The sequence below is a fragment of the Rhizobium sp. RAF56 genome (assembly GCF_052113965.1).
GTDB lineage: Bacteria > Pseudomonadota > Alphaproteobacteria > Rhizobiales > Rhizobiaceae > Rhizobium.
Window position 1 is genome coordinate 167,007 of the sequence record NZ_JBFRDU010000006.1, and the last position, 48,569, is coordinate 215,575.

39 protein-coding genes and 3 tRNA genes (1 of these 42 only partly in view) are annotated in these 48,569 nt (G+C 61.4%); 7 read left to right on the forward strand and 35 right to left on the reverse strand.

What is annotated here, in order from left to right:
- Both AB4048_RS07240 and AB4048_RS07245 read right to left on the reverse strand, forming a co-directional pair.
- Positions 1–949, reverse strand: the 5' portion of a protein-coding gene (locus tag AB4048_RS07240) for a PleD family two-component system response regulator (protein ID WP_442201248.1). The gene continues 416 nt to the left of window position 1, outside the view; 949 of the gene's 1,365 nt are visible here — the first part of the coding sequence; its start codon is at positions 947–949; its stop codon lies off the left edge, out of view.
- Positions 950–966: 17 nt separating this feature from the next.
- Positions 967–1,338, reverse strand: coding sequence for a response regulator (locus AB4048_RS07245; protein ID WP_442201249.1), 372 nt, complete (start codon positions 1,336–1,338; stop codon positions 967–969).
- Positions 1,339–1,468: 130 nt separating this feature from the next.
- Between AB4048_RS07245 and AB4048_RS07250 the strand changes: the two genes are divergently transcribed.
- Both AB4048_RS07250 and AB4048_RS07255 read left to right on the forward strand, forming a co-directional pair.
- Positions 1,469–1,777 carry a DUF3572 domain-containing protein gene (locus AB4048_RS07250; RefSeq protein ID WP_442201250.1) on the forward strand — a complete coding sequence of 103 codons (309 nt, stop codon included), beginning with the start codon at positions 1,469–1,471 and terminating at the stop codon, positions 1,775–1,777.
- Between the two features lie 2 nt (positions 1,778–1,779).
- Entirely contained in the window at positions 1,780–2,430 is a 651-nt protein-coding gene (locus AB4048_RS07255; RefSeq protein ID WP_442201251.1) for a hypothetical protein, read from the forward strand.
- Here the strand turns inward: AB4048_RS07255 and AB4048_RS07260 are convergent.
- Positions 2,420–3,007 (reverse strand): GNAT family N-acetyltransferase, encoded by a 588-nt coding sequence (locus tag AB4048_RS07260; RefSeq protein WP_442201252.1) that lies wholly within the window; start codon positions 3,005–3,007, stop codon positions 2,420–2,422. The two genes, AB4048_RS07255 and AB4048_RS07260, sit on opposite strands and share 11 nt — an antisense overlap.
- Positions 3,008–3,155: 148 nt before the next feature.
- Between AB4048_RS07260 and AB4048_RS07265 the strand changes: the two genes are divergently transcribed.
- Both AB4048_RS07265 and AB4048_RS07270 read left to right on the forward strand, forming a co-directional pair.
- The gene (locus tag AB4048_RS07265; RefSeq protein WP_442201253.1) at positions 3,156–4,460 is read left to right on the forward strand and encodes a DNA polymerase IV; all 1,305 of its coding nucleotides are present in this window, start codon (positions 3,156–3,158) and stop codon (positions 4,458–4,460) included.
- A 79-nt stretch (positions 4,461–4,539) separates the two neighbouring features.
- The gene (locus tag AB4048_RS07270; RefSeq protein ID WP_442201254.1) at positions 4,540–5,802 is read left to right on the forward strand and encodes a L,D-transpeptidase family protein; all 1,263 of its coding nucleotides are present in this window, start codon (positions 4,540–4,542) and stop codon (positions 5,800–5,802) included.
- A 24-nt stretch (positions 5,803–5,826) separates the two neighbouring features.
- Here the strand turns inward: AB4048_RS07270 and dnaE are convergent, their stop codons facing one another.
- The 25 genes from dnaE to AB4048_RS07395 all read right to left on the reverse strand — a co-directional run bounded on the left by dnaE (position 5,827) and on the right by AB4048_RS07395 (position 33,478).
- Entirely contained in the window at positions 5,827–9,318 is a 3,492-nt protein-coding gene (gene dnaE / locus AB4048_RS07275) for a DNA polymerase III subunit alpha (protein WP_442201255.1), read from the reverse strand.
- 512 nt (positions 9,319–9,830) lie between these two features.
- A complete protein-coding gene (locus AB4048_RS07280) occupies positions 9,831–10,517 on the reverse strand; it encodes an ABC transporter ATP-binding protein (RefSeq protein ID WP_442201256.1) in 687 nt (228 codons plus the stop codon).
- A gap of 12 nt (positions 10,518–10,529) precedes the next feature.
- On the reverse strand, positions 10,530–11,849 hold the full coding sequence (locus tag AB4048_RS07285) for a lipoprotein-releasing ABC transporter permease subunit (RefSeq protein WP_442201257.1): 1,320 nt from the start codon (positions 11,847–11,849) through the stop codon (positions 10,530–10,532).
- A gap of 18 nt (positions 11,850–11,867) precedes the next feature.
- The gene (gene proS / locus AB4048_RS07290; RefSeq protein WP_442201258.1) at positions 11,868–13,190 is read right to left on the reverse strand and encodes a proline--tRNA ligase; all 1,323 of its coding nucleotides are present in this window, start codon (positions 13,188–13,190) and stop codon (positions 11,868–11,870) included.
- A 539-nt stretch (positions 13,191–13,729) separates the two neighbouring features.
- Positions 13,730–14,008: a DUF1467 family protein gene (locus AB4048_RS07295; protein ID WP_442201259.1), complete on the reverse strand. Its 279-nt coding sequence runs from the start codon at positions 14,006–14,008 to the stop codon at positions 13,730–13,732.
- Between the two features lie 235 nt (positions 14,009–14,243).
- Positions 14,244–15,911 carry a ribonuclease J gene (locus AB4048_RS07300; RefSeq protein ID WP_442201260.1) on the reverse strand — a complete coding sequence of 556 codons (1,668 nt, stop codon included), beginning with the start codon at positions 15,909–15,911 and terminating at the stop codon, positions 14,244–14,246.
- A 16-nt stretch (positions 15,912–15,927) separates the two neighbouring features.
- Complete coding sequence (locus AB4048_RS07305; RefSeq protein ID WP_442201261.1) at positions 15,928–16,692, reverse strand: biotin--[acetyl-CoA-carboxylase] ligase; 765 nt, start codon at positions 16,690–16,692, stop codon at positions 15,928–15,930.
- Positions 16,692–18,134: an NADH-quinone oxidoreductase subunit NuoN gene (nuoN, locus tag AB4048_RS07310; RefSeq protein ID WP_442201262.1), complete on the reverse strand. Its 1,443-nt coding sequence runs from the start codon at positions 18,132–18,134 to the stop codon at positions 16,692–16,694. Before nuoN ends, AB4048_RS07305 begins: the two co-directional genes overlap by 1 nt.
- A gap of 18 nt (positions 18,135–18,152) precedes the next feature.
- On the reverse strand, positions 18,153–19,664 hold the full coding sequence (locus tag AB4048_RS07315) for an NADH-quinone oxidoreductase subunit M (RefSeq protein ID WP_442201263.1): 1,512 nt from the start codon (positions 19,662–19,664) through the stop codon (positions 18,153–18,155).
- A complete protein-coding gene (gene nuoL, locus AB4048_RS07320) occupies positions 19,664–21,661 on the reverse strand; it encodes an NADH-quinone oxidoreductase subunit L (protein WP_442201264.1) in 1,998 nt (665 codons plus the stop codon). Before nuoL ends, AB4048_RS07315 begins: the two co-directional genes overlap by 1 nt.
- A 6-nt stretch (positions 21,662–21,667) precedes the next feature.
- On the reverse strand, positions 21,668–21,976 hold the full coding sequence (gene nuoK / locus AB4048_RS07325; protein WP_442201265.1) for an NADH-quinone oxidoreductase subunit NuoK: 309 nt from the start codon (positions 21,974–21,976) through the stop codon (positions 21,668–21,670).
- 31 nt (positions 21,977–22,007) lie between these two features.
- Positions 22,008–22,622, reverse strand: a complete 615-nt coding sequence (locus tag AB4048_RS07330; protein WP_442201266.1) for an NADH-quinone oxidoreductase subunit J — start codon at positions 22,620–22,622, stop codon at positions 22,008–22,010.
- 152 nt (positions 22,623–22,774) lie between these two features.
- A complete protein-coding gene (nuoI, locus tag AB4048_RS07335; RefSeq protein WP_104822689.1) occupies positions 22,775–23,266 on the reverse strand; it encodes an NADH-quinone oxidoreductase subunit NuoI in 492 nt (163 codons plus the stop codon).
- A 40-nt stretch (positions 23,267–23,306) separates the two neighbouring features.
- On the reverse strand, positions 23,307–24,350 hold the full coding sequence (gene nuoH, locus AB4048_RS07340) for an NADH-quinone oxidoreductase subunit NuoH (RefSeq protein ID WP_442201267.1): 1,044 nt from the start codon (positions 24,348–24,350) through the stop codon (positions 23,307–23,309).
- 12 nt (positions 24,351–24,362) lie between these two features.
- A complete protein-coding gene (gene nuoG, locus AB4048_RS07345) occupies positions 24,363–26,444 on the reverse strand; it encodes an NADH-quinone oxidoreductase subunit NuoG (protein ID WP_442201268.1) in 2,082 nt (693 codons plus the stop codon).
- A 225-nt stretch (positions 26,445–26,669) separates the two neighbouring features.
- On the reverse strand, positions 26,670–27,368 hold the full coding sequence (locus AB4048_RS07350) for a 5' DNA nuclease (RefSeq protein WP_442201269.1): 699 nt from the start codon (positions 27,366–27,368) through the stop codon (positions 26,670–26,672).
- 4 nt (positions 27,369–27,372) lie between these two features.
- Positions 27,373–28,677 carry an NADH-quinone oxidoreductase subunit NuoF gene (gene nuoF, locus AB4048_RS07355; protein ID WP_442201270.1) on the reverse strand — a complete coding sequence of 435 codons (1,305 nt, stop codon included), beginning with the start codon at positions 28,675–28,677 and terminating at the stop codon, positions 27,373–27,375.
- Positions 28,678–28,687: 10 nt separating this feature from the next.
- Positions 28,688–29,806 (reverse strand): NADH-quinone oxidoreductase subunit E, encoded by a 1,119-nt coding sequence (locus AB4048_RS07360; RefSeq protein WP_442201271.1) that lies wholly within the window; start codon positions 29,804–29,806, stop codon positions 28,688–28,690.
- A 16-nt stretch (positions 29,807–29,822) separates the two neighbouring features.
- On the reverse strand, positions 29,823–30,182 hold the full coding sequence (locus tag AB4048_RS07365) for a hypothetical protein (protein ID WP_442201272.1): 360 nt from the start codon (positions 30,180–30,182) through the stop codon (positions 29,823–29,825).
- Complete coding sequence (locus AB4048_RS07370) at positions 30,182–31,372, reverse strand: NADH-quinone oxidoreductase subunit D (protein ID WP_442201273.1); 1,191 nt, start codon at positions 31,370–31,372, stop codon at positions 30,182–30,184. The genes AB4048_RS07365 and AB4048_RS07370 overlap by 1 nt, the downstream gene beginning before the upstream one ends.
- 69 nt (positions 31,373–31,441) lie before the next feature.
- Positions 31,442–32,044: an NADH-quinone oxidoreductase subunit C gene (locus AB4048_RS07375; RefSeq protein WP_442201274.1), complete on the reverse strand. Its 603-nt coding sequence runs from the start codon at positions 32,042–32,044 to the stop codon at positions 31,442–31,444.
- 19 nt (positions 32,045–32,063) lie between these two features.
- Positions 32,064–32,642, reverse strand: a complete 579-nt coding sequence (locus AB4048_RS07380) for a NuoB/complex I 20 kDa subunit family protein (RefSeq protein WP_442201275.1) — start codon at positions 32,640–32,642, stop codon at positions 32,064–32,066.
- Positions 32,633–32,998 carry an NADH-quinone oxidoreductase subunit A gene (locus AB4048_RS07385; protein ID WP_442201276.1) on the reverse strand — a complete coding sequence of 122 codons (366 nt, stop codon included), beginning with the start codon at positions 32,996–32,998 and terminating at the stop codon, positions 32,633–32,635. The genes AB4048_RS07380 and AB4048_RS07385 overlap by 10 nt, the downstream gene beginning before the upstream one ends.
- Positions 32,999–33,256: 258 nt before the next feature.
- Positions 33,257–33,333 (reverse strand) — tRNA-Asp (locus AB4048_RS07390).
- A 68-nt stretch (positions 33,334–33,401) separates the two neighbouring features.
- Positions 33,402–33,478: transfer RNA gene (locus AB4048_RS07395), tRNA-Asp, on the reverse strand.
- Positions 33,479–34,013: 535 nt separating this feature from the next.
- On the opposite strand from AB4048_RS07395, the gene AB4048_RS07400 reads away from it, so the two are divergent.
- Positions 34,014–34,089: transfer RNA gene (locus AB4048_RS07400), tRNA-Val, on the forward strand.
- 229 nt (positions 34,090–34,318) lie between these two features.
- On the opposite strand, the gene AB4048_RS07405 is transcribed toward AB4048_RS07400, so the two are convergent.
- The 3 genes from AB4048_RS07405 to AB4048_RS07415 all read right to left on the reverse strand — a co-directional run bounded on the left by AB4048_RS07405 (position 34,319) and on the right by AB4048_RS07415 (position 40,424).
- Complete coding sequence (locus AB4048_RS07405; protein ID WP_442201277.1) at positions 34,319–35,596, reverse strand: nucleotide sugar dehydrogenase; 1,278 nt, start codon at positions 35,594–35,596, stop codon at positions 34,319–34,321.
- 130 nt (positions 35,597–35,726) lie between these two features.
- On the reverse strand, positions 35,727–39,182 hold the full coding sequence (locus AB4048_RS07410; protein ID WP_442201278.1) for an AAA family ATPase: 3,456 nt from the start codon (positions 39,180–39,182) through the stop codon (positions 35,727–35,729).
- Between the two features lie 3 nt (positions 39,183–39,185).
- Positions 39,186–40,424, reverse strand: a complete 1,239-nt coding sequence (locus AB4048_RS07415; RefSeq protein ID WP_442201279.1) for a metallophosphoesterase family protein — start codon at positions 40,422–40,424, stop codon at positions 39,186–39,188.
- A gap of 178 nt (positions 40,425–40,602) precedes the next feature.
- Between AB4048_RS07415 and AB4048_RS07420 the strand changes: the two genes are divergently transcribed.
- On the forward strand, positions 40,603–41,589 hold the full coding sequence (locus AB4048_RS07420; protein ID WP_442201280.1) for an aldo/keto reductase: 987 nt from the start codon (positions 40,603–40,605) through the stop codon (positions 41,587–41,589).
- A 101-nt stretch (positions 41,590–41,690) separates the two neighbouring features.
- Here AB4048_RS07420 and hupB read toward each other — a convergent pair whose 3' ends face one another.
- From hupB to clpP, 4 genes are all read right to left on the reverse strand, one after another.
- Positions 41,691–41,966, reverse strand: coding sequence for a DNA-binding protein HupB (gene hupB / locus AB4048_RS07425; protein WP_442201281.1), 276 nt, complete (start codon positions 41,964–41,966; stop codon positions 41,691–41,693).
- 205 nt (positions 41,967–42,171) lie between these two features.
- Positions 42,172–44,592, reverse strand: a complete 2,421-nt coding sequence (lon, locus tag AB4048_RS07430; RefSeq protein ID WP_442201282.1) for an endopeptidase La — start codon at positions 44,590–44,592, stop codon at positions 42,172–42,174.
- Between the two features lie 394 nt (positions 44,593–44,986).
- Positions 44,987–46,264: an ATP-dependent Clp protease ATP-binding subunit ClpX gene (clpX, locus tag AB4048_RS07435; protein ID WP_442201283.1), complete on the reverse strand. Its 1,278-nt coding sequence runs from the start codon at positions 46,262–46,264 to the stop codon at positions 44,987–44,989.
- Between the two features lie 307 nt (positions 46,265–46,571).
- Complete coding sequence (gene clpP, locus AB4048_RS07440; RefSeq protein WP_442201284.1) at positions 46,572–47,204, reverse strand: ATP-dependent Clp endopeptidase proteolytic subunit ClpP; 633 nt, start codon at positions 47,202–47,204, stop codon at positions 46,572–46,574.
- A 247-nt stretch (positions 47,205–47,451) separates the two neighbouring features.
- On the opposite strand from clpP, the gene AB4048_RS07445 reads away from it, so the two are divergent.
- On the forward strand, positions 47,452–48,462 hold the full coding sequence (locus tag AB4048_RS07445) for a GGDEF domain-containing protein (protein WP_442201285.1): 1,011 nt from the start codon (positions 47,452–47,454) through the stop codon (positions 48,460–48,462).
- Positions 48,463–48,569: the final 107 nt, after the last annotated feature.

The window sequence follows — 48,569 nt, forward strand, 5'->3', positions numbered from 1 at the left end:
GAGTGCGCGCGCGGTTGAACAGCACCTTCAAATGATTGTCGAGATAACGCCGGTTGTTCAGCCCCGTGAGCGGATCGGTAACCGCAAGCTCGATCGTCTGCTGCACGCTGACACGCAGCCGATCATTGAAACGCTTGCGGCGGATCTGGGTGAGAGACCTCGCCACCAGCTCATTGGGGTCAATCGGCCGCACGATATAGTCGTTGACGCCGAGGTCGAGCGCCCGCACCGCCATATCGTCGTTCCCCTGCTCTGTGATCAGCAGGATCGGCAGGAAGCGGGTGCGTTCAAGCGACCGCAATTGCGAACAAAGCCTGAGCGGATCGTAGTCGTCAAAATTCGAGTTGACGATGACGAGATCGAACGGGTTCTCGGAGGCTTCGAAGAGGGCGGCTTGCGGATCGGACATCGCCGATACTTCGGCGACGGGCTTCAGCGCGCGGATGATACGCTCCTGGGAATTGGCGCGGCCATCGACGAGAAGCACCTGGGCGGCGTCCTCGGCGCGTCCCTCGCCGCGCAGATCCTCGACGCCGATCGTCGCGGTTTCCGCGCGCATGCGCAGTTCGTCGCTCAGCGTCTTCAGGCGCAAAAGGCTTTTGACGCGCGAGATAAGTTGAAGATCGTTGACCGGCTTCGTCAGGAAATCGTCGGCACCGACCTTGAGACCGCGGACGCGATCGGAAGGCTGATCAAGAGCTGTGACCATGACGACTGGAATATGTGCCGTGCGTTTATCGGTCTTTAGGCGCTCGCAAACGGCAAAGCCATCCATGCCGGGCATCATGATGTCGAGGAGAATGAGATCAACCTGGGTGCTTGCACAGGTGTCGAGCGCTTGCTGGCCGTTTTCGGCCGTTAGCACCTCGAAGTATTCGGCGAGAAGCCGTGCCTCGAGCAACTTCAAATTTGCCAGCACATCGTCCACCACTAAAATGCGCGCGGTCATATGCGTCTTTCCGCCAATCAGGCGTCGCCCAAATAGGTCTTTATGGTTTCAATAAATTTTGGAACTGAAATCGGTTTGGAGACGTAGGCTTCACAGCCGCCTTGGCGAATGCGCTCCTCGTCCCCCTTCATTGCAAATGCTGTGACTGCGATAACCGGGATGACATGCAGGTCGTCATCCTCCTTAAGCCACTTGGTCACCTCCAGCCCGGAGACTTCCGGCAGCTGAATGTCCATGAGGATAAGGTCGGGCCGATACTTGCGGGCAAGTTCCAGCGCCTCCATGCCATTGCGGGTCTGAATAGTCGTATAACCTGACGCCTCGATCAGATCGCGAAAGAGCTTCATGTTGAGCTCGTTGTCTTCTACAATCATCACCTGCTTTGGCATCACACTATCCTTGGGAGCGGCCTTGAAACCGTATACCGGCAATATATGGTCACGAAGAGGCCGATTCCTTAAATTCACGACCGTAACGCTACCGGCATTTGGTTGAAAAAAAGGTAACTTATTCGAACAAATGCAAAGCAACTTCAAGAAGCTGACAAAAAATGCTGCCGACCCCGAGGCAATAGCTGTGGCCGTTCTTGGATGGCTCGCCAATGACGCGGACATGTTCGGGCGTTTTCTGGCGCTTACGGGTGTGACGCCAGCGCAGGTTCGCACGGCTGTCGCGGATCCCGGCTTTCTCGGCGGAATGCTCGATTTCCTCATGAATCACGAGCCGACCTTGATGGCGTTTTGCGAAGCGACCGGCACCCCGCCTGAGGCAGTCGCTGCCGCTTCGGCACATTTTTCGACGCCCGGCCTGGGGTCCGGGGAGTACTGATTATGAACGACACATCGCATCTTGCCGGTGTCTCGCTTCGAGACAGACCGCTGATCGTCTGCGACATCGACGAGGTCGTCCTCGAATTCATCAACCCGTTCACCGCGTTCCTGCGCGCCAACAGCCATGACCTTCTGCCTCGCTCGTTTCGGCTGCATGGAAACATCGTCTCGCTCGTCGACGGAAGCGCGGCCGACGAAGCCGTAATCGCGGAATTTCAGGAGCTGTTCTTCACCACCCAGGACCGCTGGCAGTCGCCAGTGGAACGCGCCGCCGAAACGCTGGCCGCCCTTTCCGGGGATGCCGATATCGTCTTTCTCACCGCCATGCCGCCGCGCCACCAGCCGACGCGGCGCGCGCTTCTCGACCGTTTCGACCTCCGTTTCCCGATGATCGCCACGGAAGCGCCGAAGGGACCGGTCGTCTCCGCGCTCCACGGCAAACGTCCGCTGCCGGTTGCTTTCCTGGACGATATTCAACGCAACCTCCTTTCCGTGCGCGAGCATGTTCCTCATTGCCTTCTCGTTACGATGATGGCCAACGCCGAATTCCGGGCACTGGCGCCGCCTCCGGCCGCCGGTATCAGCGCCGCCGCGGACTGGACGGAGGCCGAACGGTTGCTGCGTGCCCACATCGGCGGCGTCATGCCATGAGATCCAGACGCATGAGCGGCCTGCCATCCTTGCGAAGCGCCACCGTCTCGAAACCCGCCGCATCGAAGATCGGCGTGGCGCCGACACAAAGGACCACAGATTTCGATTGCTTGGCGTGATCGATCGGACAGGCCTCCAGATAGCGGGCGCCCGAGGCGCGGGCATGATCGATTGCGCCGCGCAGCAGCCGGTGACTGAGACGCTTGCCTCGCAGCTTCTGCGTCAGAAAGAAACAGCTCACCGCCCATATGGAGGGATCGTGCGCATCGCCTTCGTCGAGCGGCCGCGACACCGTCCGCGGCGAATTGAATTGCGGTACGTCATGCCGGGGTCCGACCTGAAGCCAGGCGACAGGATCGTCGGCATCATAGGCCAGCAGCCCCGGCGGCGGGCCGGCCATGATCCGCGCCTCGATATGGGCCTTACGCTCCTCGGGAGGCATCTTCGTTCTAACCGCGTGCGGCAGCCTCAATGCAACGCACCAGCAGCCGTAGAAAGCGCCCTGCGGACCGAACAGCTTCTCGAAATCCGGCCAGTGCGCAGCGTCGACCGCTTCAAAACGCAGATCGATATCCAACGAACTCCTCCCGCTTTAGCCGCTGCCATACTATGAGCTTGGGCATAATCCTTTCATTGGATTGATTCCGATTTAAAGGGTCATGCGCTAGCTTGAGACTCAGAAGCTTAGGGCGTAATCTTCAGATGTTCAACATTTGTTCTCATTCATGACAACCGAGCGTGACACGATTCCCGGCTTCTGCCGCGATTGCCTGAGCGAGCAAGGTAATACGGTCCGGCAACGCTGCCGCGCCTGCGGCAGCCCGCGCCTGGTCTACCACCGGGAACTCGATCGATTGACGCTTGCGCATATCGACTGCGATGCGTTCTACGCGTCGGTCGAGAAACGCGACAATCCGGAGCTTGCCGACAAGCCGGTGATCATCGGCGGCGGCAAGCGCGGCGTCGTTTCGACGGCCTGCTACATCGCGCGCATTCACGGCGTTCGGTCCGCCATGCCGATGTTCAAGGCGCTTGAGGCCTGCCCGCAGGCGGTCGTCATTCGCCCGGACATGGAGAAATACGTTCGCGTCGGCCGCGAAGTGCGGGCGCTCATGCAGGAACTAACGCCGCTGGTGCAGCCGCTCTCCATCGACGAGGCTTTTCTTGAGCTTGCCGGCACGGAGCGGCTGCACCGCGACAAGCCGGCCCGGATCCTTGCGAAGTTCGCCCGGCGGGTCGAGCAGGAGATCGGGATAACCGTTTCTGTCGGGCTTTCCTATTGCAAGTTTCTCGCGAAGGTCGCTTCCGACCTGCAGAAGCCCCGGGGCTTTTCGGTGATCGGGCAGGAGGAAGCGCTTTCATTCCTCGCCGCCCGTCCCGTAACCATCATCTGGGGCGTCGGCAAAGCCTTTGCCGCGACGCTCGAAAGCCACGGCATCCGGTCGATCGGTCAGTTGCAGGCCATGGAGGAAGGCGACCTGATGCGTCGCTATGGCGTCATGGGGCAAAGGCTGTTCCGGCTCTCGCGCGGGATCGACGACCGCGTCGTTCATCCCAACGAGGCCGCCAAGAGCGTGTCGGCCGAGACGACCTTTTTCGAAGATATCTCTCGCCATGAGGACCTGGTCCCGATCCTGCGCGACCTTTCCGAGAAAGTGTCCCGGCGCTTGAAGCGCAGCGAGATTGCCGGCCGCACCGTCGTCCTGAAGCTCAAGACCGCCGATTTCAAAAGCCGCACCCGCAACCGCCGCCTGGACGACCCCACGCAGCTCGCCGATCGTATTTTCCGGACCGGGCTCAGGCTTCTCGAAAACGAGACAGACGGAACGAGGTTCCGGCTGATCGGCATCGGCGTCACCGATCTCAGCGACGCCGCGCGCGCCGACCCGCGCGACCTCATCGACGAACAGGCTGGTCGCCGGGCAGCCGCCGAAGCGGCCATGGACAAACTGCGCGAAAAGTTCGGCAACAAGACCGTCGAAACCGGCTACACCTTCGGCAATGGCAGAGGTGGCCGAAAGGAAGTCTGACGGCGGCCAGGCGCGCAAATCTTCCTTAAGCTTCGAGCCTTATCGTGGCGCCACGAGTATTGCGTTTGGTTCAGGTTCCATGTTGTTGCGTCCCTTGTTCGGGCTGGGTCTGCTCGCGACCACGGCCATAGTCAATCCTGCCTTTGCGGTCGATGCGCGCACGCTCCAGATCGTCGTCTCGACCAACCGCCAGTCGCTTGCGGTCTATGACGGCGGCGAAGTGGTTGCCACCTCGAACGTCTCGACCGGCAAGCGCGGCCATTCGACCCCGCTCGGCATCTTCTCCATACTGGAAAAACAGCGCTATCACGCCTCCAACCTCTATTCGGACGCGTCGATGCCCTTCATGCAGCGGCTGACCTGGTCCGGTATTGCGCTGCACGAATCCGCGTCTGTCCCCAGTCACCCCGCCTCGCATGGCTGTGTGCGCCTACCCAAGGCCTTTGCCCGCATGCTTTACCGAATGACCGAGCGAGGCGTGCATGTGATCATCTCGGGCGAACCTTTGGTCCCGCAGCCCATGGAAAGCGCCCTGCTCTTCCAACCCGCATCGCCGCCCGTCACCGCACCGCTGTTTTCCGATCTCCTACTACGGCCGACGACATCGATCGTCGCAATTTCCAACAGGCCGGTAGAGGTTGCGGCCAATGATCTGACCGCCCTACCTCCGCCACCGGCCGTGCTGCCCGTAACGGCGCATGCCCAACCGCCGCTGCGTATTCTGATTACCCGGCGGGATCTCCGCGCCAACGTCCGCGACCTGCAAGGCCTGCTGAACGAACTGGGATTTGCCGCAGGCGAGCCGGATGGCCTTCTCGGTCCGGGTACCACTGAGGCCATAGCCGCGTTTGGCAAAGCGCACGATATGCCGCAGACCGGGAGGATGGTCAGCCCGGCGCTGATGGAAGCCGTCTATGCGGCCGCTGGAAAGGGCACCCCGCCGAACGCAGAAATCATGGTCCGCCAGGACTTCGCGCCGCTCTTTGAGGCGCCCGCCATCATCGCGCAGCCGGAGGAAGCGCTCGGCACGCATTTCTTCAGCGCGCACGCCGTCGATCATGTGAGCGGCAGGGCCGAATGGTACGGTGTGACGCTGGAAAACGACCTGTCGACCCCGGCAAAAAAACGGCTCGGAATCAAAAGCGAGGCGCAATCGCAATCCTACGACGCCGCCGATCGCGCGCTCGCCCGCATCACCATTCCCGACGACGCGCGCCAGCGCATCGAGGGTATTCTGGACACCGGCTCGTCGCTCATCATCTCCGACACGGGCATCGGCGCTGAAACCGGAAACGGCACGGATTTCATCACCATCATCAGGCGCGCCGCCGGGGGCGGCTGAGCCCTTCCGCGCAAGCCACGCTCGTCAAACCAACTCGACGTCGATGACGCCCGGCGCCGTGCGAAGTGCTGCGGCGATCTCCGGCGTGATCCGGTATTTCTCCGGCAACGCCACCTCTACCTCGCGCTTGCCTTCTTCCTTGATGACGATGAAGGAAACGAGCCCGTCGCCCTTGGTATTGAGATGGGCCGAGACCATCTTGAGCGGGCCGGAATCGCGGACATAGACGCGCAGCGCCTTCTGCATCTGCAGAGACTTTTCCTCAAGCGACTGAACCGATTGCAGCCGAAGGCTGACGCCCTCAGGCCGCTCCTCGCCTGCCGCAATGATGATGAAGGATTTACCCGGCTCCAGCACATCGCGATACTGGTTCAACAATTCGGAGAACAACACAGCCTCGAACTGGCCGGACGAATCCGAAAAGACGATAATGCCCATCTTGTTGCCGGTGCGCGTCTTGCGCTCCTGTTTGGAGATCACGGTGCCAGCGAGCCGCGCGTTGCTCGCGCCCTGCTTCACCGCCGCGGAGAAGTCCGCGAATGTCTGCACCCGCATCTTCTTCAGGATCGAATCGTAGCTGTCGAGGGGATGGGCGGTCAGGTAGAAACCGAGGACCTGGAATTCGCGCAACAGTCGCTCGGAAGCAAGCCAAGGGGTGAAGGGCGGAAGGGAAATGCGCTCCGGCCCGGACCCAGAGCCGGAACCGAACATGTCGGACTGGCCGCTGCGCTTGTTCTCCTGCGCCAGCTGCGCATAGCCCATGATACGATCGAGCCCGCCGATCAACTGCGCCCGGTCGGTTCCGAAGCAATCGAAGGCGCCGGCGAAGATCAAGCTCTCCAGCACGCGACGGTTCACCTGCTTCGGATCGACGCGCAGGCAGAAATCCTCCAGGCTCGCAAACGGCCGATCTCCCCTGACCTCGACGATATGCTCCACGGCGGATTCGCCGACGCCCTTGAGTGCAGCAAGAGCGTAGTAGATGCGGTTTCCCCCGGTTTCGAAATGCCGGTAGGAGGTCTGGACCGAAGGCGCGATCACCTCGATGCCGAGCCGCTTGGCGTCCTGGCGGAAGTCGTTGACCTTTTCGGTGTTCGCCATGTCGAGGGTCATCGACGCCGCCAGGAACTCCACCGGGTAGTGCGCCTTCATATAGGCGGTCTGGTAGGAGACGATCGCGTAGGCCGCCGCGTGCGACTTGTTGAAGCCGTAGTTGGCGAACTTGGCCAGAAGGTCGAAGATGACGTCGGCCTGGCCCTTGGCCACGCCGTTGGCCACCGCGCCGTCGACGAAGCGGGCACGCTGCTTGTCCATCTCCTCCTTGATCTTCTTACCCATGGCGCGGCGCAATAGATCAGCCTCGCCGAGCGAATAGCCCGAGAGCACCTGCGCGATCTGCATCACCTGTTCCTGGTAGACGATAACCCCTTGGGTCTCCTTGAGCAGATGGTCGATCGTCGGGTGGATCGACTCCAGCTCCTCTTCCCCATGCTTGCGGGCGTTATAGACAGGGATGTTTTCCATCGGGCCGGGACGATAGAGCGCGACGAGCGCGATAATGTCCTCGATGCAGTCCGGTCGCATGCCGATCAGGGCCTTGCGCATGCCGGCACTTTCCACCTGGAACACGCCGACCGTTTCGCCCCGCGACAGCATCTCGTAGGTCTTTTTATCGTCGAGCGGGATGCCGGCGAGATCGATGCTGATCCCGCGCTTGGCGACGAAATCGACGGCGACCTTCAACACCGTCAGCGTTTTCAGACCGAGGAAGTCGAACTTCACCAACCCCGCCTGCTCGACCCACTTCATGTTGAACTGCGTGACCGGCATGTCGGAGCGCGGATCGCGGTACATCGGCACAAGCTTCGACAGCGGCCGGTCGCCGATGACGATGCCGGCGGCGTGGGTCGAGGCGTGACGGTAAAGCCCTTCGATCTTCTGGGCGATGTCGAGCAGGCGGGCGACCACCGGCTCCCTCTCCGCCTCTTCCCGCAGTTTGGGCTCCTCCTCGATTGCCTTATAGAGCGGCGTCGGATTGGCGGGATTGTTCGGAACCAGCTTGCAGATCTTGTCGACCTGGCCATAGGGCATTTCCAGCACGCGGCCGACGTCGCGAAGTGCTGCGCGCGCCTGCAACGAACCGAAAGTGATGATCTGCGCCACCTGCTCGCGGCCATACTTTTTCTGGACGTAGCGGATCACCTCCTCGCGGCGATCCTGGCAGAAGTCGATATCGAAGTCGGGCATCGAGACGCGTTCCGGATTGAGGAAGCGCTCGAAGAGCAGCGAAAAACGCAAGGGATCGACGTCGGTGATCGTCAGCGCATAGGCGACCAGCGACCCTGCCCCCGATCCGCGACCCGGCCCGACGGGAATATCTTGCTGCTTGGCCCATTTGATGAAGTCGGCAACGATCAGGAAGTAGCCGGGGAACTTCATGCGCTCGATGACGCTGAGTTCAAACTCCAGCCGGTCGCGATATTCCTGTTCCTCGTAGCCCGCCGCCATGCCGAGCGTGGCGAGCCGCTGGTTCAAACCCTCCACCGCCTGATCGCGCAGTTCCCTTGCCTCGGCGCGCTCGGCCTCCTCCGGATCGGCACTACCGCCGGTGAAGCGCGGCAGGATCGGCTTGCGCGTATTCAGGACGAAGGAGCAGCGGTGCGCGATCTCGACCGTATTTTCGAGCGCCTCGGGCAGATCCGCGAAGAGCTTGGCCATGTCGGCCCGGCTCTTCAGGTAGTGATCCGGCGACAGGCGGAAACGACTGTCGTCCGAGACGATGGCATTGTGCGCCACAGCCATCAGCGCATCATGGGCGTCGTAGTCGTCGCGGGTCGGAAAAAACGCCTCGTTCGTCGCGACCAACGGCAGATCGTGCTCGTATGCGAGCGAGATCACCTTGTGTTCGTGACGGCGGTCATAGGTGGCGTGGCGCTGCAGCTCGACATAGAGCCTGTCGCCGAAGAGCCGCTTCAGTTCTAGAAGGCGCGAGGCGGCTTGCGCCGGCCGGCCTTCCTTCAATGCGACATCGACCGGACCTCCGGCCGCACCCGTCAGCGCGATCATGCCCTCCGTACCGATCTCGGCGAGCCACGAAGCGCGAATATTGATGGCAGTATTGTCTTCGCCGCCGAGATAGGCGCGGCTGACGAGATCGACGAGCCGCTCGTATCCGGCGTCGGTGGCGGCAAGCAGCACGATCGCGGGCAGCTTCGCCTGAATATGCTGACCACGCCGATCCGTCTCGGCGCCGTCTTCCATGTCGATCGACACCTGACAGCCGATGATCGGCTGCAAGCCCTCCTCCATCGCCTTCTGGGAAAACTCCAGCGCAACGAAAAGGTTGTTGGTGTCAGTGATGGCGATCGCCGGCTGGCTGTCGCCGGTGGCCTTGGCAAGGATCTTCTTGAGCGGTAGCGCACCCTCGAGAAGCGAATAGGCGGAATGGACGCGCAAGTGGACGAACTGCGGAGTAGTCCCCAGCGGCCCGACCGCGCCGCTACCTTTTTCCGCCATGAGATGCCTTCCTGCGTTCACCGATGAATCGGCCGCATTTTCGGCGTTTGGAGAGCCGCTGTCCAGCGTCCCGCCTGTGGATCACGGTCATAAGTCCGCGACCCCGTTCGATTACATGGCCATCATGATCAGCGAGCAGCTGGCTACGAACATGACGATGGAGGTGAATGCTGCAATATCACGGATTATGTCAGTCATTTGGCTCTCCTGTGCTTTTATGTTTTTACTTTGTTCGATATATGTTCCGCTGTCAACATGGTTCCACACAGTTTCGTTGAGCTATGGTTAACACTGCCGAGGGGGCGAATAATGGACGGAGGCGAATTCGAAAGCCTCATCGAAGCGAATTCGCAGATCTATGCGCGCGCAGGAGAGCAATGTCATCCTCGCGGCGGGCATACCATGTGGCTGCGACCGGTATCTAGATGGTTATTTCCGTGGCACCGAAAGCCGCTATCGGCGATGAGCTATATCGGGACGGATCATCGCGCTGCAGACTGCCCTGAAGCTGCTCAGAATTCCACGACCTTGCCGTCTTCGATGGTTACCCGGCGGTCCATTCGGCTGGCGAGCTCATGGTTGTGCGTGGCAATCAGCGCCGCAAGGCCAGATTGGCGCACCAGCGCCTCCAGCGCCTGGAAGACATAGCCTGCCGTTTCCGGATCAAGGTTTCCGGTCGGCTCGTCGGCAAACAGCACCAGCGGCGCGTTGGCGACGGCGCGGGCGATCGCCACGCGCTGCTGTTCGCCGCCGGAGAGTTCGGCCGGACGATGGTCACCGCGATGGCCGATGCGCATATAGTCGAGAAGCGCGCTCGCGCGCTCGCGCGCCTCTTCCCACGGAAGGCCGGCTATCAGTTGAGGCATCATGATATTTTCGAGCGCGGAAAACTCCGGCAAGAGGTGATGGAACTGGTAGACGAAGCCGATGTCGCTGCGGCGGATGGCCGTGCGTTTTTCGTCGGTGAGGTTTTCGCAGTTCTGCCCGTTGATCGTCACCTCCCCGGCGTCGGGGTGCTCCAGCAGTCCAGCGACATGCAGAAGCGTCGACTTGCCGGTTCCCGACGGGGCGACGAGCGCGACGATCTCGCCGGTGCGCAACGAAAAGTCGGCTCCCTTCAGGATCGAGAGCAGCGTTTCGCCCTGCCCATAGTGGCGCTCTACGCCGGTGAGCTTGAGAACGACATTGCGATTGTTCAACGGCAGAAATCCTTATTCGTAGCGCAGGGCCTGCACCGGATCGAGCCGGGAGGCGCGCCATGCCGGAAAGATGGTGGCGATGAAGGAGAGCGTCAGCGCCATGGCAACCACGGAAACAGTCTCGCGCATGCTCATTTCGGCCGGCAGTTGGCTGAGGAAATAGAGTTCCGGATCGAACAGCATCGTGCCCGAAACCCAGGAGAAGAATTGACGGATCGACTCGATGTTGACGCAGACGAGGACGCCGAGCAGCACGCCCGCAAACGTGCCGACGATACCTATCGCCGCCCCGGTCATGAAGAAGATGCGCATGATTGCGCCGGAGCTTGCGCCCATGGTCTTGAGGATCGCGATGTCGCTGCCCTTGTCCTTCACCAGCATGATCAGCCCGGAGATGATGTTCAACGCCGCCACGAGGACGATCAGCGTCAGGATCATGAACATGACGTTTCGCTCGACCTGGAGCGCCGAGAAGAACGTCTCGTTGCGCTGGCGCCAGTCGGTCAGGAAGACCTGACGCCCGGCCGCGGCCTCGATCTTCGGCCTGATCTGATCGACGTCGTCGGGATGGCTGATGAAGAGTTCGATCGACTGCACTATGCCAGGGGCGTTGAAATAGAGCTGCGCCTCCTCCAGAGGCATGAAGATGATCGAGGCATCATACTCCGACATGCCGATCTCGAAGATGCCCGAGACAGTGTAGGTCTTGACGCGCGGGTTGACGCCGAAGGGGGTGATGTCGCCGTCCGGCGCGATCAGCGTGATCTGGTCGCCGGCGGCAAGGCCCAGCTGCTGGGCCATCCGCGTGCCGATGAGAACGCCGGTACCTGCGGCGAACCCAACCATATCGCCGCTCTTTATGTTGCCGGAAATGGTCTTGAGCTTGGTGAGGTCGTCGGCGCGCATCCCCTTGACCAGCGCGCCGGTGCCAGCGCCTCCATGCCCGGAGGCGAGCGTCTCGCCTTCCACCAACGGTATCGCCATCGTCACACCGGGCACGACGGCGAACTTATCGGTCAGCGCCGCGTAGTCGTTCAGCGGCGCATCGATCGGCTGCACGATGACGTGGCCGTTCATGCCGAGAATGCGGGTGATGAGCTCCGTGCGGAAACCATTCATCACCGCCATGACGACGATCAGCGTCGCGACGCCGAGCATGATGCCGACGAAGGAAAAGCCGGCGATCACCGAGATGAAGGTCTCCTTGCGCCGGGCTCGCAGATAGCGCCAGGCGACCATGCGTTCGAACCTGGAAAAGGGGCGCGCCGAAGCGGACAGGCCCGCGCCGGAGGGCTTTTCCTGCTGGTCCTCTGCCGCGTTGCTTACCGCCATTGCCGCACCATTCCTAGATCAGCCCGCGAGCCGGTTGATTGCCGCTTCCACCGTCACCGTCTCGCGTGCGCCGGTCTTGCGGTCCTTGATTTCCACCTCGCCGCTCGCGATCGAGCGCGGGCCGACGATGATCTGCACGGGAACGCCGATGAGATCGGCGGTCGCGAACTTCGTGCCCGCCCGCTCGTCGCGGTCGTCGAACAGCACGTCCTTGCCGGACTTCGAGAGCGCTCCGTAAAGCGTCTCGCAAGCCGCATCACAGGCTTCGTCGCCGGCCTTCATGTTGATCACCACCACATCGAACGGCGCGACCGAATCCGGCCAGATGATTCCGTTCTCGTCATGCGATGCTTCGATGATGGCGGGAACAAGGCGCGTGGGGCCGATACCGTAGGAACCCATGTGGACGAAATGTTCCTTGCCGTCAGGACCTTGGACCTTGGCACCCATCGGCTCGGAGTATTTCGTGCCGAAATAGAAGATGTGGCCAACCTCGATGCCGCGTGCCGAAAGGCGCTCGCCTTCGGGAATGGCATTGAAGGCCGCTTCCTCATGCATCTCTGATGTGGCCGCGTAGACCGAAGTCCACTGATCGAAAACTTTCTTCAAGCCGGCCACATCGTCGAAATCCGTGTCGACCGCGGGAATGTCGAAATTGACAAAATCCTTGTGGCAGAAGACTTCGGATTCGCCGGTATCGGCAAGGATGATGAATTCGTGGCTGAGATTGCCGCCGATCGGACCGGTATCGGCGCGCATCGGGATCGCGCGCAGCCCAAGCCGCGAGAAAGTACGCAGATAGGCCGTGAACATCTTGTTATAGGAATGCTCCGCACCCTCGCGCGTGAGATCGAAGGAATAGGCGTCCTTCATCAGGAACTCGCGCGAGCGCATCGTGCCGAAGCGCGGACGGATCTCGTCGCGGAACTTGAGCTGGATATGATAGAGGTTGAGCGGCAGGTCCTTGTAGGACTTGACGTAGGTGCGGAAAATGTCGGTGACCATTTCCTCGTTGGTCGGCCCGTAGAGCATCGGTCGGTCCTGCCGGTCCTTGATGCGCAGCATTTCCTTGCCATAGGCGTCGTAGCGTCCGCTCTCCTGCCACAGCTCCGCCGATTGCAGCGTCGGCATCAGCAGTTCCACGGCGCCAGAGCGGTTCTGCTCCTCGCGGATGATATTATTGACCTTGTCCAGCACGCGCTTGCCCAGCGGCAGCCAGGAATAGATGCCCTGCGACTGCTGACGGATCATGCCGGCACGCAACATCAGGCGGTGTGAAACGATTTCTGCTTCCTTCGGATTTTCCTTCAGGATCGGCATGAAATAGCGGGAAAGACGCATTGGTATATTACCCAAGGTGTTTTGCCGTTCCACAGGCCGCGGAATCGGCGAAAAGAGTTAACGCTGACGGTGTTCATAACCGCTTCGAGGCTGGAAAGAAACCCGCAATTGCGTGCGTGAATTTTCAGCCGCGAGCACAATGAGGGGCGTTAGTCATGAATTTTCGCGTATGCGAAAATAAGCGCGTTTTTAATGGTTTACGGCAAAGTGTTGTCGATAAAAATTTTTTCCATGAGTGTAGCAAAAATGCAAAAAAACAGATGACAAAGCCCACTCTTTGAGCTAGCGTGTGCTCACAAAAAGGCAAGGAGATTAAATTCTTGTCATTTTCGCGGTCAAGTCTTGGGAGGATCAGATCTTAGGCGCGCTCGCTCGCTGCCCCGGCAACGGATAAGGATCACGCGATAATTAAAAAGCAAGGCTTCCAGCCTTGTTTTTTTTTGACTTTTTGGCGACTGCCATCTTTCCGATGGCAGTACATCATTTCGATGACAGAATTGCGAAAGCACCGCCAACGGCGGCCCCAGGCCCCACAGGCGTTACCCGCCGTAGCGCGGGACGATCGGCGGGATCGAATTGAAGCCGAAACCCAGATAGTTGGCGCTGATGTACCAAGCGCCGTAAATTACGCCCGCGACCAGCGAGGTGACGAGAAAGATGCGCCATCCATGGAATTTCGCCGGCGCGCTCGCGACGGTCCCGAGCGTCACGTCCTCGTCTTCGGCCTGCGTGCGAATTCCGAAGGGAAGGATGGCAAAGAGCGTGACCCACCAAATGACGAAGTAGACCGCGAGTGTGGATATGATCGTCTGTGTCATGGCTTAACCCTTGGGCACCGGTCGGCTGTTGATTTCGCGCGCTTATACGGCCAATTCGGCGTGGATCAAAGAGGCGTCGGCAACGTGCAACCGCGTCCCAGCTGGCAAAAGCCGGCACAGATTTCAATATTATGTTAGTATTTTCAATCCGTTGTACGGATTACCTCATACGGCGCGATCGCGCCATATTGTCACAGCTGTCCTAGCTCGATCAGCGTGCGGTCGACACGTCCGCTCAAGTCTTGGTCACGAATACCGTCACCAACGGCTTCTTGCCCCAGGCCTGGTTGGCGGTGGCGCGGACGGCGCGGCGCACTGCTTCCTGCAGCATGTCGAGATCCTTGCGGCGCGCGCGCGGCACGCTTTCGACGGCACTGATCGCCGCGTCGAAGAGCGTGTCCTCCATATCCTCGCCTTCGTCGTCGAAGGTCGGCAGGCCGATCGCGACGAGATCCGGATCGCCGACAATGTCGTAACGCGCGTCGAGCACCATGTTCACGGCGACATGGCCGACATAGGAGAGCTTCTTGCGATCGCCGATCCCCATCTCGTCGTAGTCGCCGATCAGGGTGCCGTCCTTGTAGATACGGCCATGCGGCGCCTCGCCGATTACCTCCACCGGGCCAGGCGCCAGTCTGAGCACGTCGCCGTTGCGCACGCGCGGCACGGTAGCGATGCCCGATTGCTCCGCCAGTTCCTTGTGCGCCGTCAAATGCGCCGCTTCACCGTGGACGGGAACGACGACCTTCGGCCGCGTCCACTCGTACATCTTCTGCAATTCGTTGCGGCGCGGGTGGCCTGAAACGTGCACCAGCGCCTCGCTGTCGGTGATGATGTGTACGCCCTGTTCGATCAGGCCGTTCTTGATATCCTGGATCGCCTTTTCGTTTCCGGGGATGGCGCGGGAGGAAAAGACGACGATATCGCCGGCGGCCAGCGCCACGTTGCGCATTTCGTCGCGGGAAAGTTTCGCAAGCGCCGCGCGTGGTTCGCCCTGGCTGCCGGTCAGGATGACAACGACCTTGTCGCGCGGAATATAGCCGTATTCGTCCTCGGCGATGAAGGGCTTCACCCCCTCCATCAGGCCGACGTCTCGCGCGACATTGGCGACCCGCTTCAGCGAGCTGCCGAGCAGCAGCACGTCGCGGCCCGCAGCTTCGGCTGCTTCAGCGACGGTGCGGATGCGGCCGACGTTCGAGGAGAAAGTGGTGATCGCCACCCTTCCCTCGGCTTCCTCGATGATCTTGCGCAAGCTCTCCGACACATCCTTTTCAGAGGGCGAGACGCCGTCGCGAAGAGCGTTGGTGGAATCGCACATCAGCGCCAGGACGCCTTCGTCACCGACCTGGCGGAAACGGGCCTCGTCCGTCATCGGACCGAGCGACGGCTCGTGGTCGATCTTCCAGTCGCCGGTATGGACGACGTTGCCGAGCGGGGTGCGGATCACCAGAGACATCGGCTCCGGGATCGAATGGTTCACCGCGACGCCCTCGATGCTGAAGGGACCGACATTGATGCGGTCACCGGCTTTGAACGGCGTAACCGGAATTTCGCCCAGCGTTTTCTCGTAATTGCGCTTGGCTTCAAGCAGCCCGGAGGTGAAGGCGGACGCATAGACGGGCACGTTCAGGCCCGGCCAGAGATCGTTGAGCGCGCCGTAGTGGTCCTCGTGCGCATGCGTAATGATGATCGCCTTGAGGTTCTTGCGCTCCTTGGCAAGAAAGCGGATGTCGGGGAGAACGAGATCCACCCCCGGCAGGTCCGGGCCTGGAAACGTCACCCCGCAATCGACCATGATCCACTGGCGGTGCTCCGGCGCGCCGTAGCCGTAGAGTGCGAGATTCATCCCGATTTCGCCGACGCCGCCGAGCGGTAAAAACACCAGTTCGTCTTGGTTTGCCATTGGTTCTATTAACCCACTACCCGAAAAAAACATCGCCCGCGGCGATGAGCATGATCCTGCCCTCACCCGTATCGAGCATCAACAAGCCATTATCATCGATTCCGGCAAATCGCCCGGGAATCGTGCGATCCGGGAGGTTTACGCTAATCTTTTCGCCGATACCGCATGCCGCGTCGCGCCAGCGCGCGGTGATTTCGCGAATGCCCCGGCCCTCATCCCACAAATCGAGCGCATCGGCCATCGATACGAAGAGGTGGGCAAACAGCTCCTGCGGTCCAGTCGCAGCGCCCTGTTCGCGCAGGCTCGTGACCGGATAGATCGGTTCGTCCGGCATGACCGAAACGTTGATGCCGATGCCGATCACCACCGCATGACGGCCGTCCGAAAGCCTTTCGCCTTCGATGAGGATGCCGCACGTCTTCTTGCGGCCGATCAGGATGTCGTTCGGCCACTTGATTTCCAGGGGCTCGGCACCCGGCGGCAGGACCATCCTGATCGCCTCGTGCACGGCGACGGCCACCGCAAGCGGCAGCGAACCCAGGCGCTCCATCGGCGCAGGATCGATCAGCAGCAGCGAGGAATAAAGATTGCCGGGTTCTGAGACCCAAGGCCGGCCGCGACGACCACGTCCACCGGTCTGGCGGTCCGCGGTGACCCACAGCCGCCCACTATCCCCGGCCCGCGCTCGGACCAGGCATTCCGTGTTGGTGGAAGACGTCTCTGAGAGCGCCTCGTGCCGGAAGTCCATGAACGACCCCCGGCCCTTGATGGCAGCGGCCATCAGAACAGCGTGGCGGCAGCGACATCCGCCGCACCGCCGATCGCCCAACCGAACAGCACGTAGGCGACGACGAAGAGACCGGAGAGGCCGAAGACCAGGCGAAGTTCGCCGGAGGTCCGGCCAAAGCCTTCCTTGGCCTCATCGAACCACATGACCTTGATGACGCGAAGGTAATAGTAGGCGCCGACGACCGAGGCAAGCACGCCGATGATCGCAAGGCCGTAGAGGTGCGCCTGAATGGCGGCGACGAAGACAAAATACTTTCCGAAGAAGCCGGCCATTGGCGGAATGCCGGCCAGCGAAAACATCAGCGCCGTCAGCACCACCGCCATGAACGGATGGGTCGTCGAGAGGCCGGCGAGATCGTTGACGTCTTCGACCACGGCTCCGTTCGTACGGCGCATGGCGAGAATGCAGGCAAAGGTGCCGAGCGTCATCACCATGTAAATGAGCATGTAGAGCATGACGCCGGAGACGCCGGCCTGATTGCCTGCCGCAAGACCGACCAGCGCGTAACCCATGTGCCCGATCGACGAATAGGCCATCAGCCGCTTGAAGTTACGCTGGCCAATCGCCGCGAAAGAGCCGAGCAGCATCGAAGCGATCGAGATGAAGACGATGATCTGACGCCAATCGGCAAGTACCGGATGGAAGGCAGTGATCACCAGGCGCGTCAGGATCGCCATGGCGGCGACCTTTGGTGCGGCCGCGAAGAAGGCGGTGACCGGCGTCGGCGCGCCTTCGTAAACGTCCGGCGTCCACATGTGGAACGGCACGGCGGAAATCTTGAAGGCAAGGCCGGCAAGCACGAAGACCAGGCCGAACACGAGGCCGAGCGAGCGGGTCTCGGCCGTCAGCGCCTGAGCGATGGCGTCGAACGTCGTATGGCCGGTGAAGCCATAGACCAGCGACATTCCGTAAAGCAGCATGCCGGAGGAGAGAGCGCCGAGCACGAAGTACTTGAGGCCCGCTTCCGTCGACTTGAGGCTGTCGCGGTTGATGGCGGCGATGACATAGAGCGACAGCGACTGCAGCTCGAGCGAAAGATAGAGCGAGATCAGGTCGTGCGCCGAGATGAGGAGCAGGATGCCGAGCGTCGCGATCACCAGCAGAACCGGATATTCGAAGCGATCGAGCTTGTAGGTGCGCGCCTGGCCAAGCCCGAGCACCATGGCTGTGATGGAGCCGACCAGCGCCACCACCTTCATGAAGCGCGAGAAGCCGTCGGCGAGATAAGCGCCGCCGAAGGCGAGCCCCTCGCCTGGCACGAAGATCAGCCAGAGAGCCGCCGCGGCCAGCAGGACGATGGCCAGCCCCGTGACGGCTGTCGCGGACCGTTCACCGGCGAAGACGCCGATCATGAGCAGGACAAGCGCGCCCACCGCCAGGATGATCTCCGGCGCGGAAAGGCTAAGACTTGCGAAAATGGTGTCAGCGGTCATGTCCGAATGGTCCCGTCATCAATTCATCGACAGCGCAACGTCTTGCGCAGCGTGCAGGGCAGCGGTGTAGTTGTTCACGAGCAGGTCGACGGAAGCCGCCGTCGCGTCGAAGATCGGAGCCGGATAGACGCCGTAGAATATCGTCAGCGCGATCAAGGGATAGAGGATCAGCTGTTCACGCGGCGACAGGTCGAGCAGTGCCTTCAGCTTTTCCTTCTCCAGCGCGCCGAAGATGACGCGGCGATAGAGCCAGAGCGCATAGGCCGCCGACAGAATGACGCCTGTTGCCGCAAACAGCGCGACCCAGGTGTTGGCGCGGAAGACGCCGATCAGCGTCAGGAATTCGCCGATGAAGCCCGACGTGCCGGGCAGGCCGACGTTGGCCATGGTGAACACCATCATGGCGACCGCATATTTCGGCATGTTGTTGACGAGGCCTCCATAGGCCGCGATCTCGCGGGTATGGGTGCGGTCGTAGACGACGCCGACGCAGAGGAAGAGCGCGCCGGAAACGATGCCGTGCGACAGCATCTGGAAGATCGCGCCCTGCACCCCTTGAGCGTTGGCCGCAAAAATCCCCATGGTCACATAGCCCATGTGCGCAACCGACGAATAGGCGATCAGCTTCTTGATGTCGTCCTGCATCATCGCCACCAGCGAGGTGTAGATGATCGCGATGACCGACAGCGAGAAGACGAGCGGCGCAAAGAATTCCGAGGCATTCGGGAACATCGCCAGCGAGAAGCGGATGAGGCCGTAGCCGCCGAGCTTCAGGAGAATGCCCGCCAGGATCACCGAGCCGGCCGTCGGGGCCTGCACGTGGGCGTCGGGCAGCCAGGTATGCACCGGCCACATCGGCATCTTCACCGCGAAGGAGGCGAAGAAGGCGAGCCATAGCCAGATCTGCATCTGCGGCGGGAACTTGTAGGCGAGCAGCGCCGGGATATCAGTCGTGCCGGCCTGCCAGTACATCGCCATGATGGCGAGCAGCATCAGCACCGAGCCGAGAAGCGTATAGAGGAAGAACTTATAGCTCGCGTAGACGCGATCCTTGCCGCCCCAGACGCCGATGATCAGGAACATCGGGATCAGGCCAGCCTCGAAGAACACGTAGAACAGCACGATGTCGAGCGACACGAACACGCCGAGCATCATGATCTCGAGGATCAGGAAGGCGATCATGTATTCCTTGAGCCGCTTCTCGATGGCGAGCCAGCTCGCCAGCACGCAGAAGGGCATCAGGAAGGTGGTCAGGATGACGAACAGCATCGAAATGCCGTCGACGCCGAGATGATAGGAAATGCCGCCGCCGAGCCAGCCGTGCATCTCGATCATCTGGAAGCCCGGATTGGCATTGTCGAAGCCGGTCCAGATGAAGATCGAGACGACGAAGGTGACGAGCGTGGTCAGCAGCGACACGTTCAGGATGTTGCGGCGGCCGTTAGGACCATCCTCCCGCATCAGGAGCAGGAGCACCACGCCGACCAGCGGCAGAAACGTGACCGTTGAAAGAATAGGCCAATCGGTCATCAGAGGGAACTCCCGAGCATCATCCAGGTAACGAGGGCCGCGATACCGAGGAGCATCGCGAAGGCGTAGTGGTAGAGGTAGCCGGTCTGCAGACGGACGACGCGGTTGGTAACGTCGACGACGCGCGCGGCAACACCGTTCGGGCCGTAGCCGTCGATGATGCCGATATCGCCCTTCTGCCAGAGGAAGCGGCCGAGACGCTTGGCGGTACGCACGAACAGGAAGTCATAGAGCTCGTCGAAGTACCACTTGTTGAGCAGGAACTCGTAGAGCACGCGGTGCTGCTTGGCGAGCACGCGCGGCGTCGACGGCGACTTGATGTACATGTACCAGGCGATCACGAAGCCGAGCAGCATGGCGATGAAAGGGCTGAGGCTCACCCAGGTCGGAACGTGCTCCATCTCCTCGAGGATCTCGTTTTGCGGCAGCGTAAAGAGCGCGCCCTTCCAGAACTCTTCGTAGCCGTGACCGACGAAATGTTCGTGGAACAGGAAGCCTGCGAACAGCGCGCCGATTGCCAGCAGATAAAGCGGGATCAGCATGACGTTCGGGGATTCGTGAACGTGATGCATGACCTCGTGCGATGCGCGCGGCTTGCCGAAGAAGGTCAGGAACGCCAGGCGCCAGGAATAGAAGCTCGTAAACAGAGCCGCGATCACCAGCAGCGTGAAGGCAAAGCTCGATACCGGGCTGTGCGACGCGAAGGCTGCCTCGATGATGGCATCCTTCGAGAAGAAGCCGGCCGTGCCGATGATCGTGCCGGGAATGCCGACGCCGGTCAGCGCCAGCGTGCCGATCGTCATCATCCAGAACGTCACTGGAATATGTTTCCGCAGGCCGCCCATGTAGCGCATGTCCTGCTCGCCGTCGACGGCATGGATGACCGAGCCGGCGCCGAGGAACAGCAGCGCCTTGAAGAAGGCGTGCGTGAACAGGTGGAAGATTGCCGCGCCATAGGCGCCGACGCCGAGCGCCACGAACATGTAGCCGAGCTGCGAGCAGGTCGAATAGGCAATCACGCGCTTGATGTCGTTCTGCACGAGGCCGACAGTCGCCGCGAAGAAGGCGGTGATGGCGCCGATGACGGTGACGAAGACCAGTGCGTCATGCGACAGTTCGAAGATCGGCGACATACGGGCGACAAGGAAGACGCCCGCCGTCACCATGGTTGCGGCATGGATGAGTGCGGAGACCGGCGTCGGGCCTTCCATGGCATCCGGAAGCCAGGTGTGCAGCAGGAACTGCGCAGACTTACCCATCGCGCCCATGAAGAGCAGAAGGCAGACGGCCGTCAGCGCATGCGCGCGGTCGAGATGCATGCCGAAGAGGTTCAGCACGATGTCGCCCGGCTGGCCGCCCTGCCCGGCCGCAAAAGCCTGGGCATTGCCGAAGATGACGTCGAAGTTGATCGCGCCGAACAGCACGAACACGCCGGCGATGCCGAGCACGAAACCGAAGTCGCCGACGCGGTTGACGATGAAGGCTTTCATCGCGGCCGCACAGGCCGACGGCTTCTTGTACCAGAAACCGATGAGCAGATAGGAGGCGAGACCCACGCCTTCCCAGCCGAAGAACATCTGCGCCAGGTTGTCCGAGGTCACCAGCATCAGCATGGCGAAGGTGAAAAGCGACAGATAGGCAAAGAAGCGCGGCCGATGCGGATCGTGATGCATGTAGCCGATCGAATAGACGTGAACGAGCGTCGAGACGGAGTTGACGACGACGAGCATGACGGCCGTCAGCGAATCGATGCGCAGTGCCCAGGAGGCGTCGATACCGCCGGACTGAATCCAGCGCAGCACCTCGACCTTGATCGGTCCTTCGTGCGCTTCGCCGAGCGCCACCTGGAAGAAAACGATCCACGACAGCGCGGCGGCAATGATCATCAAGCCGCAGGTGATGTATTCCGAAGCCTTGGCGCCGATCTGGCGGCCGAGGAGGCCGGCGATCAGCGCGCCGATCAGGGGAAGAAAGACGATAGCCTTATATAGCAACATGAGCCCTCAGCCCTTCATCATATTGACGTCTTCCACGGCGATCGAACCGCGGTTGCGATAGAAGACAACGAGAATTGCAAGACCGATGGCGGCTTCGGCAGCAGCGACGGTCAGAATGAATAGCGCAAAGACCTGTCCTACGATGTCGTTGAGGAACGAGGAGAAGGCGACCATGTTGATGTTGACCGCGAGCAGGATCAGCTCGATCGACATCAGGATGATGATCACGTTCTTGCGGTTGAGAAAAATGCCGAAGACGCCGAGCGTAAAGAGGATGGCGCTGACGGTCAGGTAGTGGGAAAGTCCGATGACCATATTGTTATTCCTTTGACCCTCTTGCCGCGGCTTAGACGCCCTGCCCCGACTTGACCTTGACCACCTTGACGGCGGTCGCGGGCGTGCGGGCGACCTGGTTCGAAATGTTCTGGCGCTTGATGTGCGTGCGGTGTCTGAGCGTCAGCACGATCGCACCGATCATCGCGACCAAGAGCACCATGCCGGCGATCTGGAAGAAGTAGACGTAGTTGGTGTAGAGCACGTCGCCGAGTGCGGCCGTGTTCGTCCGCTCAGCCACTGCCGGGATCGGCATGGCGATCGACTTGGCAACGACAGGCGAAATCACGCTGCCGCCGACCACGATGATCAGCTCGGCCGCAAGGATGATGCCGACGAGCGCGCTGATCGGCGCGTATTCGAGCAGGCCCGCCCTCAATTCCGAGAAGTCGATGTCGAGCATCATGACGACGAAGAGGAAGAGAACCGCGACCGCGCCGACATAGACGACAAGCAGCAGCATCGCCAGGAACTCCGCGCCGAGCAGGAGAAACAGGCCGGCTGCGTTGAAGAAGGTCAGGATCAGGAACAGAACCGAATGAACCGGATTCCGCGCCGATATGACCATGAACGCCGACGCCACCGCGACAAAGGCGAAGAGATAGAAAAAAAGAGCCTGCAGACCCATGTTGGTGCCTTTTTCGTCTTCCCCCGGGCAGCCGGGACGATCCCTGCCCGATGGAGTGTTGCGGGACAGGTCGTCCGGCAAAACTCCGGTCTAAGTTCAACCGCGATGGCCGCACAGACGCGGCCCATCACGGCATATTCAAAGTCTTCCGCTCAGCGGTAAGGCGAGTCCATCGCGATGTTGCGCGCGATTTCCCGTTCCCACCGATCGCCGTTTTCCAGAAGCCGCGCCTTGTCGAAGTAGAGTTCTTCGCGGGTTTCCGTGGCAAATTCAAAATTCGGGCCCTCGACGATCGCGTCGACCGGGCAGGCCTCCTGGCAAAAGCCGCAATAGATGCACTTCACCATGTCGATGTCGTAGCGCACCGTGCGGCGCGTACCGTCGTTTCGGCGGGGGCCGGCTTCGATGGTGATCGCCTGTGCCGGACAGATCGCCTCGCACAGCTTGCACGCGATGCAGCGCTCCTCGCCGTTCGGATAGCGGCGCAAAGCATGCTCGCCGCGGAAGCGCGGGGATACCGGGCCCTTCTCGAACGGATAGTTGATCGTCGCCTTCTGCTTGAAGAAGTAACGCATCGACAGGAAGAACGCGCCGACGAATTCCTTCAGGAACAGCGAGCTGACGGCATTGGACAAACCGGCCATCTTCAATCTCCAAATTTCACGGAAGCGAGGACGGGCATGATCATGCCCAACCCGTCAGCTTCAGCACGAATGCAACGATGACGACCATGGCGAGCGAGATCGGCAGGAACACCTTCCAGCCAAGGCGCATGAGTTGGTCGTAGCGGTAGCGCGGCACGAAAGCCTTGACCATCGCGAACATGAAGAACACCAGGCACGACTTCAGCATGAACCAGATGATCCCCGGAACCCAGTTCAGGATCCAGATGTCGAGCGGGGGCAGCCAGCCGCCGAGGAACAGGATCGTCGTCAGCGAGCACATCAGCACGACGGCCGCGTATTCGCCGAGCATGAACATCATGTACGGAGAGGAGCCGTATTCCACCATGAAGCCGGCGACCAGCTCCGATTCCGCTTCCGGCAGGTCGAAGGGCGGACGGTTCGTCTCAGCCAGCGCCGAGATGAAGAACACGATGAACATCGGGAACAGCGACAACCAGTGCCAGTCGAGCAGCGACGGCGGCAGGCCGAGCTTGGTGCCGAGGCCCGTCTGCTGCGACATGACGATGTCGGTGAGGTTCAGCGAACCGACGCACAGAAGAACGGTGACGATGACGAAGCCGATCGAGACTTCGTAGGAGACCATCTGCGCCGCCGAGCGCAGCGCGCCGAGGAACGGGTACTTCGAATTCGAAGCCCAGCCGCCCATGATGATGCCGTAGACCTCGAGCGACGAGATCGCCAGGATGTAGAGGACACCGACGTTGATGTCGGCGATCACCCAGCCATGCGCGACCGGCACGACCGCCCAGGTCGATAGCGCCAGCACCACGGAAACCAGCGGCGCCAAAAGGAAAACCGCCTTGTTCGCGCCCGCCGGGATGATCGGCTCCTTGAACATGAACTTCAGAAGGTCGGCGAACGACTGGAACAGGCCGAACGGACCGACGACGTTCGGGCCGCGACGCAGCTGAACGGCAGCCCAGATCTTGCGGTCGGCCAAGAGCACGTAGGCGATGAAGATCAGCAGACAGACCAGGAGAAGAAGCGACTGGCCCACCATGATGAGCCCTGGCCAGACATAGGTCGAAAAGAATGAATCCATAGCCCCTTGCCCTTACTCTGCCGCGGCCTGAAAATTATTGCGCGCCAACGCCGAGCATTCGGCCATGACGGCCGAGGCGCGTGCGATCGGGTTCGTCAAATAGAAGTCTTTCACCGGCGACGCAAACCCGGATTTGCCCATATCGCCGGCTTTTTGCGCGAGTGCGGCAATTTTGGCGCTGTCGCCGGCGCCGATCTCGTCGAGATGGCCGAAATGCGGGAAGGCCGCATAGAGCTTGGCGCGCAATTCGTTCAGCGAATCAAAGGGAAGCTTCTTGCCGAGTACATCAGAGAGCGCGCGCAGGATCGCCCAGTCCTCGCGCGCCTCGCCCGGCGCAAAGCCGGCGCGATTGCCCATCTGGACGCGACCTTCGGTATTGACCCAGGTGCCCGACTTTTCAGTGTAGGCGGCGGCGGGCAGGATGACGTCGGCATTGTGCGCGCCGTTGTCGCCGTGCGAGCCGATATAGACCGTGAACTTCGCCTTGCCGGCGGCGAAATCGAGTTCGTCGGCGCCGAGCAGGAAGAGCACGTCCATCGAAGAAAGCATGGCTGCGGCGTTGACGCCGTTTGCTCCCGGCACGAAGCCGAGATCGAGGCCGCCAACGCGCGAGGCTGCGGTATGAAGCACGGCAAAGCCGTTCCAGCCCTCGGCGATCGCGCCGACATCGACGGCAAGCTTTGCGACACCAGCGAGAACGGCTGCACCGTTGGCCTGGGACAGCGCCCCCTGCCCGACGATGATCATCGGCTTCTCGGCCTTCTTCAAGACCTCGGCGAAGGCGTGGGTGCCTGCAAGCACGTCCTTCAGCGTTTCCGTGCCGGCGCCGAGATAATCGTAGCCGTAGCGCATGTCGCCGCCGTCGCCGATCACACCGATCGGGAACTTGCCGCGACGCCAGCGCTTACGGATGCGGGAATTGAGAACCGCCGCCTCGAAGCGCGGGTTGGCGCCGACGATAAGCAGTGCGTCGGCCGCTTCGATGCCTTCGATGGTGGGGTTGAACAGGTAGCTTTCGCGGCCGAGCGACGGATCAAGCGCCGTCCCGTCCTGGCGACAGTCGAGATTTTCCGAGCCGAGCGACTTCAGCAATTCCGAGAGCGCGTACATTTCCTCGACGGAAGCAAGATCACCGGCAATCGCGCCGATCTTGTTGCCGGATGTCCCGGCAACAGCAGCCTTGATCGCGCCGAAGGCTTCGCCCCAGCTTGTGGCCTGCAGGCGGCCATCGCGGCGAACATACGGCCGGTCGAGGCGCTGCGTCTTCAGCCCGTCCCAGATGAAGCGGGTCTTGTCGGAGATCCATTCCTCGTTGATCGCCTCGTTGACACGCGGCAGTATGCGCATGACTTCGCGGCCGCGCGTGTCGACGCGGATCGCCGAGCCGAGCGCGTCCATCACATCGATCGATTCGGTCTTGTTCAGCTCCCACGGACGGGCCGTGAACGCGAAAGGCTTGGATGTCAGCGCGCCGACCGGGCAAAGATCGACGACGTTGCCCTGCAGTTCCGAGGTCATCGCCTGCTCTAGATAGGTCGTGATTTCGGCGTCCTCGCCACGGCCGATGAGACCGAGTTCAGAAATGCCGGCCACTTCCGTCGTGAAGCGAACGCAGCGCGTGCAGTGGATGCAGCGGTTCATCACGGTCTTGACGAGCGGCCCGATGTACTTGTCTTCGACCGCGCGCTTGTCTTCCTGATAGCGCGACGTATCGATGCCGAAGGCCATGGCCTGGTCCTGCAGGTCGCATTCGCCGCCCTGGTCGCAGATCGGGCAATCGAGCGGATGGTTGATCAGCAGGAATTCCATCACGCCTTCACGGGCCTTCTTGACCATCGGCGTGTTGGTGAAGACTTCCGGCAGTTCGCCGTTCGGACCACCGCGGATGTCGCGTACGCCCATGGCGCACGATGCCTGTGGCTTCGGCGGACCGCCCTTTACCTCGACGAGGCACATGCGGCAGTTGCCGGCCACCGACAACCGCTCATGGAAGCAGAAGCGCGGGACTTCGGCGCCGGCTTCCTCGCACGCCTGGATGAGCGTGAAGTGATCCGGGACTTCGATCTCTTTTCCGTCAATCTTCAGTTTTACCATCGTCCACTCAGTCCTATGTCACGTCTGCGGCCAACGCGCGCCGCAGACAATTTCATAACCGCAACACTGGCGCGAGACGGTCAACCGTCGCAGGCGCAGTCGCTCATATTCACGCTTGTCGAACCTTGCCCCGGCAAGACCCGCAGGCAGCCACACATCCGGTACCTGTCCGGAGTGTCGACCGCCGTCGTCATTCTACGTTCGGCCGAACGATCGGCCGGCAAACTATCTCCGCCCTTTGGGCTGCGCTGCGAAAGCCTTGGCCTGACCGACCCAGTCGTCGCGCGCAATCCGGCCTTCGAAGCCGAGTTCCGTGTCGATCCGAACGACATCGTCGATCGTCCAGGCCGCGATGTCGACAAAGCTGCGGTAGCCGCGCTCGTTCAGCACCATTTCCAGCTTCGGGCCGATGCCCGAAATCAGCTTCAGATCGTCCGCCTTCCGCGAAGCCTTTCGTCCGGCGACCGGTTCAATCTTGGCCCTCGGCTTTACCGCCTTGACCGCCGCCTCGACCACCGACTTCACCTTTGCCGCAACCGGCTTTTCCACGCGCGGCTTGGCTGCCGGCGGCTCAACCGCGACCCTCTCAGGTGCCGCGGCAGTCACAGCCTTTTCCACGACCCTGGTCTTTTCGGCAGGCTCGGCAGCAACCGGTTCCGCCGTGGGCTTCTCGACGGGCGTGGCAAGCAGGCGGGCTGCTTCCGCGGCACCCTCGATCATGCCGAAAAAGGCGTTCGCCATCTGCGTCGAGACGCTGAAGCCGATTGCCGTTGCCGTGGCAAAGGCCGCGGCCTGATGCGCCATCAACGGATGCACCGGGATTGCGGACGCGTTCTGCATCATGTCTGAAACCATGCGGCCAAGAGGCGCCGATGCTTCGGCCGCCCCTTCACCCGGTCGTGACTGTGCAGATTTTGCTACCATGATCCTACTCGGCCGCTTCCATGACGGCGCCGTGCGCCAGCGCATTGGCAGTGTACTGGTCGATGCGCTTTTCGATTTCCGGACGGAAGTTCCGGATCAGACCCTGGACAGGCCAGGCAGCCGCATCGCCGAGCGCGCAGATAGTATGCCCTTCGATCTGCTTCGTCACCTGGAACAGCATGTCGATCTCGCGCTTCTGGGCGTTGCCCCTGGCCATGCGCTCCATGACGCGCCACATCCAGCCGGTGCCTTCGCGGCAGGGCGTGCACTGGCCACAGCTCTCATGCTTGAAGAAGGCCGAGATGCGGGCGATCGCCTTGATCACGTCGGTCGACTTATCCATGACGATGGCAGCCGCCGTACCGAAGGAGGAGCCGACCGCGCGCAGGCCGTCGAAATCCATCGGGCAGTCGATGATGTCCTTTGCGGGAACGATCGGGCACGACGCGCCGCCGGGAATGACCGCCAGCAAATTGTCCCAGCCGCCACGAATGCCGCCGCCATGCTTGTCGACGAGTTCGCGGAAGGTGATGCCCATCGTCTCTTCGACTGTGCACGGCTTGTTGACGTGGCCGGACAGCATGTACAGCTTCGTGCCGACATTGTTCGGACGCCCGAAAGAGGAGAACCAGGCCGCGCCGCGGCGCAGGATGGTCGGGGCGACCGCGATCGATTCGACGTTGTTGACCGTCGTCGGGCAACCGTAGAGACCCATGTTGGCCGGGAACGGCGGCTTCAGGCGCGGCTGGCCCTTCTTGCCTTCCAGGCTTTCGAGCAGCGCAGTCTCCTCGCCACAGATATAAGCACCGGCGCCATGATGAACGTAAATGTCCATATCCCAGCCGAGCTTGTTGTTTTTACCCAACAAACCGTAATCGTAGCATTCGTCGATGGCTGCCTGCAGCGCCTCGCGTTCACGGATGTATTCGCCGCGAACGTAGATGTAGGCGGCGTTCGCACCCATCGCGAAGCTCGCAACCACGCAGCCTTCGATCAGCGTATGCGGATCGTGGCGCATGATGTCGCGATCCTTGCAGGTGCCGGGCTCGGACTCGTCGGCGTTGACCACGAGGTAATGTGGACGGCCGTCGCTTTCCTTGGGCATGAACGACCACTTGAGACCGGTCGGGAAGCCGGCGCCGCCACGGCCGCGCAGGCCGGACGCCTTCATCTCGTTGATGATCCAGTCACGACCCTTTTCGAGAATCTGCTTGGTACCATCCCAGTGGCCGCGGCTCATCGCGCCCTTCAGGGACTTGTCCTTGAGGCCGTAGATATTGGTAAAGATACGATCCTGATCCTGTAACATTCTTTACCCCTTACCGCGGCTTCTTACCGAAGACCTTGATGTATTCCGCTTCGCCGCCCTTTGCGAGCGCCTTGGCCTGCTTGACCCAATCGTCGCGCTCGATGCGGCCGTGGAAGCTGAGATAACCGTCGACCCACTCGCGCTCCGCCTTTTTCCAGCTCGCGACCTGGGCGAAGGTGTGGATGCCGATCTCGTTGAGGATGGCTTCGATCTTGGGGCCGACGCCTGAGATCAACTTCAGATCGTCAGGCGTCGCCGGCTTTTCGAGGGCGGCAGGACGGTTCTTGTCGGTCAGCAACGGCTTCGCCTGGCTAAGCGCGGTATTGTCCTTCTTGGCGGGTTTCGCCTTCGGATGGTCGGCAGGCAGCGCCGTCTCGCCGTCAGCGGGGCTCTTCAGGGCCGGATTGACTTCCGGCTCTACGCTCTTCGGGCGCGCGGCCTCCGCCGGCGGCACGCTCACGGTTTCCGCGACGACTGCCCTCGGCGCGGCTTTTGCTCTTGCTGCCTTCACCGTCAACGGCGAGTCGAGCAGCGACGTCAGCCCGCCTTCCGGCGCCGAATATATGCGCTCGATCTGGGGACCGGGTACAACTTCGGCGCCCTTCCCCGTCTCGAACGCACCGATGATCTCTTCGAGGCGCTCAGGCGTCAGATCCTCATAGGTATCCTTGCCGATCATTACCATCGGGGCATTGACGCAGGCCCCAAGACATTCGACCTCTTCCCAGGACAGCGTGCCATCGGCATTGCGCTCGAAGGGATGTGCATGGATCTTGCTCTTGCAGACGTTCATCAGCGCTTCGGAGCCACGCAGCATGCACGGCGTGGTGCCGCAAACCTGGACGTGGGCGCGCGTGCCGACCGGGTTGAGCTGAAACTGCGTGTAGAACGTCGCGACTTCGAGCACGCGGATATAGGCCATATCCAGCATATCGGCGACGCTTTCGATCGCGGCTTTGGTGACCCAGCCGTCCTGCTCCTGCGCGCGCATCAAAAGCGGAATGACCGCGGATTGCTGGCGGCCTTCCGGATATTTCTTGATCGTCTTTTCCACCCAAGCCGTATTGTCGTCGCTAAACGCGAACGCGGCAGGTTGGAATTGATCTTCGGCTAGTCGACGAACGGACATTCTTTAACGCCTTATCTCAGTTTATGGAGCCACACCGCGTTCCCGTCAGAGACTGGAACTCGCAGGCGTAGGCCGACTGGTCTTTCTGCATAAACACGATGAACTTTCCGCCGTTGGGCACGGCGGCCTTGATTTCATAGCCGCGCGAGACGAGCTCGGCCATCGACGGGTTAGCCCCGGTCGCGTCGCTCGCCGTACCCTTCTGAGTTGTTTTGCCGGCGCCCGGCGTGCCCAAACCCTGGCCACCGACGCCTTGGCCGCCCACGCTTTGGCCAACCGTCCCGAGCTTTTGCGGCGCCTTCGCACCTGCTTCCTGAGCGGAGGCGCCGGACGCAAGTGCGCTCAGCGCGACAATCATGCAAACGAGATGCCGCATCAACGATCCACCTCGCCGAACACGATGTCGAGCGAACCGAGCACAGCCGCGACGTCGGCCAGTTGGTGACCGCGGCACATGAAGTCCATGGCCTGGAGGTGTGCATAGCCCGGCGCACGGATCTTGCAGCGATAAGGCTTGTTCGAACCATCCGAGACGAGATAGACGCCGAATTCGCCCTTGGGCGCTTCGACCGCCGCATAAACTTCGCCGGCCGGCACGTGGTAACCTTCGGTATAGAGCTTGAAGTGGTGGATCAGCCCCTCCATCGAGCGCTTCATCTCACCGCGCTTCGGCGGGACCACTTTGCCGTCCACTGAAGAGACCGGGCCGGTGCGGGCATCGCCGAGCAGGCGGTTGACGCATTGCTTCATGATGCGAACCGACTCGCGCATCTCGATCATGCGGATCAGATAGCGGTCGTAGCAGTCGCCGTTCTTGCCGATCGGGATGTCGAATTCGAGATCCGCATAGCACTCGTAGGGCTGCGCCTTGCGCAGATCCCATGCGGCACCCGAGCCGCGCACCATCACGCCCGAGAAGCCCCAGGCCCAGCATTCGTCCAGGGAAACGACGCCGATGTCGACGTTGCGCTGCTTGAAGATGCGGTTACCGGTCAAGAGGTCGTCGATGTCGTCGAGCGCCTTGAGGAAGGGATCGCACCAGTCGCCGATATCCTGAACAAGCTTTTCCGGCAGATCCTGATGTATACCGCCCGGGCGCACGTAAGCCGCATGCATGCGCGAGCCGGAGGCGCGCTCATAGAACACCATCAGCTTTTCGCGCTCTTCGAAACCCCAGAGCGGCGGCGTCAGTGCGCCAACGTCCATGGCCTGGGTCGTGACGTTCAGGAGATGCGACAGGATGCGGCCGATTTCCGAATAAAGCACGCGGATCAGCTGACCCCGGATGGGGATCTCGATCCCCAGCAGCTTCTCGACGGCCAGCGCAAAGGCATGCTCCTGGTTCATCGGCGCGACGTAGTCGAGGCGGTCGAAATAAGGCACCGCCTGCAGGTAGGTCTTCGTCTCGATCAGCTTCTCGGTGCCGCGGTGCAGCAGCCCGATATGCGGATCGACGCGCTCGACAATTTCACCGTCCAGCTCCAGCACTAGGCGAAGAACGCCGTGCGCGGCCGGATGCTGCGGTCCGAAATTGATGTTGAAGTTGCGGACGTTATGTTCGGTCATGCTGCGTTCTCCGTACCAAACGCTTTCCAGGGGCGAATAGCGAATGGCGAATAGCGAATAGTCCTGCTTCTATTGCTTCGCCTTCTCATCTCCCGGAAGCACGTAGTCCGTGCCTTCCCAGGGCGACAAGAAGTCGAAGTTTCGAAATTCCTGCTTCAACTCGACCGGCTCGTAGACCACGCGCTTGGCAGCATCGTCGTAACGAACTTCAACGAACCCGGTGGTCGGAAAGTCCTTGCGCAGCGGATGGCCTTCGAAACCATAATCGGTCAGCAGGCGACGCAGGTCCGGATGATCGGTGAAGAGAATGCCGTACATGTCCCAGGCTTCGCGCTCGAACCAATCTGCGCCCGGATAGACGCCGCAGGCGGACGGCACCGGCTGATCCTCGCCCGTCGCGACCTTGACGCGGATGCGGACGTTCTTCGTCGGTGACAGCAGATGATAGACCACATCGAAACGGTCGGGGCGCTGCGGCCAATCGACGCCGCAGATGTCCGTCATGTTGACGAAGCCGCATTTCGCGTCGTCACGCAGGAAGGTCAGCAGCGCAATCAGGTTATCGGCCGTCGTCGTGACGGTCAGCTCGGCATACTTGATCTCGGACGACGACAGCAGGCTGCCGCGCGCTTCCGCCAGGTAGGATGCCAGTTCGTTCAGGGCTTCACTCATAATACCTTGTCCCCTGGCCTTACCGTTCGATCGTGCCGGTCCGGCGGATCTTCTTCTGCAGCAGAAGCACGCCATAAAGCAGCGCCTCCGCCGTCGGAGGACAGCCCGGTACGTAGATATCGATCGGCACCACGCGGTCACAGCCGCGCACCACCGAATAGGAATAGTGATAATAGCCGCCGCCGTTGGCGCAGGAGCCCATCGAGATGACGTAGCGCGGCTCGGGCATCTGGTCGTAGACCTTGCGAAGCGCTGGCGCCATCTTGTTGGTCAGCGTGCCCGCGACGATCATGACGTCGGACTGGCGCGGCGAGGCGCGCGGCGCGAAACCGAAGCGCTCGACGTCGTAGCGGGGCATGGAAACCTGCATCATCTCGACCGCGCAACAGGCGAGACCGAAGGTCATCCACATCAGCGAACCCGTGCGGGCCCAATTGATCAGTTCGTCCGTCGAGGTGACGAGAAAACCCTTGTCGGCGAGCTCGTTGTTGATCTCGCCGAAGAAGGGATCGTTGGCTCCGACCGGCTTGCCGGTCGAGGGATCGATGATCCCCTTCGGCTGCGGCGAGACGAGCGGGTTGTTCGGGGCTACTCCCATTCCAGGGCTCCCTTCTTCCATTCATAGATAAAGCCGATAGTCAGCACGGCCAGGAATACCATCATCGACCAGAAGCCGAACCAGCCGATCGCGCCGAAGGAGATCGCCCACGGGAAGAGGAAGGCGACTTCCAGATCGAAGATGATGAAGAGGATCGACACCAGGTAGTAGCGGATGTCGAACTTCATGCGTGCATCGTCGAATGCGTTGAAGCCGCACTCATAGGCCGAAAGCTTTTCCGAATCAGGCGCCTTGAAGGCGACGGCGAACGGCGTAATCAGAAGCGCCAGGCCAATCACCAACGAAATACCAATGAAAATAGCTATCGGAATATAGGAACTGAGCAGTCCAGTCATCATGTCCATCCCTGCTTGCGACCAGCGCCGGGGCGGCGCTCGTGGGCAATTGCCCAGCAAGCGAAAGAGCGTTGCAACAAGCCGTGGTTAGCGCAGCCGGCGCGTGGGCGCAAGCCTTTTGAACGAGCCATTCAAGCACTGCGGATGCAAGCTTATCAAGCCGATGCAACGGCGTCACAGCAAATCTGCGCCCTAAACCCAAACAGGCCCAGTTAACGCAGCAACTACGGTTGATTTGAAGGCAATCTAAAAACGAAGTGGCGCGAGTGACGGGGCTCGAACCCGCGACCTCCGGCGTGACAGGCCGGCACTCTAACCGACTGAGCTACACCCGCGCATCGTTTGCCTTTCGGCTGGACGAAAGCTCCGGAATAGGCCGCCTTTCGGCGGTTTTGACTTGAAATGGCGCGAGTGACGGGGCTCGAACCCGCGACCTCCGGCGTGACAGGCCGGCACTCTAACCAACTGAGCTACACCCGCATTTCATTTCAAGTATCCGGATGCTCAAGCATCCCTCGAAGCGGTCTCGCCGTTCGATGAGCGGCTAACTAAGGGGTTCGCCTTTGGGTGTCAAGCAGGTTTGAAGACAAATCAATGACGGACAACGAATTGTTTTCGCCACCCACAGGAAAGGCGGCACCCGGACGCGTCCGCGCATCCACTCACCCCGTCTTCGCATCGCTGCCCTGATTTCGGTGCAAGGCTCGTGGCGGGCTCGACGGCCAGCTTAAGCCCAAAGCACGCCGCATGTCAGGAACCAACGGCTGCCGCCTCACTTTGGGTGGCGTCGGCGACAGGGTCCTCGCGCTTCGCCGATCCGCTCCTCCAAGCAGCGACCATTGACCCCGACCATGCCGCGGAAAGAACCCCACAGCGCAAAACGCGTCCCCTCAATCCCTTTCGCGCTTCGCGTCAAAAAAATCAAAAATTCTTCACAAACACTCTTGCGGTTTTTTTCCGTAACGCATAGATCACCACCACCGAACGCGGCGGGTCAAGCGCCTGCTTCCGCGAAGGGCGATTAGCTCAGTTGGTAGAGCGCCTCGTTTACACCGAGGATGTCGGGAGTTCGAGTCTCTCATCGCCCACCATTTTCCTTTGATAAAGCACAGCACTTGTTCTCGATTGTCGCGTCTGCTATCGCGCACGCTACACGCTTTGCTGCTCTCAATACTTCTCCAGGCAATGGAGCGTCGCGGTTGCCGCCCGGCTCGTCATTGCCATTGAAGCCGGTGCCTGGAGACCTATGGCGCGAAGCTTGGTTTTTCTCAGCGCCGTAGTCTCATGGATCAGCAACGCCGCCAGCTGTCGCGTCTGGGCTCAAAGCCGCGCGTCGCTGGCGCCGATAGGCAGGATCGATTTGAGGTCGTAGATGACGCCGCCCGGTGCGAGGAGCGATCGGACTCGCTCTTCGCCCATATCGCAGATCGCGTCGTGACGGACGGCGAGAACGACAGCCTCGAAGTGCCCCCGAGGCAGCTCCCCATCGATCGCGATGCCATACTCAGCGGAAACCTCATGGGCGTCGGCCAGCGGATCGTAGACGACGACCTCGCGGGCCATGGCACTGAGCTCCCTGATCAGCCCAGCCACCTTGGTGTTTCGCGTGTCGGGGCAATTCTCCTTGAAGGTGAAACCCATGACCAGGATACGGGATTTGCCGAGTTCGAGCTTGCGCGTCAGCATCAGCTTGACGATGTCGAACGCGACCCATTGCGCCATGCCGTCGTTGATGCGGCGGCCCGCCAAGATCATCTCGGGGTGAAAGCCGATCGATTGTGCCTTGTGGGTGAGATAGTAGGGGTCGACGCCGATGCAATGCCCCCCGACGAGGCCGGGCGAATACCTGTGGAAGTTCCATTTCGTTCCCGCGGCTGCCAGCACCTCCCGACTTTCGATGCCCATGTGCTTGAACAGCTGCGCAAGCTCGTTGATCAGCGCGATGTTGACGTCACGCTGGATGTTCTCGATGACCTTCGAGGCCTCCGCGACGCGAATCGAACTTGCCCTGTGCGTGCCGGCGGAAATGACCTTTCCATAGATGGCGTTGATCAGGTCGGCGGCCTCAGGCGTCGAGCCGGAGGTTATCTTCACGATGTTCGGCAGCCTGCGATCGGGATCGCCGGGATTGATGCGCTCGGGGGAATAGCCCGCGAAGAAATCCCGGTTGAAGACGAGCCCCGACGCCTTCTCGATGATGGGAACGCAGACCTCTTCCGTCGCTCCGGGATAAACGGTCGATTCGTAGACCACGACGTCGCCGCGAGAAATGACGTGGCCGACTGTCAGTGATGCTGCTCGCAGCGCGGTCAGGTCCGGCTGCAGCGCCTGGTCGATCGGCGTCGGCACGGTGACGATATAGACGTTGGCGGACCGCAAATCCGCTTTGTCCGACGAGAAGGAGAGATGGCTTGCGGCGGAAAACTCCTCGTCGGTCACCTCCTTGGTTCTATCGGTGCCTGCCTTCAGTTCGCGAATGCGCTCCGCGTCTATATCGAAGCCGACGACGGGAAAGTGCCGTGCCATATAGACGGCGAGCGGAAGGCCCACGTAGCCGAGACCGACAATTCCGATCCTCACATCTTCAACAGCAATCATTCTTGCATCCTGTCATTTGTCGGAGCCTCGGCTGAGGAAACTCGCATGGAGATCGCAGCGGGCCGGCTCTCTTTTCGGCCGGACGTTAGGCCAATCCCTCGTCGGTTTCAAAGTGATTTGCCCGGCGCCCCTATAGGCGCAGGAGATCAAGGCCGCTGCCGACCTCCTGCCGCGCAATCTCCACGACACTCGCCTCGTGCGTGAAGAGGATCGTCTGGAACCGTTCCGCGGTCCCCGCAAGCGCTCCGAGACCGGCAGCAGTGCGCTCGTCGTCGAACGTCTGAAAGATATCGTCGACGATCAACGGCGCCGGCTCGTTGCGCCCCGAATAGTCCTCAAGGAAGGCGAGCCGGAGCGCGAGGTAAAGTTGATCCGCCGTACCCTCGCTGAGCCCGCCGAGCGGCACGCGTTCACCGCAGGCGCGTTCAGCAAGAAGCTGCAATTCATCATCAGCGCCGTAGTCCTGCGCCAGACGGGCAAAGCGCCCGCCGGTCAGCCGCGAGAAATGCGCTCCCGCCCGCAGCATCACCGGATCCGTCTGCCGTTCGCGGTAGGCCTCCATCGATTGGCCGAGCATGTGCGATGCGATCCTCAGCACCACCCATTGGCGCGCAAGGTCCTTGGCCTCCTGCTCGGCCGCCAGCCTTTCGAAGGCAGCGCGCTCGGCGCTCACGCCGGCTTCCAGCGCCTCGCGACGCCGCAGATTTTCGGCCGCTGCCGCCGTCAGCTCGCCGTAACGCGTCACCTGTCGCGCATCCTTGCCAACGAGGCGCTCGATTTCAAGGTCGGCGGCAACGCGATCGAATGCCGCAAGCTCGCCCCGCACTTTCGGCTCGCTCCAGCCGTCCGACTGCAGGAGAAAGCGGTTCCTGCAGGCTGAAAGCCGCGTTTCCAGGTCACGCCGTTCGCGCAGTCGCTGCAACAGCAGAACGAGGTCCGCCGCGGCCGGCGCCATCTTCGCGAGATGCGACAGCGCGACATCCGCCGCGCTCGCTTCCGTCAACCTATGTCTGAAGCGGGTTTCAGCCCGTTCCGCCGCATCGATCAAGCCGGCGCGGCGCTGCAGATCGGCCGCGGCGGCCACCGCCCTGCCGTGAAGGACATCGACAGCGCCATCGACCGGCATTGCACCGAGATCCGGCGCAAGGCGCGCGACCAGTTCGCGAACATCTCCCTCGAAAAGCGCTACGTCGCGCTCCATCCCGCGCACGCGGCGCCGGCGATTTTCGCGCTCGGACAGAAAATTGGGCAGATCCTTCCAGATATTCAGTGCCACCTCTGCCATATCGACGGTTGCCGCCTCTGGCAGGCCGGCTGCGGCCGCCGTATCGGCGAAATCCGCCTGCCAGCGTTCGGCATCGGCGCGGACAGCCGCCTCCCGTTCCTCGAGCCGGGCTAGCGAATCCACGATCGATATCCGCTTGCCATCCGCCGAGCGGCTTTCGGCCCAGCGCTCTCCGATCTCTGCGACATGCCGGGAGAGGGTACGATGCAGCACCGACAGGGGTAGTCCGCCGACGCTCAGGCCAGTGGCGGCAGCGAGATCCATCAATGCCGGCAGCAGCCGTTGCCCCTGCCGCTCGAGCGCCGTGAGGTCGTCTTCGATGGCGTGGAGCGTTTCGCGCTGCTTGGCGAGCGCGTCGATGGCGCGCCGCCATTCGACCATCCGCTCGGCGTCGAGCGGCACAACGCCGGAGGTTTCAAACATCGCCTTGAACGCGGAAATCTTGACCGCCAGCGCCGCGGCGCTTTCGTCCCTGACGCCGATTGCATGCGCAAGCTTTTCTTCGAGTGCCGTGGATTGCAGACTGATCTGGGAATGTCGCGAAACGCGTTCGGCATCCAGGTGCATGAGATCCGCCAGCCTATCGGCCTCGCGAACGGCCCGGCCAAGCGCGTCGAACCGGACGGAGCGCTCGGTGGCGCTCGTCTTCTCCGCCTCCCGCAGCAGTTCGTCCCGCGCGGCGCGGGCGGTGAGGACCTGAGCACGGGTGGCGATTTCACCCTCCTCCTCCAGCGTCGCTAGCTCTCGAGCCAGGTTGCCGCTTTCCAGCTCAAGATCGGCAAGCCTTGCCGCCGCTCCCCGTGCGACGACCTGCGCCTCCTCGATCAGCTTGCGCTGTTCGGCAAGCATTGCGGCATCGGGCAGAGGGCTCGCCAGCAGGCGGTCAAGGTCGGTTACAGCGGGAGAAAGACGGCCGACCGCCGCATCAAGTTCGCTGCGCCCTCGTTCGGCCTTCACCCGCAGCGTATCGAGGCGGGAAATTTCCGCGATCTCCGGCTGCAGCGCCATCAACTGGTCCGCATAGGGCTTTGGATCGATCACCCGGCCGGATCGGAAACTCCCCTCCAGACGGCGCAGGGCCTCGCGCTCTTCCTCCAAACGGCCGCGGACATCTTCGCCGCTTCGCTTCAACTCGCGCCCTTGCGCCACGAGATCGTGCAAGCGGGCGAGCAGCATGTCGGCGGGTTGCCGCTGTTCGATCTCGTCGGGCGCGTCGCCCTGTCCAAGCCGGCGGCCCAGTTGTGCGAGCTTCAGGTCGAAGTCCTCGGCCTCGCGCCTGACGCCGGGCAGGTCCTGCTTCGCCTTCAGGTAAGCGCCCTTGCCGGCATAGGTGACAAGGATCGCGCCGACGGCGGCAAGCAACGTCTCGTCTACATGGGCCGCGTCCAATTCGTCGGCAAGCCGCGCCTGTTCGGCCTGCGCCGCCTGAAGCGCGTCGTGGGTTGTGCGAACTCCGGCCAAGGCCTCGTCGAGCTCCCGCTCGAAGCTCGGCGGCAAAGACGGCAAATCGGCAAAGCCCATAAGCGCCGCCTGCTCGCCGTCGATCTCCGTCACGAGCGGCTGAAGGGTCTTCAGCCGCTGCAGCCGGTCGAGCGATTGCTTCGTGTCGTGGCGCGCTTTTTGGAGCCCGTCGATTTCGGCGTCCAGTTCGGCGGCTTCCGCAACCAGCTTCTTCCAATCGACCGATTTCAGTTCGTGCTCGCGCTCAGCCTTTCGAGCCTCGTCGTGGCGGTCGAGCACCTGATAGAAGCTCCGGTCCTTCGAGCGCCGCGCGGCATATATTCCGTCGGCGTCGCTCTCCAGCGACTGCCTCAGACGCGACAGGCCGGTGAGACCGGAGGCGGCGGAAAAGAGCAGGCTTCCGATTTCGCCTCCGCTCTTCAGCATGGTGGCGGCCCCCGCCCGCAGGCGATCGGAATTCAATCCGAAGGCTCGCTCGAACACATCCCGGCTCAGATGGCGAAGATAGGGAGCGAGCGCGTCGTCCGGCAGCGTCGCTTCCTTCTCATCGGCGGCAAGCAGCGTATTTTTCGCACCGCGACGGCGGCGGAACGCAAGCCTTGCGCCGTCATGCGCCGTGACCGTCGCGCCGATGCGCAGGCTTGCGGGATCGTGGAGGAAGCTATAGTGGGCAGCCGTTCGCGGAAAGCCGAAGAGCAGGTCGGAAATCGCGCTGAGCGCCGAGGACTTGCCAGCCTCGTTCGGCCCATAGATCAGATGCAGCTTGGCGTCCGCACGGAAGTCGAGCGCTCGGTCGGTCAGGGCGCCGTAGCGAATGATGTCGAGACGATCGATGCGCATTCGTCAGCCCAGCCTTTCCCCGCGCGCCAGAAGTAGCTGCCGCGCCTCCTCGATCAGGGCGGCGGTTCCCTCTTCGAGCGGCAGTTTGGCAGCGCCGAGCCCCGCGGGAAGGCGCGCGGCGATATCGGCGATCAGCTTTTCCGTTTCATCTTCCACCGCGCGAGGGTCGCAGTGCTCGCGAAGCAGCCGGTCGAGATCGAGTGCGATGCCGGGCGAGGCGTCAGCCGTCCTCCCTTGCGTTTCCAGCCGCAGTTCCAGCTTTTCCAGCCAGATATCGCCGCCGGCGCGGTGGCAGGCAGCCTGCACCTCGTCGCGCCACTGCTGTCGATTTGCAACGATCTCGCGGTAGAGCGGCGTTTCTCCGGCGATTCTCACCCGAAGCGCCACGGGCCTGCCTTCCGCCCCCATAAGCACGGTTCGAGCGCCTTCCTCGACGCGGCGCAGGATGGCGGGCTGGTCGTCCTCGCGGGTAACGGCGAGATCCATCTGAGCGAAACGCGCCTCGTCGACGATCAATCGTTCGTGGGTAACCCGGCCATCCACTACGGAAACCAGGATGGCGCCTTTCGCGCCACGCTCGCGAATGCTCCGCCCCTGGATGTTGCCTGGGAAGATAATTGGCGGATCGACGGCGACCTCTTCGTATTCGTGCACATGGCCAAGGGCCCAGTAGTCGTAGCCGCGCGAGCGCAGGTCCTCTATCGAACAGGGGGCGTAAGGCGCGTGCGGCTCGCGTCCCGTCAGCGAGGTATGCAGCACGCCGATGTTGAACCAACCGGTCTCCGGCGGTGGATAGGCGAGCGCAAGGTTGTCGTTGGCTGAACGGTCGGCGAAGCCCTGCCCGTGCAGCGCCACGCGGATGCCTTTGAGTTGGAAGGAGCCCGGCTTTGCCGTTGGAAACTCATGGACGTTCGCAGGCAAAGTGATGGTCTTGGTAATCACGCTTGCCGCATCGTGATTGCCGCGCAGCAAATAGACGGGAATGCCCGCACGTTCCAGCCTTGCCATCTCGCGGTTGAAGAACAGTCCGATCTTGTTGTCCTTCCAGTCGCCGTCATAGACGTCTCCGGCTATCACGAAAAAATCGACGCCCACCTCGATCGCCTTGCCGACGAGCACGGAAAAAGCCTTGCGGCTTGCCTCGACGAAGACCGCCGCTACATCCGCATCCTTCAGGGAAAGTCCCTGGAAGGGGCTGCCAAGATGCAGGTCGGCGGCGTGGATGAAGCGGAATGAGGACATCGGGCTCCGTTGCCGAACATATCTAAAGGGCTTCTTCCTTCTTAGGAAACTATCGCGCGGATGAACACCGCGCGCCGGCCTTCATCCAAGGTTTTCGCGCATTGTGGCCACCCGCCATTGTCGGGCAATGACGCCGGTGCTAGTGCCTTGGCATCTCATCGCAAATGGAGGAATTTCCATGAAATATCATGCGTTCGGCCGCACGCCGTTTACCGTTTCGGATATCGGCTTTGGCGCCTGGCAGATCGGCGGAGCCTGGGGCGACGTCACAGAGGCCGACGGCCGCTCCGCGCTCAACGCCGCGCTCGACGGTGGCATGACCTTTATCGACACCGCCGACGTCTACGGCGACGGCCGTTCGGAAAAGATCATTGCCGATGTGCTGAAGAGCCGTGGCGGCGAGCGGCCGATGGTGGCGACCAAGGCGGGCCGCCGCCTCAACCCGCACGTGGCGGACGGCTATACAAGGGAAAACCTCGAAGGCTTCATAGATCGCAGCCGCCAGAACCTGAACGTCGATGCGCTCGACCTCGTGCAACTGCATTGCCCGCCGACGGACGTGTTCTACCGACCCGAGGTCTTCGCGGCGCTTGATGCGTTCAAGCAAGCCGGCAAGATCAAGGATTACGGCGTCAGCGTCGCGACCGTCGAGGAGGGTCTGAAGGCGATCGAATATCCGGGCGTCGTCAGCATCCAGATCATCTACAACATATTCCGCCAACGTCCCGCGGATCTGTTTTTCAAGGAAGCCCGACGCAAGAACGTCGCGGTCATCGTCCGCGTGCCGCTGGCAAGCGGCCTGCTCTCCGGCAAGATCACCCGCGATACGTCATTTGCGAGCGACGATCATCGCAATTTCAACCGCCATGGCGAGGCCTTCGACGTCGGCGAGACCTTTGCCGGCGTTCCCTTCGAGGTCGGGCTGGAGGCAGTCGAGGAAGTGCGCAAGCTGGTGCCGGCGGGAGCGACGATGGCGGCCTTCGCGCTGCGCTGGATCCTGACGAGCGAGGCCGTCACGGTCGTCATCCCCGGCGCCCGCAACGCCGAACAGGCAAGGGCCAATGCGGCGGCATCGGATCTGGCGCCGCTCTCGGCCGACGTGATGACGGCGGCGCGCGAGGTCTACGACGGGCTGATCGCCGCCTACGTTCATCAGCGCTGGTAAAACGCAAAGAGGGCCCGGCTTTCGCCGGACCCTCTTTTAACTCTCCTGCCCTCGCCCCGCTGGCGGAAGCGCCTTGCAGTCTTGGGCGGGCGAGAAATGGATCAGCTGTTGCAGGCGTCCTTCAGGCCCTTGCCGGGCGTGAACTTCGGAACGTTGCGAGCCGGGATATCGACTTCCGCGCCCGTCGAGGGGTTACGACCCTTCGAGGCTGCACGGTGAGAAACGGTGAAGCTGCCGAAGCCTGCGAGACGGATGTCGCCGCCCTTCTTCAGTTCGCCCTGGACAGTTTCGAAGACTGCGTCGACTGCGGATGCTGCGTCGGCCTTGGTGATGCCGGCCTTCTCAGCCACTGCGGACACGAGTTCATTCTTGTTCATGTTTCCACCCCTTTCCATTTGGTATGAAACGACTCATTGCTAAGCCGAGCGCACAATACGCGTGCTCAGCCCCGCCGCAACCCAAAAGCCCTGTAAATCAAGGAAAAAGCAAGCATGCGGCGTTGGCTTTTCACAAAAAAAGGCCGGCATTTCCACCGGCCTTTCTGCGTTTTTGGTCATTTCGGCATAAATGTAACGCTTTCGCTCAATGAGCGATCGTCAAACCCCCTTCGTCGACTCCTTCGACGGTGGCGATGACCGGCGTTTCAACCGTGCCGTCCCATTCGATCGGTTCCGGGCGGCGAACCAATGCATGCTTGATCACCTCGCCCATGCGCGACACGGGAATGATCTCCATGTTGTTCTTCACGTTGTCCGGAATCTCCGCCAGATCCTTGGCGTTTTCTTCCGGGATCAGAACCTTCTTGATGCCGCCACGAAGAGCTGCGAGCAGCTTTTCCTTCAATCCGCCGATCGGCAGAACGCGGCCGCGCAGCGTGATTTCACCCGTCATCGCGACGTCCTTGGAAACCGGAATGCCGGTCATGATCGAGACCATCGCCGTCGCCATGGCGACACCGGCCGATGGACCATCCTTGGGCGTTGCCGCTTCCGGCACGTGCACATGGATGTCGCTCTTGTCGAAGCGCGGCGGCTCGATGCCGAAATCGACGGCGCGCGAGCGGACATAAGAGGCCGCCGCCGAAATCGATTCCTTCATCACTTCCTTCAGGTTGCCGGTGACCGTCATGCGGCCCTTGCCCGGCATCATCACGCCTTCGATCGTCAGCAACTCGCCGCCGACTTCCGTCCAGGCAAGACCGGTAACGACACCGACCTGGTCCTCGCGCTCGGCTTCGCCGTGGCGGAAGCGCGGAACGCCGAGATAGTCGGAGATGTTTTCGGCGGTCACTGCAACCGACTTCGTCTTGCCCTTGATGATGTCGGTCACGGCCTTGCGGGCGAGCTTCATCAGTTCGCGCTCGAAGTTACGGACGCCGGCCTCGCGGGTGTAGTGCTGGCTGATCGACATCAGGGCATCGTCGCTGACCGAGAATTCGCTCGGCTGCAGCGCATGTTCCTTGATGGCCTTGGGCAGCAGGTGCCGCTTGGCGATTTCACGCTTCTCGTCCTCGGTATAGCCGGCGATACGGATGATCTCCATGCGGTCCATCAACGGAGCCGGGATGTTCAGCGTATTCGCCGTCGTGATGAACATCACGTCGGACAGATCGTATTCGACTTCCAGGTAGTGATCCATGAACGTCGAGTTCTGCGCCGGGTCGAGCACCTCAAGCAGAGCCGAAGACGGATCGCCGCGATAGTCCTGGCCCAGCTTGTCGATCTCGTCGAGCAGGAAGAGCGGATTGGACTTCTTCGCCTTCTTCATCGACTGGATGACCTTGCCGGGCATCGAGCCGATATAGGTGCGGCGGTGACCGCGGATTTCGGCTTCGTCACGAACGCCGCCGAGCGCCATGCGCACATACTCACGGCCGGTCGCCTTGGCGATCGACTGGGCGAGCGACGTCTTGCCGACGCCCGGAGGGCCGACGAGGCACAGGATCGGACCCTTGATCTTGGTGGCGCGAGCCTGCACGGCCAGATACTCGACGATGCGCTCCTTGACCTTCTCCAGGCCAAAATGATCCCCTTCGAGGATCTTCTCGGCGTTGTTGAGATCGGTCTTGACCTTCGACTTCTTGGACCAGGGAATGCCGAGCAGCCAGTCGAGATAGTTGCGCACGACGGTGGCTTCCGCCGACATCGGGCTCATCTGCCGCAGCTTCTTCAGTTCGGCATCCGCCTTCTCGCGAGCTTCCTTGGAAAGCTTGGTCTTGGAGATGCGCTCCTCGATCTCTGCCATCTCGTCGCGGCCTTCCTCGCCGTCTCCGAGTTCCTTCTGGATCGCCTTCATCTGTTCGTTCAGGTAGTACTCGCGCTGGGTCTTCTCCATCTGCCGCTTGACGCGGGAGCGGATGCGCTTCTCGACCTGAAGGACGGAAATCTCGCCTTCCATGAAACCGAGCGCCTTTTCGAGACGCGACTTGACGCTGGTCGTTTCCAGCATCTCCTGCTTCTCGGTGATCTTGATCGACAGGTGGGAAGCGACCGTATCGGCGAGCTTCGAATAGTCGTCGATCTGGCTGGCGGCGCCAACAACTTCCGGCGAAATCTTCTTGTTGAGCTTTACATAGCTTTCGAATTCCGAAACGACGGAGCGGCTCAGGGCCTCGAGCTCGACCGGGTCCTCTTTCGGTTCGTCGAGCGTGTGGCCGAGCGCCTCGTAGAAATCCTCGCGGCTGGTGTACGAGTCGATTTCTGCGCGCGCACGGCCCTCGACCAGCACCTTGACGGTACCATCGGGCAGCTTCAGCAGCTGGAGAACATTGGCGACGGTGCCGACCTTGTGGATGGCATCCGGGCTCGGATCGTCATCGCTGGCATTGATCTGGGTGACGAGCATGATCTGCTTGTCCGAACCCATGACCTCCTCAAGCGCGCGGATCGACTTTTCCCGTCCGACGAACAGCGGCACGATCATGTGGGGGAACACCACGATGTCACGCAATGGCAGAACCGGATAGGCGATGCTCTCGTTTGCCGCAGACGTTTTCTTCGTCATATCATTTCCTTTCCTGTCCCGTTTCCGGGCTCTTAACCGGCTTCTTCGAGGTGGCCGGTAATCCACTTGGGCTAGAAGTGGAGTGTCACGCTGTTCAATTCAAGCCGCGCAAACGACCCGTGCTCTGCACGCATAGGGCGTCTTCGCGAAGAGGCACGCACGAACCGCTGGGCCGACCAAGAACGCCCGGCTGCGGCGCGCCACATCGCAAGCATCGTTTTAGCCAACGCTTACAGAATCATCCCATCATCGCCGCGACCGGCGCAAACCGCAACGTCCCTGTTTAACGTTGCACTGCCCTACCCGCCGAACTTATCAGGAAACTGCATGCCCTTTCAAATAGAAAGGGGCCCGTCGCTGACGAGCCCCCTGAAAATCGAGCCGGGACAAGACATCAGGCCGAGGCGTTGACCTTTTCATCATGCCGGTCGGCGTAGATGTAGAGCGGACGGGCGGAGCCACTGACCACCTCTTCCGAGATGACGACTTCGCGCACGCCTTCCAGTGCCGGCAACTCGAACATCGTATCGAGGAGGATCTTCTCCATGATCGACCTGAGGCCGCGGGCGCCGGTCTTGCGGATGATCGCGCGCTTGGCAATCTCGCGGAGCGCATCCTCGTGGAAGTTGAGCTCGACGTCCTCCATCTCGAACAGACGCTGATACTGCTTGACCAGCGCGTTCTTCGGTTCCGAAAGGATCTGGATCAGCGCATCTTCGTCCAAATCCTCGAGCGTGGCGAGAACCGGCAGACGGCCGATGAATTCCGGGATGAGGCCGAACTTGACCAGATCTTCCGGCTCCAACTCGCGCAGCACCTCGCCAACGCGACGCTCATCGGGCGCCCTGACGGTCGCACCGAAGCCGATCGACGTCCCCTCGCCGCGGGCGGAGATGATCTTGTCGAGACCAGCAAAGGCGCCACCGCAGATGAACAGGATGTTCGTCGTGTCGACCTGCAGGAATTCCTGCTGAGGATGCTTGCGGCCCCCCTGAGGCGGCACCGAAGCGACCGTGCCTTCCATGATCTTCAGCAGCGCCTGCTGAACACCCTCGCCGGAAACGTCACGGGTGATCGAAGGATTGTCGGACTTGCGCGAAATCTTGTCGACTTCGTCGATGTAAACAATGCCGCGCTGGGCGCGCTCGACATTGTAGTCGGCAGCCTGCAGCAGCTTCAGGATGATGTTTTCGACGTCCTCGCCGACATAGCCGGCTTCGGTGAGCGTCGTCGCATCGGCCATGGTGAAGGGCACGTCGATGATGCGCGCCAGCGTCTGCGCGAGATAGGTCTTGCCGCAGCCGGTCGGGCCGACGAGCATGATGTTGGACTTCGCAAGCTCGACGTCGCCGTTCTTGGAAGCGTGCGCGAGACGCTTGTAATGGTTATGCACGGCGACGGACAGGATCTTCTTTGCCTGCCTCTGGCCGATGACATATTCGTCGAGCACCTTGATGATGTCCTGGGGCGTGGGCACGCCATCGCGGGACTTCACCATCGAGGATTTGTTTTCCTCGCGAATGATATCCATGCACAGTTCGACGCATTCATCGCAGATGAAAACGGTCGGTCCGGCGATCAGCTTCCGGACTTCGTGCTGGCTCTTGCCGCAAAACGAACAATACAGAGTGTTCTTGGAGTCACCGCCGTTGCTGCCGCTGACTTTGCTCATATCACTTTCCTTCCAGCACGCCGCATTTCCAATATGAAATCGCGGTCCACTCAATACGCCTGCCAACTCGCTCCTGAAATGGAGCCCTTAGCCAACATAGGCGCTGCTCGGGGTACTGAACCGGCTACACAAAAGCATGTATGGCACCCGGCGGCAACGATTTCCCCTTCGAATGCCGAATGCTATGTCACAAGAATTCAACATAGCATTAATCGCAACTATTAGCGCATTTCGATCCACATTAAATCCCTCATTCAATCACAAATGGGATAGAACTGTGGCGTAGACGACACCTCCACGTGGATGATCACGCGGCGCTTTCACCCTCAACTTCGACACGCGACGTCAGCACTTTATCGACCAGACCCCAATCGCGCGCCTCTTCCGCGCTCATGAAATGGTCGCGATCGAGCGTCTGCTCGACTTCCTCGTAAGTGCGGCCGCAATGCTTGACATAGACCTCGTTGAGGCGACGCTTCATCTTGAGGATGTCGCGGGCATGGCGCTCGATGTCGGTTGCCTGACCCCGGAAGCCGCCCGAGGGCTGATGGACCATGATGCGAGAGTTCGGCGTGGCAAAGCGCATGTCCTTGTCGCCGGCCGCAAGCAGAAGCGATCCCATGGACGCTGCCTGACCGATGCAAAGCGTCGAAACAGCAGGCTTGATGAACTGCATCGTATCGTAGATCGCCATGCCGGCCGTGACCACGCCGCCGGGGGAATTGATGTAGAGCGCGATTTCCTTCTTCGGATTTTCCGCTTCGAGGAAAAGCAGCTGGGCGCAGACGAGCGTCGCCATGTGGTCCTCGACCGGCCCCGTCATGAAAATGATGCGTTCCTTGAGGAGGCGAGAATAGATGTCGTAGGACCGTTCACCGCGATTGGTCTGCTCAACGACCATCGGCACCAGGGCCATTGCGGTATCGACTGGATTTTTCATGTGCGTCCTTTGTCAAACTTGCTGGCGGCGCAAACCGCCGGGAATCGAATAAAACTGCCTCACCCCTACATAGAGTGTCCCTGCCCCGCACTTCAAGACGCGCAATTGGATAACGTCAAGTTCGATTTGCCGGAAAACCCCACTGAACCCGCTTATCCGGTGGGTTTACCTTCACGCCGACGAAGGCGACAGACGACGCGCGTCATCGCACAGCTTTTCCGCGCCGCAGGGTGAAAGAACGATGAACGTGATCGACGGCGCGCGGACGCCGCACGCGGTGCAAAAACATTTACCAAGCGATTTAACGAGTTACGCACGCTTCCTCAGCACTATCCGCGCCAGAAGGGGAAACGCCGTGCTCGACATAAAAACAGGAATGCTCGTCTGGTGCTCGCAGGGCTTCGCGCTTGCAGGGTTCCTGTACCTCCTGTGGCGCCAGCATCGCAGAGCGCGTTTCTATTTGATGTGGTCCCTTGGCTTTCTCCTGAGCACCGTAGGCTTCGGGCTGACGCTTGGAAGGGATTATCTTCCGCATCTCGTGGCCATCGCGCTCGCCCATGCGATCGCCTTGTCGGGGTATGCGCTGTGGATCACTGGCTTCTGCCTGTTGGAGAAGCGGAAGCTCAGCTGGACTGCCTTGCTGCCCCCTGCGATCTGGCTCAGCGGCATATTTCTGCCCTGGGTGAGCGAGGACATGCTGAACCGCGTTGCGCTGTTTCACCTTGCCAACGCGACCGGAGCGTCACTGCTCATCGGCTCACTCTCCCGCTCGACTGGGTCGGGAGAACCAGCGGCAAGGCAACTTTCCACTGCTTTTGCGGCGATCTCTGTCTTCTCGTTCGCCGTTGCGCTTGCGATCGCCGTACGACATTTTTCCGCCGAGGAGGCGATGGTCGTCGCGGCGGTTGGCGCATTCGGCAACGGCATACTTCAGCTGCTGGCCATCGCCCTGTCGATCCGCCTGGTCATGCTGCGGTCGGAGCGGCGCTGGCACAATCTGTCCGTCACCGATCCCCTGACCGGCACGCTGAACCGACGCGGGCTCCAGGACGCCTTCGCCAAGGTGAAGGATGACAGCAGGAACGAGAACCTCGCCGCCCTGCTTTTCGACCTCGACCGTTTCAAGCTGATAAACGATCGCTTTGGCCATCAGGCCGGCGACGATGTGCTTGTCGCGTTCACGCAGACAGCACGGCGGTTCATCCCTTCCGCCGCTGCCACAGTACACGACAGTGTATCGGCGGGCGGCGCGATATGATGGAATGGAGGATTCTTCAGCAAAAGGATCCTTCGATGACCACCAGCCTTCGCACCGCCCTGATGAGTTGTTTAGCGCCGCATTTGGGTTTGAGCAAATCCCGCCTT

Excerpts from the sequence above, each read along its gene's own strand:
- AB4048_RS07245 (WP_442201249.1), bottom strand. The coding sequence starts at position 1,338 with ATGCCAAAGCAGGTGATGATTGTAGAAGACAACGAGCTCAACATGAAG.
- AB4048_RS07250 (WP_442201250.1), top strand. The coding sequence starts at position 1,469 with ATGCAAAGCAACTTCAAGAAGCTGACAAAAAATGCTGCCGACCCCGAG.
- AB4048_RS07255 (WP_442201251.1), top strand. The coding sequence starts at position 1,780 with ATGAACGACACATCGCATCTTGCCGGTGTCTCGCTTCGAGACAGACCG.
- AB4048_RS07265 (WP_442201253.1), top strand. The coding sequence starts at position 3,156 with ATGACAACCGAGCGTGACACGATTCCCGGCTTCTGCCGCGATTGCCTG.
- AB4048_RS07270 (WP_442201254.1), top strand. The coding sequence starts at position 4,540 with ATGTTGTTGCGTCCCTTGTTCGGGCTGGGTCTGCTCGCGACCACGGCC.
- dnaE (WP_442201255.1), bottom strand. The coding sequence starts at position 9,318 with ATGGCGGAAAAAGGTAGCGGCGCGGTCGGGCCGCTGGGGACTACTCCG.
- AB4048_RS07285 (WP_442201257.1), bottom strand. The coding sequence starts at position 11,849 with ATGGCGGTAAGCAACGCGGCAGAGGACCAGCAGGAAAAGCCCTCCGGC.
- proS (WP_442201258.1), bottom strand. The coding sequence starts at position 13,190 with ATGCGTCTTTCCCGCTATTTCATGCCGATCCTGAAGGAAAATCCGAAG.
- AB4048_RS07295 (WP_442201259.1), bottom strand. The coding sequence starts at position 14,008 with ATGACACAGACGATCATATCCACACTCGCGGTCTACTTCGTCATTTGG.
- AB4048_RS07300 (WP_442201260.1), bottom strand. The coding sequence starts at position 15,911 with ATGGCAAACCAAGACGAACTGGTGTTTTTACCGCTCGGCGGCGTCGGC.
- AB4048_RS07305 (WP_442201261.1), bottom strand. The coding sequence starts at position 16,692 with ATGGCCGCTGCCATCAAGGGCCGGGGGTCGTTCATGGACTTCCGGCAC.
- nuoN (WP_442201262.1), bottom strand. The coding sequence starts at position 18,134 with ATGACCGCTGACACCATTTTCGCAAGTCTTAGCCTTTCCGCGCCGGAG.
- AB4048_RS07315 (WP_442201263.1), bottom strand. The coding sequence starts at position 19,664 with ATGACCGATTGGCCTATTCTTTCAACGGTCACGTTTCTGCCGCTGGTC.
- nuoL (WP_442201264.1), bottom strand. The coding sequence starts at position 21,661 with ATGTTGCTATATAAGGCTATCGTCTTTCTTCCCCTGATCGGCGCGCTG.
- nuoK (WP_442201265.1), bottom strand. The coding sequence starts at position 21,976 with ATGGTCATCGGACTTTCCCACTACCTGACCGTCAGCGCCATCCTCTTT.
- AB4048_RS07330 (WP_442201266.1), bottom strand. The coding sequence starts at position 22,622 with ATGGGTCTGCAGGCTCTTTTTTTCTATCTCTTCGCCTTTGTCGCGGTG.
- nuoI (WP_104822689.1), bottom strand. The coding sequence starts at position 23,266 with ATGGCCGGTTTGTCCAATGCCGTCAGCTCGCTGTTCCTGAAGGAATTC.
- nuoH (WP_442201267.1), bottom strand. The coding sequence starts at position 24,350 with ATGGATTCATTCTTTTCGACCTATGTCTGGCCAGGGCTCATCATGGTG.
- nuoG (WP_442201268.1), bottom strand. The coding sequence starts at position 26,444 with ATGGTAAAACTGAAGATTGACGGAAAAGAGATCGAAGTCCCGGATCAC.
- AB4048_RS07350 (WP_442201269.1), bottom strand. The coding sequence starts at position 27,368 with ATGGTAGCAAAATCTGCACAGTCACGACCGGGTGAAGGGGCGGCCGAA.
- nuoF (WP_442201270.1), bottom strand. The coding sequence starts at position 28,677 with ATGTTACAGGATCAGGATCGTATCTTTACCAATATCTACGGCCTCAAG.
- AB4048_RS07360 (WP_442201271.1), bottom strand. The coding sequence starts at position 29,806 with ATGTCCGTTCGTCGACTAGCCGAAGATCAATTCCAACCTGCCGCGTTC.
- AB4048_RS07365 (WP_442201272.1), bottom strand. The coding sequence starts at position 30,182 with ATGCGGCATCTCGTTTGCATGATTGTCGCGCTGAGCGCACTTGCGTCC.
- AB4048_RS07370 (WP_442201273.1), bottom strand. The coding sequence starts at position 31,372 with ATGACCGAACATAACGTCCGCAACTTCAACATCAATTTCGGACCGCAG.
- AB4048_RS07375 (WP_442201274.1), bottom strand. The coding sequence starts at position 32,044 with ATGAGTGAAGCCCTGAACGAACTGGCATCCTACCTGGCGGAAGCGCGC.
- AB4048_RS07380 (WP_442201275.1), bottom strand. The coding sequence starts at position 32,642 with ATGGGAGTAGCCCCGAACAACCCGCTCGTCTCGCCGCAGCCGAAGGGG.
- AB4048_RS07385 (WP_442201276.1), bottom strand. The coding sequence starts at position 32,998 with ATGACTGGACTGCTCAGTTCCTATATTCCGATAGCTATTTTCATTGGT.
- AB4048_RS07405 (WP_442201277.1), bottom strand. The coding sequence starts at position 35,596 with ATGATTGCTGTTGAAGATGTGAGGATCGGAATTGTCGGTCTCGGCTAC.
- AB4048_RS07410 (WP_442201278.1), bottom strand. The coding sequence starts at position 39,182 with ATGCGCATCGATCGTCTCGACATCATTCGCTACGGCGCCCTGACCGAC.
- AB4048_RS07415 (WP_442201279.1), bottom strand. The coding sequence starts at position 40,424 with ATGTCCTCATTCCGCTTCATCCACGCCGCCGACCTGCATCTTGGCAGC.
- AB4048_RS07420 (WP_442201280.1), top strand. The coding sequence starts at position 40,603 with ATGAAATATCATGCGTTCGGCCGCACGCCGTTTACCGTTTCGGATATC.
- hupB (WP_442201281.1), bottom strand. The coding sequence starts at position 41,966 with ATGAACAAGAATGAACTCGTGTCCGCAGTGGCTGAGAAGGCCGGCATC.
- lon (WP_442201282.1), bottom strand. The coding sequence starts at position 44,592 with ATGACGAAGAAAACGTCTGCGGCAAACGAGAGCATCGCCTATCCGGTT.
- clpX (WP_442201283.1), bottom strand. The coding sequence starts at position 46,264 with ATGAGCAAAGTCAGCGGCAGCAACGGCGGTGACTCCAAGAACACTCTG.
- clpP (WP_442201284.1), bottom strand. The coding sequence starts at position 47,204 with ATGAAAAATCCAGTCGATACCGCAATGGCCCTGGTGCCGATGGTCGTT.